The organism is Mesorhizobium sp. B2-4-2 (assembly GCF_006442845.1).
GTDB lineage: Bacteria > Pseudomonadota > Alphaproteobacteria > Rhizobiales > Rhizobiaceae > Mesorhizobium.
The window spans coordinates 230083-287753 of sequence record NZ_VFVM01000003.1; the positions used below are offsets into that span (position 1 = coordinate 230083).

50 protein-coding genes and 1 pseudogene (2 of these 51 only partly in view) are annotated in these 57671 nt (G+C 62.5%); 32 read left to right on the forward strand and 19 right to left on the reverse strand.

Annotated features, from left to right (window positions below; all coding sequences use genetic code 11):
- The 4 genes from FJ942_RS08090 to FJ942_RS08105 all read right to left on the reverse strand — a co-directional run.
- Positions 1 to 1196, reverse strand: the 5' portion of a protein-coding gene (locus tag FJ942_RS08090) for a GspE/PulE family protein (RefSeq protein WP_140500966.1). 544 nt of this gene lie to the left of the window's left edge; only the first 1196 of its 1740 coding nucleotides appear in the window; its start codon is at positions 1194 to 1196; its stop codon lies off the left edge, out of view.
- 395 nt (positions 1197 to 1591) lie between these two features.
- Positions 1592 to 2992 (reverse strand): NAD(P)(+) transhydrogenase (Re/Si-specific) subunit beta, encoded by a 1401-nt coding sequence (locus tag FJ942_RS08095; protein WP_140512860.1) that lies wholly within the window; start codon positions 2990 to 2992, stop codon positions 1592 to 1594.
- Between the two features lies 1 nt (position 2993).
- Positions 2994 to 3419: an NAD(P) transhydrogenase subunit alpha gene (locus FJ942_RS08100; protein ID WP_140512858.1), complete on the reverse strand. Its 426-nt coding sequence runs from the start codon at positions 3417 to 3419 to the stop codon at positions 2994 to 2996.
- Positions 3419 to 4747 carry a Re/Si-specific NAD(P)(+) transhydrogenase subunit alpha gene (locus FJ942_RS08105; protein ID WP_140897462.1) on the reverse strand — a complete coding sequence of 443 codons (1329 nt, stop codon included), beginning with the start codon at positions 4745 to 4747 and terminating at the stop codon, positions 3419 to 3421. The genes FJ942_RS08100 and FJ942_RS08105 overlap by 1 nt, the downstream gene beginning before the upstream one ends.
- A gap of 168 nt (positions 4748 to 4915) precedes the next feature.
- On the opposite strand from FJ942_RS08105, the gene FJ942_RS08110 reads away from it, so the two are divergent.
- From FJ942_RS08110 to FJ942_RS08150, 9 genes are all read left to right on the forward strand, one after another.
- Positions 4916 to 6718 carry an IlvD/Edd family dehydratase gene (locus tag FJ942_RS08110; protein ID WP_140496487.1) on the forward strand — a complete coding sequence of 601 codons (1803 nt, stop codon included), beginning with the start codon at positions 4916 to 4918 and terminating at the stop codon, positions 6716 to 6718.
- 192 nt (positions 6719 to 6910) lie between these two features.
- Positions 6911 to 7945 (forward strand): PilN domain-containing protein, encoded by a 1035-nt coding sequence (locus FJ942_RS08115; protein WP_140670962.1) that lies wholly within the window; start codon positions 6911 to 6913, stop codon positions 7943 to 7945.
- Positions 7942 to 8550: a GspMb/PilO family protein gene (locus FJ942_RS08120; protein WP_140496491.1), complete on the forward strand. Its 609-nt coding sequence runs from the start codon at positions 7942 to 7944 to the stop codon at positions 8548 to 8550. Before FJ942_RS08115 ends, FJ942_RS08120 begins: the two co-directional genes overlap by 4 nt.
- Complete coding sequence (locus FJ942_RS08125) at positions 8547 to 9038, forward strand: hypothetical protein (protein ID WP_140496494.1); 492 nt, start codon at positions 8547 to 8549, stop codon at positions 9036 to 9038. Before FJ942_RS08120 ends, FJ942_RS08125 begins: the two co-directional genes overlap by 4 nt.
- Positions 9039 to 9048: 10 nt before the next feature.
- Positions 9049 to 10368, forward strand: a complete 1320-nt coding sequence (locus tag FJ942_RS08130; protein WP_181169861.1) for a type II secretion system F family protein — start codon at positions 9049 to 9051, stop codon at positions 10366 to 10368.
- A gap of 12 nt (positions 10369 to 10380) precedes the next feature.
- Positions 10381 to 10821: a type II secretion system major pseudopilin GspG gene (gspG, locus tag FJ942_RS08135; protein ID WP_140496499.1), complete on the forward strand. Its 441-nt coding sequence runs from the start codon at positions 10381 to 10383 to the stop codon at positions 10819 to 10821.
- A 37-nt stretch (positions 10822 to 10858) separates the two neighbouring features.
- Positions 10859 to 11278 carry a hypothetical protein gene (locus FJ942_RS08140; protein WP_140557696.1) on the forward strand — a complete coding sequence of 140 codons (420 nt, stop codon included), beginning with the start codon at positions 10859 to 10861 and terminating at the stop codon, positions 11276 to 11278.
- Positions 11275 to 11643 (forward strand): prepilin-type N-terminal cleavage/methylation domain-containing protein, encoded by a 369-nt coding sequence (locus FJ942_RS08145; RefSeq protein WP_140524045.1) that lies wholly within the window; start codon positions 11275 to 11277, stop codon positions 11641 to 11643. The genes FJ942_RS08140 and FJ942_RS08145 overlap by 4 nt, the downstream gene beginning before the upstream one ends.
- Positions 11640 to 12290 (forward strand): prepilin-type N-terminal cleavage/methylation domain-containing protein, encoded by a 651-nt coding sequence (locus FJ942_RS08150; RefSeq protein WP_140496507.1) that lies wholly within the window; start codon positions 11640 to 11642, stop codon positions 12288 to 12290. The genes FJ942_RS08145 and FJ942_RS08150 overlap by 4 nt, the downstream gene beginning before the upstream one ends.
- 138 nt (positions 12291 to 12428) lie before the next feature.
- Here the strand turns inward: FJ942_RS08150 and FJ942_RS28830 are convergent.
- Positions 12429 to 12763: pseudogene (locus FJ942_RS28830) on the reverse strand (DDE-type integrase/transposase/recombinase); the annotation flags it as partial.
- 368 nt (positions 12764 to 13131) lie between these two features.
- Here FJ942_RS28830 and FJ942_RS08160 point away from each other — a divergent pair.
- Positions 13132 to 14871, forward strand: a complete 1740-nt coding sequence (locus FJ942_RS08160) for an FAD-dependent oxidoreductase (RefSeq protein ID WP_140557692.1) — start codon at positions 13132 to 13134, stop codon at positions 14869 to 14871.
- Positions 14872 to 15126: 255 nt separating this feature from the next.
- Here the strand turns inward: FJ942_RS08160 and FJ942_RS08165 are convergent, their stop codons facing one another.
- Both FJ942_RS08165 and FJ942_RS08170 read right to left on the reverse strand, forming a co-directional pair.
- A complete protein-coding gene (locus tag FJ942_RS08165; RefSeq protein WP_140897464.1) occupies positions 15127 to 16053 on the reverse strand; it encodes a LysR family transcriptional regulator in 927 nt (308 codons plus the stop codon).
- Positions 16054 to 16474: 421 nt separating this feature from the next.
- Entirely contained in the window at positions 16475 to 16876 is a 402-nt protein-coding gene (locus FJ942_RS08170; protein WP_140496513.1) for a hypothetical protein, read from the reverse strand.
- A gap of 323 nt (positions 16877 to 17199) precedes the next feature.
- Between FJ942_RS08170 and FJ942_RS08175 the strand changes: the two genes are divergently transcribed.
- From FJ942_RS08175 to FJ942_RS08205, 7 genes are all read left to right on the forward strand, one after another.
- Positions 17200 to 18144: a DeoR/GlpR family DNA-binding transcription regulator gene (locus FJ942_RS08175; RefSeq protein WP_348642133.1), complete on the forward strand. Its 945-nt coding sequence runs from the start codon at positions 17200 to 17202 to the stop codon at positions 18142 to 18144.
- Complete coding sequence (locus tag FJ942_RS08180) at positions 18131 to 19231, forward strand: four-carbon acid sugar kinase family protein (protein WP_140564755.1); 1101 nt, start codon at positions 18131 to 18133, stop codon at positions 19229 to 19231. The genes FJ942_RS08175 and FJ942_RS08180 overlap by 14 nt, the downstream gene beginning before the upstream one ends.
- A gap of 223 nt (positions 19232 to 19454) precedes the next feature.
- Complete coding sequence (gene pdxA / locus FJ942_RS08185) at positions 19455 to 20486, forward strand: 4-hydroxythreonine-4-phosphate dehydrogenase PdxA (RefSeq protein WP_210243343.1); 1032 nt, start codon at positions 19455 to 19457, stop codon at positions 20484 to 20486.
- A gap of 41 nt (positions 20487 to 20527) precedes the next feature.
- Positions 20528 to 22012 carry an aldehyde dehydrogenase gene (aldA, locus tag FJ942_RS08190; protein ID WP_140897466.1) on the forward strand — a complete coding sequence of 495 codons (1485 nt, stop codon included), beginning with the start codon at positions 20528 to 20530 and terminating at the stop codon, positions 22010 to 22012.
- Positions 22013 to 22088: 76 nt separating this feature from the next.
- Entirely contained in the window at positions 22089 to 23231 is a 1143-nt protein-coding gene (locus FJ942_RS08195; RefSeq protein ID WP_140729596.1) for a substrate-binding domain-containing protein, read from the forward strand.
- A gap of 165 nt (positions 23232 to 23396) precedes the next feature.
- Positions 23397 to 24980 (forward strand): sugar ABC transporter ATP-binding protein, encoded by a 1584-nt coding sequence (locus tag FJ942_RS08200; protein WP_140624780.1) that lies wholly within the window; start codon positions 23397 to 23399, stop codon positions 24978 to 24980.
- The gene (locus FJ942_RS08205; protein ID WP_181168517.1) at positions 24977 to 25924 is read left to right on the forward strand and encodes an ABC transporter permease; all 948 of its coding nucleotides are present in this window, start codon (positions 24977 to 24979) and stop codon (positions 25922 to 25924) included. The genes FJ942_RS08200 and FJ942_RS08205 overlap by 4 nt, the downstream gene beginning before the upstream one ends.
- Positions 25925 to 26045: 121 nt before the next feature.
- Here the strand turns inward: FJ942_RS08205 and FJ942_RS08210 are convergent, their stop codons facing one another.
- From FJ942_RS08210 to FJ942_RS08235, 6 genes are all read right to left on the reverse strand, one after another.
- Positions 26046 to 27263 carry a DUF2235 domain-containing protein gene (locus FJ942_RS08210; protein ID WP_140496527.1) on the reverse strand — a complete coding sequence of 406 codons (1218 nt, stop codon included), beginning with the start codon at positions 27261 to 27263 and terminating at the stop codon, positions 26046 to 26048.
- A gap of 141 nt (positions 27264 to 27404) precedes the next feature.
- Positions 27405 to 28604, reverse strand: a complete 1200-nt coding sequence (locus tag FJ942_RS08215; protein WP_140496529.1) for a mandelate racemase/muconate lactonizing enzyme family protein — start codon at positions 28602 to 28604, stop codon at positions 27405 to 27407.
- A gap of 9 nt (positions 28605 to 28613) precedes the next feature.
- Entirely contained in the window at positions 28614 to 28940 is a 327-nt protein-coding gene (locus tag FJ942_RS08220; RefSeq protein ID WP_140496531.1) for an NIPSNAP family protein, read from the reverse strand.
- Positions 28941 to 29042: 102 nt separating this feature from the next.
- On the reverse strand, positions 29043 to 30404 hold the full coding sequence (locus tag FJ942_RS08225; protein ID WP_140560844.1) for a mandelate racemase/muconate lactonizing enzyme family protein: 1362 nt from the start codon (positions 30402 to 30404) through the stop codon (positions 29043 to 29045).
- Positions 30405 to 30471: 67 nt separating this feature from the next.
- Positions 30472 to 31638 (reverse strand): mandelate racemase/muconate lactonizing enzyme family protein, encoded by a 1167-nt coding sequence (locus FJ942_RS08230; protein WP_140897468.1) that lies wholly within the window; start codon positions 31636 to 31638, stop codon positions 30472 to 30474.
- Between the two features lie 52 nt (positions 31639 to 31690).
- Positions 31691 to 32401 (reverse strand): GntR family transcriptional regulator, encoded by a 711-nt coding sequence (locus FJ942_RS08235; RefSeq protein WP_140496537.1) that lies wholly within the window; start codon positions 32399 to 32401, stop codon positions 31691 to 31693.
- Positions 32402 to 32615: 214 nt separating this feature from the next.
- On the opposite strand from FJ942_RS08235, the gene FJ942_RS08240 reads away from it, so the two are divergent.
- From FJ942_RS08240 to FJ942_RS08270, 7 genes are all read left to right on the forward strand, one after another.
- Positions 32616 to 34094, forward strand: a complete 1479-nt coding sequence (locus FJ942_RS08240) for a sugar ABC transporter substrate-binding protein (RefSeq protein WP_140524025.1) — start codon at positions 32616 to 32618, stop codon at positions 34092 to 34094.
- A gap of 78 nt (positions 34095 to 34172) precedes the next feature.
- Positions 34173 to 35132: a sugar ABC transporter permease gene (locus tag FJ942_RS08245; protein ID WP_140685004.1), complete on the forward strand. Its 960-nt coding sequence runs from the start codon at positions 34173 to 34175 to the stop codon at positions 35130 to 35132.
- A complete protein-coding gene (locus FJ942_RS08250; protein WP_140496543.1) occupies positions 35129 to 36019 on the forward strand; it encodes a carbohydrate ABC transporter permease in 891 nt (296 codons plus the stop codon). The genes FJ942_RS08245 and FJ942_RS08250 overlap by 4 nt, the downstream gene beginning before the upstream one ends.
- Positions 36020 to 36029: 10 nt before the next feature.
- Positions 36030 to 37127, forward strand: a complete 1098-nt coding sequence (locus tag FJ942_RS08255; protein WP_140496545.1) for an ABC transporter ATP-binding protein — start codon at positions 36030 to 36032, stop codon at positions 37125 to 37127.
- A gap of 31 nt (positions 37128 to 37158) precedes the next feature.
- Positions 37159 to 38322, forward strand: coding sequence for a mandelate racemase/muconate lactonizing enzyme family protein (locus FJ942_RS08260; RefSeq protein ID WP_140496547.1), 1164 nt, complete (start codon positions 37159 to 37161; stop codon positions 38320 to 38322).
- 24 nt (positions 38323 to 38346) lie between these two features.
- A complete protein-coding gene (locus FJ942_RS08265) occupies positions 38347 to 39087 on the forward strand; it encodes a ribonuclease activity regulator RraA (protein WP_140897469.1) in 741 nt (246 codons plus the stop codon).
- A gap of 1149 nt (positions 39088 to 40236) precedes the next feature.
- Complete coding sequence (locus FJ942_RS08270; protein ID WP_140496551.1) at positions 40237 to 40581, forward strand: hypothetical protein; 345 nt, start codon at positions 40237 to 40239, stop codon at positions 40579 to 40581.
- 115 nt (positions 40582 to 40696) lie between these two features.
- On the opposite strand, the gene ggt is transcribed toward FJ942_RS08270, so the two are convergent.
- The 3 genes from ggt to FJ942_RS08285 form a co-directional block, all read right to left on the reverse strand.
- Complete coding sequence (ggt, locus tag FJ942_RS08275; protein ID WP_140897470.1) at positions 40697 to 42436, reverse strand: gamma-glutamyltransferase; 1740 nt, start codon at positions 42434 to 42436, stop codon at positions 40697 to 40699.
- A gap of 214 nt (positions 42437 to 42650) precedes the next feature.
- Positions 42651 to 43943, reverse strand: coding sequence for an L-rhamnose catabolism isomerase (rhaI, locus tag FJ942_RS08280; RefSeq protein ID WP_140560849.1), 1293 nt, complete (start codon positions 43941 to 43943; stop codon positions 42651 to 42653).
- A gap of 87 nt (positions 43944 to 44030) precedes the next feature.
- Positions 44031 to 46133 (reverse strand): bifunctional rhamnulose-1-phosphate aldolase/short-chain dehydrogenase, encoded by a 2103-nt coding sequence (locus FJ942_RS08285; RefSeq protein WP_140897471.1) that lies wholly within the window; start codon positions 46131 to 46133, stop codon positions 44031 to 44033.
- Between the two features lie 187 nt (positions 46134 to 46320).
- On the opposite strand from FJ942_RS08285, the gene FJ942_RS08290 reads away from it, so the two are divergent.
- The 7 genes from FJ942_RS08290 to FJ942_RS08320 all read left to right on the forward strand — a co-directional run bounded on the left by FJ942_RS08290 (position 46321) and on the right by FJ942_RS08320 (position 53457).
- A complete protein-coding gene (locus FJ942_RS08290) occupies positions 46321 to 47124 on the forward strand; it encodes a DeoR/GlpR family DNA-binding transcription regulator (RefSeq protein ID WP_140580371.1) in 804 nt (267 codons plus the stop codon).
- 58 nt (positions 47125 to 47182) lie between these two features.
- The gene (gene rhaS, locus FJ942_RS08295; protein WP_140496561.1) at positions 47183 to 48178 is read left to right on the forward strand and encodes a rhamnose ABC transporter substrate-binding protein; all 996 of its coding nucleotides are present in this window, start codon (positions 47183 to 47185) and stop codon (positions 48176 to 48178) included.
- Positions 48179 to 48259: 81 nt separating this feature from the next.
- Positions 48260 to 49801 (forward strand): sugar ABC transporter ATP-binding protein, encoded by a 1542-nt coding sequence (locus FJ942_RS08300; protein WP_140897472.1) that lies wholly within the window; start codon positions 48260 to 48262, stop codon positions 49799 to 49801.
- Positions 49798 to 50775: an ABC transporter permease gene (locus FJ942_RS08305; RefSeq protein WP_140564780.1), complete on the forward strand. Its 978-nt coding sequence runs from the start codon at positions 49798 to 49800 to the stop codon at positions 50773 to 50775. Before FJ942_RS08300 ends, FJ942_RS08305 begins: the two co-directional genes overlap by 4 nt.
- Positions 50772 to 51767, forward strand: coding sequence for an ABC transporter permease (locus FJ942_RS08310; protein WP_140513291.1), 996 nt, complete (start codon positions 50772 to 50774; stop codon positions 51765 to 51767). Before FJ942_RS08305 ends, FJ942_RS08310 begins: the two co-directional genes overlap by 4 nt.
- Positions 51767 to 52084 carry an L-rhamnose mutarotase gene (rhaM, locus tag FJ942_RS08315; RefSeq protein ID WP_140496569.1) on the forward strand — a complete coding sequence of 106 codons (318 nt, stop codon included), beginning with the start codon at positions 51767 to 51769 and terminating at the stop codon, positions 52082 to 52084. Before FJ942_RS08310 ends, rhaM begins: the two co-directional genes overlap by 1 nt.
- The gene (locus FJ942_RS08320; protein WP_140897473.1) at positions 52081 to 53457 is read left to right on the forward strand and encodes an FGGY-family carbohydrate kinase; all 1377 of its coding nucleotides are present in this window, start codon (positions 52081 to 52083) and stop codon (positions 53455 to 53457) included. The genes rhaM and FJ942_RS08320 overlap by 4 nt, the downstream gene beginning before the upstream one ends.
- 16 nt (positions 53458 to 53473) lie before the next feature.
- Here FJ942_RS08320 and FJ942_RS08325 read toward each other — a convergent pair whose 3' ends face one another.
- A complete protein-coding gene (locus FJ942_RS08325) occupies positions 53474 to 54724 on the reverse strand; it encodes a D-amino acid dehydrogenase (RefSeq protein WP_140764074.1) in 1251 nt (416 codons plus the stop codon).
- A gap of 107 nt (positions 54725 to 54831) precedes the next feature.
- The gene (gene galE, locus FJ942_RS08330; RefSeq protein WP_140666500.1) at positions 54832 to 55827 is read right to left on the reverse strand and encodes a UDP-glucose 4-epimerase GalE; all 996 of its coding nucleotides are present in this window, start codon (positions 55825 to 55827) and stop codon (positions 54832 to 54834) included.
- Between the two features lie 277 nt (positions 55828 to 56104).
- On the opposite strand from galE, the gene hemA reads away from it, so the two are divergent.
- The gene (gene hemA, locus FJ942_RS08335; protein WP_140523996.1) at positions 56105 to 57382 is read left to right on the forward strand and encodes a 5-aminolevulinate synthase; all 1278 of its coding nucleotides are present in this window, start codon (positions 56105 to 56107) and stop codon (positions 57380 to 57382) included.
- Between the two features lie 74 nt (positions 57383 to 57456).
- Here the strand turns inward: hemA and FJ942_RS08340 are convergent, their stop codons facing one another.
- On the reverse strand, positions 57457 to 57671 hold the final stretch of the coding sequence (locus FJ942_RS08340) for a pyridoxal phosphate-dependent aminotransferase (protein WP_140897474.1). It continues 952 nt past the right edge of the window; only the last 215 of its 1167 coding nucleotides appear in the window; its start codon lies beyond the right edge, outside the window; the stop codon is at positions 57457 to 57459.

The window sequence follows — 57671 nt, forward strand, 5'->3', positions numbered from 1 at the left end:
TCGGGGTCCTGTCGCACGAACGTCCGGATCGCGGATGAGAAGGTGATGCCGATCGCCGAGTTGATCTGCGACTGCACGATGCCGGGGATCTGGTACTCGACGGGATCCTCGATGGTCACGATCTTGCGGCCCGGATCGTTTAGCTTCGAGAGCGCGGCGGCGAGCGTCGTCGTCTTGCCGCTGCCGGTCGGGCCGGCGACGGCGATCATTCCGTGGGTGTGCTCAAGGAGCCGGTTCAGCGTCTGCCGTTCCTGGTCATCCAGGCCCACGCCCGCGAAATCGAGCAGGACGCTGTCGCGGTGCAGGATGCGCATGACGACGGTCTCGCCATGGATGGAGGAGAGGGTGGCAACGCGCAGTTCGACTTCGCGGTCGCCGATGGGAAGGCGCATCGCACCATCCTGAGGCTTGCGGCGCTCGGTGATGTCGAGGCCGGCGAGAACCTTGATTCGCGACACGATCGCATCGCCCATTTCGTGCGGCGGCGGAGGCATGATCCGCAAGACGCCGTCGATACGGAAACGCATCACGAGCCGTCCGCGCATCGGTTCGAGGTGGATGTCGGTTGCCCTCAGGTCGAGCGCGCGCCGGAAGATGTCGTCGACGACAACCACAACCGGCGCGCCGCTCGCGAGATCCCGCAGGCTTGCGATAGCCGCTTCGGAGGTTGCTCCTTCGCCGGTGGCCTGGGCAACGTCCTGGGTGCCGGAAAGACGTTCCAAGCAGGATTCCAGGTCGGGTGCGGGAACCACGCAGACCTCGACGTCACCGTCGAGAACGGATCGCAGCGCCTCTATCGGGTCTGCGTCTCCAGGGTGGAGAACCCCTATGACGGCGCTCCCGTCAGGCGCCGTGAGCGGCGCGATCCAGTTCTCCACAAGAAATCGGTTTGAGAGATTCTGCGCGACGGGCCTGTAGTCGGCGAGTTGGTGCCGGTCGAGAAGCCGCACGCCATAATAGGACGACAGGAAGCCTGCGAGGGCATCGGCGTCGACGATCTGCGCTTCGATCAGGCGGTGCAGGTCGGAGGCTCGCGAGGCCGTGCTCTCACCGAAAAGGCCCCGCGTAGCCTCGCGGCTCGCCAGTCCGGCACCGGCCATGGACGACAAGAGCGAGTGTAAGTCTGTAAGCTGTGGGTTCATTGAACGTACCTGTCGCACTTGACCCTTGAGCACGATGGACGCCGGCTTGCGCATGCCGAATCCGTCTGTCGGTTTAGTCCGCAGAGCGGTCTGCCTGACGTACGATTCCGGACCCGGCGGTTCCCCGGAAAGCTGCGCCAGACCAGAAGGCTGTGCGGTATGGGTGTCAAGAGCCCGTGCCCCTTCTACTCCCACCAGACGGTGAACCGGGTGCCACACGAGGTAGCGATTGAGAATCTTTCGCTACACCCACATATCGCCGCCAATATTGCGGAACCCCACTCGACCAAGGCAAGCGTCACGCCCGCCAGCAGCTGGTGGGAAATCGTCATGACCCATGCGACCGTGACGATCGTAGCCGAGGGCCGCAGACTGCGCCGCGTTGGAATGAGCAGGCTTGGAGTGGCTGGAGCCCTTCCCGCTTCATCGCCTTGCCGGGCGTATCAATCTCAGTGATCCATGGCCTTGACGATTTCCTCGGTCATCTTCTTGGCGTCGCCGAGCAGCATCATGGTGCCGTCCTTGTAGAACAGCGTGTTGTCGATGCCGGCATAGCCGGAGCCGAGCGAGCGCTTGACGAACAGGCAGGTGCGCGCCTTGTCGACGTCGAGGATCGGCATACCGTAAATAGGTGAGCTCTTGTCATCCCGCGCGGACGGGTTGGTGACGTCGTTGGCGCCGATGACATAGGCGACGTCGGCCTGCGCGAATTCGGAATTGATGTCCTCGAGCTCGAACACTTCGTCGTAAGGCACGTTGGCTTCGGCCAAGAGCACGTTCATGTGGCCCGGCATGCGGCCGGCCACGGGGTGGATGGCGTATTTGACGTCGACGCCATTGGCCTTGAGCTTGTCGGCCATCTCGCGCAGTGCGTGCTGGGCCTGGGCGACGGCCATGCCGTAGCCAGGCACGATGATGACCTTCTGCGCGTTCATCATCAGATAGGCCGCATCGTCGGCCGAGCCCTGCTTGACCGTGCGCTCGATCCCATCATCAGCGCCCGCGGCTGCGGTCTCACCACCGAAGCCGCCGAGGATGACGGAGATGAAGGAGCGGTTCATGCCCTTGCACATGATGTAGGACAGGATGGCGCCCGACGAGCCGACCAGGGCGCCGGTGATGATCAGCGCCAGATTGCCGAGCGTGAAGCCCAGAGCCGCGGCCGCCCAACCCGAATAGGAGTTGAGCATCGACACCACCACCGGCATGTCGGCGCCGCCGATGGGGATGATGAGCAGCACGCCCAGCACCAGCGATGCGGCAACGATGAGCCAGAAGACGAGCTTCGATTCGGTGGTGACCAAAAGCACGATCAGCACGACCAAGGCGATGCCAAGCGCGATGTTGATGAAATGGCGGCCGCCGATCATGATCGGCTTGCCGGACATGCGCCCGTCAAGCTTGAGGAAGGCGATGACCGAGCCGGTGAAGGTGATGGCGCCGATGGCCACACCCAGGCTCATTTCGACCAGCGCCTGTGCGTGGATGTCGCCCGCCGTGCCGATGCCGAAGCTTTCCGGCGCATAGATGGCGGCCGCCGCCACCATCACGGCGGCAAGGCCGACGAGCGAGTGGAAGGCGGCGACCAGTTGCGGCATCGAGGTCATGGCGATGCGCCTGGCCGTGACGGCGCCGACGCCGCCGCCAATGGCAAGGCCGAGCACGATCAGGCCGAAGCGTCCGGCCGATGGCGTGGCCAGCGCCAGCGTGGTGGCGATGGCGATGCCCATGCCGATCATGCCGTAGAGATTGCCCTGCCGGCTGGTGGTCGGGTGCGACAGGCCGCGCAACGCCAGGATGAAGAGAATGCCGGAGACCAGATAGAGGAAGGAGGCGAGATTGACGGTCACGTCACTTGTCCTTCTTCTTGTACATTGCCAGCATGCGCTGGGTGACGAGGAAGCCGCCGAAGATGTTGACCGACACCAGCATCAGCGCGACGAAGCCGAAGCCCGCGGCGACGCCGGAGGCGGCGATGCCGACGGCAAGCAGCGCGCCGACGACGATGACCGAGGAGATGGCGTTGGTGACGGCCATCAGCGGCGTGTGCAGCGCAGGCGTCACCGACCAGACGACGTAATAGCCGACGAAGATCGCCAGCACGAAGATGGCCAGGCGGAAGACGAAGGGATCGATGGCGCCGCCCGACAGCGCGTGCGCGGCGTCACCGGCCGCCTCGGCGCCGCCGGGAGCATTTGCCAGGTTCTGCACCGCCAGCCGGACGGCGGCACTTGCCTGGTCGAGCTGGTCGAGGGCTTTCTGCAAGGTCTGATCCATCACGCGGTCCCTTTCGGCTTGGGCGAGGGCGACTTTGGCGAGGGCGACTTGGGCGGCGGGGGCTTGGATGCGGCGGCTTGCTTGGACGCGGCTTTCCTAGGCGCGGCTTGCTTGGGCGCCGAAGCATCGGCGACCATTGTGCTGGCCGGGATCGCCGGCGGTTCGATATATTGGCCCTTTGGCGGCTGCTGGTCGGCCTTGGCGAAGGCCGGATGGACGATCTTGCCACCGTCGGTCAGCATGGTCGCCTTGACCAGGTCGTCATCGCGATTGATGGCAAGCGTCTTCGTCGCCTTGTCGACCAGGGTCTCGAGGAAAGCAAAAAGGTTCCTGGCGTAGAGCAGCGAGGCGGAGGCCGCGACGCGGCCCGGCACGTTGAGGTAGCCGACGATCTTGACGCCGTTGGCCGTCGTCACGACCTTGCCAGGCACAGCGCCCTCGACATTGCCGCCGCGCTCCACCGCAAGATCGACGATCACCGAACCGGGCTTCATCGAGGCGACCATGTCAGCCGACACCAGCCTCGGCGCCGGGCGGCCGGGGATCAGCGCCGTGGTGATGACGATGTCCTGCTTGGCGATGTGCTCGGCGGTCAGCGCCGCCTGCTTGGCCTGGTAATCCTTGGACATCTCCTTGGCGTAGCCGCCGGCGGTCTCGGCCGCCTTGAACTCTTCGTCCTCGACGGCGAGGAACTTTGCGCCAAGCGAGGCGACCTGTTCCTTGGCGGCGGGGCGCACATCGGTCGCGGTGACGACCGCGCCGAGCCGGCGCGCTGTGGCGATCGCCTGCAGGCCGGCAACGCCGACGCCCATGATGAACACCTTGGCGGCAGGAACAGTGCCGGCCGCCGTCATCATCATCGGCAGCGCCCGGTCATATTCGGCAGCGCCGTCGATCACCGCCTGGTAGCCGGCAAGGTTAGCCTGCGAGGACAAGACGTCCATCGACTGGGCGCGCGTGATGCGCGGCATGAATTCCATCGCAAAGGCCGTCACCCCGGCCTTGGCCAGTGCCGCGACGGCGGCGTCATTGCCATACGGATCCATGATGGCGATGACCGCAGCGCCTGACTTGTAGCTTTTCAGCTCCGCATCGGTCGGCCGGCGCACCTTCAGAATCACATCCGCACGGGCCGCATCGGATGCGGAACCAATGGTGGCACCGGCCTTCGCGTAGTCTTCGTCGGCGATGCGGGACAGTGTGCCCGCTCCGCTCTCAACCACCACGTCGAAGCCAAGGGCGGCTATGCGCTTCACCGTATCGGGCGACGCCGCGACACGGGGTTCGCCCGAGCCGCCCTCGGCGGGAATGAAGATGATCTGGCTCACGCTTGGCTACCCCTCCCCGGCACGCGGCGCATCTGCGCGCCTGCCGTATCGTTCACATCTTACTACAATCCACAAAATGGGCAATTTGTCCACATATCTGATTGAGGGTACTTGTCCGCCAGTTGCCGATGCCATATCGATGGCCAAACGGCGGTTCTGGAGGTGTAAATGTCCAAGATCAATGGTGCGAAGCGGCTACGCTCGCGCGAGTGGTTCGACAATCCGGACAATCCCGGCATGACGGCGCTCTACCTCGAACGCTATCTGAACTATGGGCTGACCCGCGAAGAACTGCAGTCCGGAAAGCCGCTTATCGGCATCGCCCAGACGGGCTCGGACCTGTCACCTTGCAACCGGCATCATATCGAGCTCGCCAAGCGCGTGCGCGACGGCATTGTGGCCGCCGGCGGGGTGCCGTTGGAATTCCCGGTCCACCCGATCCAGGAGACAGGCAAGCGGCCCACCGCCGCGCTCGACCGCAACCTCGCCTATCTCGCTCTCGTCGAGTTGCTTTATGGCTATCCGCTGGATGGCGTCGTGCTGACCATCGGCTGCGACAAGACCACCCCGGCGCTGCTGATGGCCGCGGCCACCGTCAACATTCCAGCCATAGCGCTGTCCGTCGGCCCGATGCTGAACGGCTGGCACAAGGGCGAACGCACCGGCTCCGGCACGGTCGTGTGGAAGTCACGCGAAAGGCTGGCGGCAGGAGAGATCGACTACGACCAGTTCATGGACATCGTCGCTTCATCGGCGCCGTCCGTCGGCTACTGCAACACGATGGGCACGGCGACGACGATGAACTCGCTGGCCGAGGCGCTCGGCATGCAGTTGCCGGGCTCCGCCGCCATTCCAGCACCCTATCGCGAGCGCGGCCAGATCGCCTACCAAACCGGCAAGCGCATCGTCGACATGGTGCGCGAGGACTTGAAACCCTCCGACATCATGACGCGGCAAGCCTTCGAGAACGCCATCGTCGTCAATTCTGCCATCGGCGGCTCGACCAATGCGCCGATCCACCTCAACGCCATCGCGCGGCATCTCGGCGTGTCGCTGACCGTCGATGACTGGCAGAAGGTCGGTCACCACGTTCCGCTAATCGTAAATCTCCAGCCGGCCGGTGAATATCTCGGCGAGGACTATCATCATGCGGGCGGTGTGCCGGTCGTGGTGGCAGAGCTGATGAAGGCCGGCTTGCTGCCGCATCCTGGAGCCATGACCGTCAACGGCCGCACGATCGGCGACAATTGCGCCGCGGCAGAGAATCTCGACGGCAAGGTCATCCGTACCGTGGCCAATCCGCTCAGGAAGGATGCCGGCTTCATCAACCTGAAAGGCAATCTGTTCGATTCCGCAATCATGAAGACGTCGGTCATCTCGCCGGAGTTTCGCGACCGCTATCTGTCAAATCCGCGAGACCCCGATGCCTTCGAGGGCGTCGCCGTCGTCTTCGACGGTCCGGAAGACTACCACCGTCGCATTGAGGATCCGTCACTCGGCCTGAACGAGAATACCATCCTGTTCATGCGCGGAGCCGGCCCAGTCGGTTATCCGGGCGGCGCCGAAGTCGTGAACATGCAGCCGCCAGCCTACCTGCTGAAGGCGGGCATCCACTCGCTTCCCTGCATCGGCGATGGCCGTCAGTCCGGCACTTCCGGCTCTCCATCGATCCTCAACGCCTCGCCCGAGGCGGCCGTCGGTGGTGGCCTTGCGCTGCTGCGTACGGGTGACCGGGTACGCATCGACCTGCGCAAGGGGACCGCCGACATCCTCGTGTCGGACGACGAGATTAAGCGCCGTCGCGTCGACCTGCAAAACGAGGGCGGCTATGCATATCCGAAGCATCAGACACCCTGGCAGGAGATCCAGCGGTCAATGGTTGACCAGTTGTCCGAGGGAATGGTTCTGAAGCCGGCGGTGAAGTACCAGAACATCGCCGTCACCAGCGGCCTGCCGCGCGACAATCATTAGGACAGTTCCTACTTGGGCCTGCGTTCAAGATCGGTGCTCGATTGGCGAAGAACTGTGACTGATCTGGAATTAGGGCCTGAAGATGCGCTATGATTTGTATTCACGCGGGCGACGGAACTCCGGATCCGGTGCCGGCTTCTGCTCTGGGGTTTGACCGGAATGGCTTATCCTTTCACCGCGGCGATCCGCGGCTTGGATGACTGGATCGCGGGACCGGCCTCCCTGCTGGATGAACTTGCGCGCGTCAAATCCAGCAGCCGCGTGGTCGCGCGGGTCGCGGACGATGGGAGCGCGTTTGAAATCGAGCCGGCGACCAGCCGAAAGCCGTCAGCACCCCTGTTGATACTGATTTCTCCAGACACGCAGGCGCCGGCCGCATTGCGCGCCGCGGTGAATGGAAAGGCGGTCCATCTCGGCATCCCGGCGAGCTGGGTGATCGCGCGCCGGATCGAACTGCCGATGGAGGCTGCCAGCCACGTCGAAGGCATCGTTACGTCGCGGATGGGCGCGCTTTCGCCATTGCCTGCTTCCGATATCTATTTCGGCCACAGGGTCCTCGGGATCAGCCGTGAGGCGCGGCAGATCACCGTCGCCGTCGCAATCGTTCCGAGGTCGCGTGTCGCTGCTGCCTTGGCCTGCCTGAATGTGGCCGAGGCCCGCCAGGTCGTGATCTCGGCGCCGTTTCCGGAAGGCGATGCCGTGGAAGTATTGACACAGCGGCAACGGGTCACCGGCACGCGTGGCCGGATAAAGTTTGTCCTTGCCGGAGTTCTGGGCGTAAGCCTAGTCGCTGCAGTCACGGCTCCGGCGGTGCGGCCGATGATCCAGAACAACTATGCCGAGCGCCGCGCCGCCGTCGAGATCCGGGCCGAGAAGGCGCGCCAGGCAATCGCGCTGGCGGCGACTCCGGACAAGGCTGAAACAGCGCCTGAGCAGGAGGCGCGGAATATCAAGGACGACGCGATAAGCGCGCTGGGAGCATTGGACGACCTGGCTCAGGTTTTGCCGACGCATTCCTATGCCATTGAGGTGTCCTTCGCCAATGGCCGCATGCGTCTCTCGGGCCGGACCAAGGACCTACCCGAAGTACTGACCGCGCTGGAATCATCGGGTCGCTTCGAAGACAGCAAGCTGGTCGGATCGGCCCTGCGCGGCGAGGATGGCGTTACCTCGGAGTTCGAGGTCGATACCCGCCCGCTCATCCGCACGGGAGGTTCGCTGCGATGAGGACGACACCCCTGTGGCGCGACACGCGGCTTCAATCCCTGGTCGTCATGGCCCTGCTGGTCGTCGGAGCTCTTGTACTCGTCGCCGATACGCTGCTGTCCTGGCGCGCGGAGGCGGGCGCGCTGGCGCTCTATGAGGAACGTACCGCCTTGCTCGAAAGCAAGGCGTCCACTTCCCCGGTTCCCCAAGGCGCGAACCAGGCTCTGGATCCCGGCGAGGGCAAGATTCTTCTCGATGCGCAAACCAGTGGGCTCGTCTCGGCCGAATTCCAGAGTCTGCTCTCCAACCGCGTTGAACGCGTGGGTGCCGTTATCCGGCGCGTCGATGTTCCCACAGACGGTCAGGTCGCCGATATAGGCGATCCTCAGTTGGAGTCTTTGGAACGCATTCGTTTAACTGCCGATATCGAGGTTATGGAGCAATCGCTGCCCGATCTCATGTATGCCATCGAGGCAAGCTCGCCCGTCATGGTCGTTGATAGCTTCAGGCTTCGGTTGAACCGAAACGTCGATCTGGGGGGAAATCAGACCTCGGGTTCCATGGATCGGCCGCTGTCGCTGAACGTCATGCTGTCGGCCTTCCGGGAGAAGGGACCCCAGTCATGATGACCATGCTGGGCGCGACAATGATGCTCGCCGCCATCGCGGCCTCTTCGAGCCTGTCCTTCGGCGCAGAAAAGCTATCGGTCAGGGAACGCCAGGTGAGCGACTATGCGGCGCTTCGGGATCGGCCCCTGTTCTCGCCGGACCGGACTGCCCCGATCGCGTTCGGTGCCCCCGAGCCGGAACCTATTGTCGTGCAGCCCGAGCCGGAACCCGAGCCCCCGCCTGCCGCGGCGCCCGAGTGGCAATTGGTTGGCATCGTGCGGTCGGAAAGGCTCAACAGCGCGACCTTCACCACCCCGGCCGAAATGGCGGCCTTCACGCTGCGCACGGGGGAAAGCCGGGAAGGTTGGACCCTGAAGGAAGTCGGCCAGTTCGAAGTCAAGCTCGATGGAGCGGGAGGACGCGCCTCGCTGCGGTTTTCGGATGAGGCAAGCGGTGAACAAATGTTGCCACCGGAGGAGCCGGTGCCCACGCCTTCAGGGGGTTGATCCAAATGGAGTGGTTGCACATTCCGAGCCTCCGGCAGGGATTAATGGAGCGAGTTTCTTTCACAGACAGCAATCAGGAACGAACGTCTCCAGTAGAGGCGTACAGTTAGGAAATTTGGCCTCCATGGTCTCCACGGCATTCGCATACAAGGCTTTGAATGGCGAGGGTCGTCTCGAACTCGGGCGGATCGATGCGTCCGATTCCGACGATGCCGTCCAGAAGCTCGGGGCGCGCGGGCTGATCCCGGTAAGTGTCGAACCGAGGCAGTCTGCATCGCGCGCACCGCTGTTTTCGACCCGGATACCGGCGTCGCAGGTCACGCGGCTGCTCTCCGACCTGTCGATCATGCTGAATGCGGGGATCCGGATCGACGAAGCGCTGGCGATCATGGAAAAGGAATTCGACAGCGGCAGGCTTCAGCCCGTGGTTGCCGGCATTCGCACCGACCTGGCGTCGGGCAACTCGTTCTCCAGAGCGCTGGAAGCCTGGCCCGCTCTGTTCCCGGCGTTCCAGGTCGCCATGGTTCGTGTCGCGGAGACCTCCGGCAAGTTACCCACCCTCCTGTCGCGCATCGTGCAGGAGCGCCAGCATTTCGAGGCATTGCGGGCCAAAGTCAGCGAGGCGCTGCGGTATCCGGCAGTCCTGTTTGCCGGCACGATCTGCGTACTGGTCTTCTTCCTGGTGGGGGTCGTTCCTCAGTTCGAACCGATGCTCATGCAGAGCGGCAAGAAGGACACGCTGATGGTGGTGATGTTCGCGGTCTCGAATTTCCTGCGCGCTTATGGGCTGGTCCTTTTGCTTGCGGCTTCGATACTCGTATTGCTGGGGTTCGTGGCGGCGCGGCGGGGCCTTCTCTGGGCATGGCTTTGGGGTTTCGCCAAGAAACTTCCGCTTTTGTCGGAGATACCGGGGAGCTATCGGACGGGGCGCTTCGCCCGTCTCCTGGGCATCATGGTCGAGACCGGCGTGGCGGTTCCTGTGGCTTTCAAGCTCATCAGCGATACCGTCGACCACGGCGAGGCCGCGCGGGCACGCGCGCAGCAGGCGTCCGACGCGCTGAGGCAGGGGAATAGGCTTGGCCATGCGCTTGAGATTCTTCAGCTTCCCCCGCTGGCGGTGCGCATGTTGAGGCTCGGCGAGCAAAGTGGCGAACTCGCAGGGCTGGCCTATCGTGTCGCCGACTTCTATGAAGTGCGGCTGGAGCGTTCGCTGTCCCGTATCGTCGGGCTTGTCGGCCCTGCGGCAGTGGCAACCATCAGTATCTTGATCGGTGGTATGATCGTGTCGATCATGTCCACCCTCATGTCATTCAACGACATGGTCCGCTAGGAGGCTGTTTGCATGAGCGTTCATTTCGCAGTTGGTCCCAATCTCATGCAGCGCAAGCGTGCCCGGCGCCGCGAGGCAGGCTTTACGCTGATCGAGATGCTGGTCGTGCTGGCCATCATCGGCCTGATCTCGGCGCTCGTCGGTCCTCGTGTTCTCGCGCAGTTGTCCGACTCGCGCGTGCGTGCGGCGAAGCTTCAGATCGAGGCGTTTTCCAGCGCGCTCGACATCTTCTACATCGATGTCGGCCGTTATCCGGTGCAGGCCGAGGGGCTGGGAGCGCTGGTGCGCAAGCCCTCGACCATCCAGGTCTGGAACGGGCCATACGTTCGCGGCGAGACCGTTCCGCTCGATCCGTGGGGCCATGAATACAGATACGCAAGCGACGGAAAGACGTTCAACATCACCACCGACGGGCCCGGTGGGCGCGGCTCCAATGTGTCCGCCCAGCCCTAAGGGCAACAGCAACCGCAAAAGGACGCAACGCGGTGTCGTGCTGCTCGACGTGGTCGCGGCGCTTGCGATCGTCGCTCTCGCGGCCTTCGTGCTGATGCCGCGCCCGCGTTCCAGCATCGGGGCTGCCGAGCTTTCTGGCGAGGCGGTTCGTGTCAGCGGGGAGTTCCGCAAGGGCAGAGCGAAGGCGCTGACCACGGGCAGCGTCGCCGACGTGAGGGTCGATCCGGGAAACAAACGCATCCAGGTGGATGGCGCCAATCCGATCTCGATCAGGGATGGGGTGGCCATGAACTGGGTCACGTCGGACCGGTGTCCCATACGAGGCGGAACCAGAGCCTTGCGCTTCCTTGCCGACGGACGGTCGTGTGGGGGCGTCATGACACTGTCCGCCAGCGGCCGGGAGATCGAACTGCGCGTCGACTGGTTGACCGGCCGCGTGGAAATGAGCCCGAAATGACAGGACGGCGCAGACGCGGCTTCACGCTGATCGAGGTTCTGGCCTCGCTTGCCGTCGCCGTGCTGCTGATCGTTCCGATCGCGCGCATGATCACGGGCACCGCAGGTGCGTTCGCGGGTCTGGAACGATCGACCGAACGCCGTGTCGGCATGCAGGCTGCCATGGCGGCGGCGATGACCCTTAACCCGTTGCGAACGGGCCGGCGCGTGATCGGAGGCTTCACGGTCATCGTGGAACCGTACCGCTTCGAACGCGGCACTGCCCTGGCTCGCGCCGGATGGCAGCTTTACTCCGTCACCGTTCGCAGCACCGACGGATCGGATGACGACGCGATGCAGACCGTGCGCCTCGGCAAGCGGCAATGACAAGGAAACGCAGCGCTCGGGCCGGCTTCACGCTGATCGAGGCATTGGCTTCGCTGGTGCTTGCGACGATGTTGTTTGGCGGGCTGGCACTCTACACCGGAACCTGGCTGCGCCAATGGCAGGGGATAATCGCCAGAGGCGGGCAGGAGGACACGGTGGCGGTGATTCTCGACCGGATGGTCGAGGATCTGGAGGCGGCGCAGCCCGGCTATTCCAACCCGGAGGGAGCCGCTGCGATCCGCTTCACCGGCCATGCCGACGAGGTCACCTTCGAGCGCCCAGCGCTCGGCTACGAGCCGCGTGCGGGACTTGATGACATCACCTATTCGATGGGTCGGGCCGGAGCCGACGAGGCCCTCATTCGTGCCCGCCGCGATCACAGGATGGGCGAGGGCGGGGAGGATCTTCCGCTGGTGCGAGGCGATCTGAAGCTTTCGTTCAGCTATGCCGGGCCGGACGGCGCGCTCAGCCCCGAATGGACAAGCACCAACCGCATGCCGTCACTCGTCCGTATCGAGATATCCGGCAGTTCTCCGCGTCCCTGGCGGCAATGGGCCTATGCGCGGTTACGCGTCGAGCTGCCCGCGCGTTGCGGCGCGGCCGAAGCGCTCGCGCCGTGTCTGCAGCGCTACGGCATCGGCTTCTGAACTCCGCAGGGCTGTACGATTGGCGCCGATAACAGGCTTGCAAAACAGCGTGGCATGCAGACGGCGCAAGGCTGCCGCTGGCTATCGACATTCGCGCGGGCTCTGTCGCAAATCGTTCTTTTGTTTTCGCGTCGCTGATCAGGCTGCCAGGATCTCGAACTGCTCGGCGATCGAGGGAGATGGATTGTAGGCAAACCTCGCCTGCTGTCTGCGCATCATGTGAACCATCTCCATGCCAGTGAGAATAACCTCGGCGGTCGCATTCACTTGAAGCCGAACATGGAGTGGATGCGGCGCTTGACGCGTCGATGGTTCTGTTCGATCCAATTATTGAGGTACTTGCTGTTGCGGATGTGAATCGGCTTCGGTGAACGTCGCGGGCGGTCCCGCAGACGGCTTTCAGCATCGCAGGAAATGACCGCCTCGCGGTTGGTTTGGCTGCCGTCGATGACAATGCGTTCCGGCCTGCCGTAACCCAGCGGCGACCGAAGGTCGTCTCGATTTCCTGCAATGCCTTGCTCGCCCGGTTGCGTCAACGCGACCTGCTGCGAGGCTTTGAGGAGCGAGCCATGCTCGCCCAGCGCGACCAGGAGCCGCAACTGTTTCAGGTGGATCCTGGAAACGATCGAGTGGAGCGGTGGGGCCATGCCTGGGTTGAGTAAACGTTATACCGAGATCACATCTTCTCAGTTGTGGCGCGAGCGAATGCTGCAATACTCCGGCCGGCCAAGTCTCTGCGGCGATCACGATTAATGAGTTTCGCTGTTCAGGCCCAGATCCAAACAATCCCGAATGCGCTGGCCCGAATGCGCTGGTCTAAAAATATCAGGAGGAGAACGTAATGACAGTCAGCCGACGCTCATTGTTGAAGGCCGGCGCCGGAATCGCCGCCGCAGGGGTGGCCAGCAGCATATTGCAGCCGAGCATTGCCAATGCCGCGGACCCGCGCGTAGCCGATATCGTCGTTGTGGGTTGCGGCTCGGCGGGCCTCGGGGCCGCAGTCGCCGCCGCAGAGGCGGGCGCGTCGGTTATTGTCCTCGAGGCGCAACCGCACATCGGGGGACGTGGCATCGTCAGCTCAGGCAACATTCCCCTGGGAGGCGGAACCCCTGCCCAGATGGCGGCCGGCATCGCGGACTCGCCAGACCTCCTGTATCGCGACCTTACCGACTGGTCCATCGTCCAGGCGAACGGCTTTCCGAGCTACCGCTATAACGATCGCGAGCTGATCCGGGCATTTGCCGACGTCAACGTCGACCTTTACAACTTTCTGGTCCGCCATGGCGTCGTGTGGACGACATCCAGGCCCGACAATGTCGGCGGCAATGAGGTCGGCAACTCGGTGAACCGTATGATGCATACGGCGATCATGAACTACGTCTCGGTCCGGACCGGCTTGCCGGTAGCCGCGAGCCAACAGCGGACGACGTCTCAAGGGCCCGGCTTCATATATCCGCTGGAGGCCGCGGCAAAGGCGCGTGGCGTGAAGATCCTGCTGAATTACCGTTTGGAGTCACTGCTGCGGACGAAAGCGGGCGTGGTCGGGGTCGTAGCCTCCAATCAGGGCCGCCTTGTTAACATTCAGGCACGCAAGGGCGTAGTGATTGCGAGTGGCGGCGGAAACGGCAATGTGGAATACCGCCGACAGTTCGACCCACGGCTCACCGCGGAGTACTGCGGCGTCGCTGGCGAGCCCTATTCCTTCCAGGACGCCAGCGGCATACTCGCAGGGCTGAATGTCGGCGCGTCGCTCGCGGGCACGTACAACCAGACTGGAGAGTTCGGCACTAACATCACCAAGCCAACCGCCATCGGAACGCGGTACAACTACTCGTTCCTGCAGTGGGGCCCCAATAGCCCTGTCTTCCACCTTGCGAAAGCTTCGGGACTAGCCAACGTCAACAACCAGAACGTTATCCATGTAAACATGATCGGGAGGCGGTTCTACGACGAAACGGGAGGTCAATTCGGGACGAACAGCGCTGGCTCGGTCAACCCGTACACTCAGGGCAGCTACCTGAACGCCAAGAACATCACATACAACCCGCAAAACTGGATCAACGCCGCTCTGGCTGGAATCGGCGACGGCCACAACGGCGGTGGCCCGATCTGGGCCATCTTCGATGCAGATGCCGTGGCCCGCCAGAGATGGAATGTGGCGCCGCCCTTCGTCGATCCCGATGGATTCTTCTTCCAGGCAAACACGCTGGAGGAACTCGCACAGAAGATCGTCATGCCGCATCAGCGGGTTCCGATGCCGGCAAGCAACCTGGTCGAAACGGTGACGCGGTACAACAGCTTTGTTGACGCGGGTGCCGACGCCGACTTCGGCAAACCGACACCCCAATACAAGATCCAACGGGGCCCCTTCTATGCCGCCTGGTCGACGCCGGTGATCCACGACGCCCGGTCCGGCCTGCGCATCAACGGCTCAAGCCAGGTCCTCGACTATGCCTCTCAGGTGATTCCCGGCCTCTACGCCGCCGGCGAAGCTGCTGGCGGATTCAGTCAGCACGGGAACGGTCGAGCTCTCTCTCAGGGCATCATCGCAGGAAGGCACGCAGCCTCCAGTTCGTATTAGCAGGACTACAGCTCTCAACAATAGTCCCGCCAGAGTCCCGCCAGGCCTCTCGGTCCGGCGGGACTACCTGTTCCTCGGACCCGAGGCCAGTGATTCCAGCACCGGCGGCATGAAGAACTTGGCCATGCCGGCCGCCTTCGTGCCCCGGTCCGTCGAGATCACCGCCACAGGGCCGCTTCCGATGCTTTTTTTCAGGGCGACGGCGGCACCCTGGCGGATACAGCGCTGACCGGCGCGGTCGCGCCGACCTGATGCTCAGGACTGGCGATGGACCAATTCGTCGATCAGCAGTTTGGCGGCGGGCGGAACCCACGCCCCCTTGCGGGTGACGAGCTCATAGGCCTCGCTTCGCGACGCCAGGGCCAGCGGCAGGATGCGCGTCATCTGCCGGTGCGCGAAGAACTGCGCGACTTCGATCGACACCAGGGCCACGAAGGACGGGTTGGCCTGCAGCAGCGCCAGCGTCGCAAAAGCGGAGGTCGTCTCGAGCAGGTGCTGCGGGAACCGGATCCCGCAATCGCGGTATTCGCGTTCGAGCAAGAGCCGCATCGGCATGTTCGCGCGGTATACCACCCATCGGTATGGCGCCAGCTCCTGCAGGGTAAGCTTCTTCGCGTGCCGCAGCGGATGGCCGACGTTCGCGATCACCGCGAGCGTTTCATCCTGGAGCTTCACGCTGTGGTAGACCTGCGGCGCCTGGCTGATGGTCGTGCGGCAGATCGCCAGGTCGAGCCGGCCGGCGTCGAGCTGGGCCAGCAGGGCGGCGCTGGTGTCCTCGACGATCTCGACGGACAAGTCGGCCTGCCGCGCAACGAGCGCGGAGATGGCATCGGTGAGCAGCGGCACCGCGCCCATGATGACGCCGGCCGCCACCCGCCCGCCCTGGCCACGCATGATTCCGACGATCTCGTCGCGCAGGTGCGCGAGATCCGTCTGGATCAGGCGCGCATAGCGGATCACGCAATGGCCGACGGCATTGGGCTCCAGGCCCCGGTTGGTGCGAACGAACAGCGGCGTGCCGAAGGTCGTCTCGATTTCCTGCAATGCCTTGCTCGCGCCCGGTTGCGTCAACGCGACCTGCTGCGATGCCTTCAAAAGCGAGCCGTGCTCGCCCAGCGCGACTAGGAGCCGCAGCTGTTTCAGGTGGAGCCTGGAAATGATCGAGTGGAGCGGTGGGGTCATGCCTGGATTGCGTAAATGTTATATCGAGATCACATCGACCGCAAGGATTTCAAATGAAGATCATTGGCGGTCCTCCGCCAGATTGGGTCCCATCTTCCGCCAAGTCGCCAAACGGAAACTTGGCCAAGTCTATCATCGGGTCGATCTTGCTATACCTGCAAACGACATTTGAATAGCGGCTTCGATCCTGCCAACCCTGGCAAACGGCAATGCCCTTGACGCGAACGATCGCCCAGTTTTCCGACAAGTTCGTCGCGGGCTAGATCGCCGATTCCGGGCTGTCGAGCCAAGGGGCAAGGTCGTGTATGTCATAGCGCAGCTCGGGCAGGGGTGCCGGATCCACAAATTTGCGGACCCCATCCTCGTGGGGAATTTCCCCAACCTGACCATTGTCAAATCGTGGCAAAATTAGCCACCGTACTCAATCGGTTACACCGCTCGTTTCTCCTGTGACGCCGCCGGCCATCGCCTTGATGTCATCGACCAGGCTTTTGAGGATTTCAATCTCGATATCCTCGGCATCGGTATAGTCGCGTTCCCGAACTCTCACTTTCGCGGCTAGGCCTTCAATGGTTTTCGCCCTGGTCTTCATGACCTTATCGAGCGCACGGCCGAAGGCCACTGCCCTTTTCTCCTCCTTCTTTTCCGCCTTTGCGATGCGCGACATGAGACGCGATTTGAGGCGGTCAATCGCCTTTTCGAATTTCTCCTCAACTGCCGCCGTCCGGTCCGTCGCCTTGTTCCATCGATCGCTCGCGGCGTTGAATTTGGCTTCGAGCCGGAGGAGCTTGGCGTCGGGATTCCTCGCCTTGGCGCCCATCATCTCGCCTTCCCTGCGGGTCGCTTGCTATCCGAGGCCGCGGCAGCGACGACGGCCGATTTCAGGCTCGACAAGAAAGACATGGTTCCTCCAATCCGGTTCGCAACGGAAGCCCACAGGGACCGGCATTGCTGTTTAATGTTTGACGAAAACTGCTCGTTTTTCAATTTCTCCTGACCAAGGATGACCACATTTGATTAGCATATGCGGTCAAAATCAGTCAAAATAATTCCAATGGAGCCAAACAATGGGAAATCGCCCACCAAAAATGACAAACGATTGGGCTTGCTGGATGGATTCATGATATTTGCGGCAGATCGCTCGCCGTGATTCAGGCGAGCGCGTTTGCGACGCCGTGCGGAGATACAAACGTGGCTAGGAATGTCCGAAAATCAGCGGTGGAGGACATGGCGCCCTCGGCGTCCGCCGGGTCACGGGAAGACGATGGCGGGCGCGGACGGGTCGATTTGATTCCAGCCAAGCGTCATGCCTTCATTCTCGAATGCCTCAAACGGCAAGGAGCTGTAGGCGTTCAGGAACTCATCGATCTCATCGGCGCATCGCCTTCGACCATCCGGCGCGATCTCGAGATGCTTGAACGGCAGGGAGCACTGGAGCGAACGCATGGCGGGGCGATGCTTCAGCGCACGGAACTCGCCACCTTCGAGCCGGATCTCGCCACCGCGGCGCATTTCGCCAGGGCAGAGAAAGAGGCCATCGGTGCCGCCATGATGTCGGAACTCCGCGCCGGCCAAAGCGTCATTTTCGACGCAAGCACGACCGTGCTGGAAGTCGCCCGCGCCATCGCCGCGGCGCCTATTCCGCTTACCGCCGTTACCAACAGCCTCGCGATCGCGCAGATACTTGCAACCGTGCCGGAAGTACGCCTCGTCATGCTTGGAGGCACCTGCAAGCCAGGCTCACTGACCCTGGTCGGCCAGCCCGGCGAGAATTTCCTGCGAACCATCCACGCCGATGTGGCCATTCTTGGGACCCATGCCATCACCGGAGACATGCTCACGGAGACCTCGCTAGAGGTTGCGGCGATGAAGCAGGCGATGATCGCGGCGGCGCGCCGTGTCGTCGTGCTTGCGGACAATTCGAAGTTCACTGCCCCCAATTTCTGCACCATCTGCCGTCTGGCCGATATCCACCAGATCATTACCGACGAGGGCATCAATCAAGCTCACCTCACCAATCTTCGGACGCTCGATGTGAACGTCCGCGTCGTGCGCGTCAGCCGTCCAGGTTCTTCAGTTGAGCGCTCTTGAGGGCGTGGATATCCGGGTCGTAGCCGATGACCTGACCGGCGCCCTGGACAGCGCGGTTTCCTTCGCATCGCCCGGCCACGGCATTGGGGTGAGCTGGCGACTGGACGGTCCGTTTTCGGAGCGCATGGCTGTCGATGTCGCCACACGAGAGGGCGCCGAGGCGACGGCCGTCGCCAGGCACCGGGCGCTCGCGCCATGGCTCGCCGCCGGACAGCTGAGTTTCAAGAAGATCGACAGCCTTTTGCGCGGTCACGTCATCGCCGAAATAGAAGCCTGCATCGTCGAGGGGACGTACCAGCGCGTCGTGCTGGCGCCTGCTTTCCCGTTTCAGGGGCGCGTTACGCGCGTCGGACGCCAATGGCGGCTCGATCGCCCCGAAATGGTAGGTCCCGACCTCCTCGCCGACCTCGGCCAGCGCTTTTCGGTCGGGCGTTCAACACCGGGGGCACGGTCGGCTCATTTCATCACCCTCTACGACGCCGAAACGGACACGGACCTGGACAAGATCGTCGCAACGGCCGGAATGCCGGAGGCACGGATCTTGTGGGTCGGTACAGGCGGCTTGGCGGCGGCACTCGCCCGGCACATGAAAGCACCGCAGAAGCCTGCTCTTGCGTTATCCGGGCCGTTCCTTGGCCTTGTCGGCACAAATCACGAGATCACGGCGGGACAGGTGGCCGTCTTTGCCGCCGGGCATGCGGATGCGCATATCGTCGTCGAACGCGACATCGACAAAGCGAAAAAGCGCTTGGCGGAGCGTATGATGCAAGGCGCGCCTTCGATCGTCAGCGTCGCTGCATCGGGTGATCGCCACGCGGTGGCGGATCATATCGGCAAGGTGTTTGCCTCGCTTCTCGAAGGTTTGCCAAGGCCCGGCACGTTGCTCGTCACTGGCGGCGAAACATTGCGGTCGGTGTGCGACAGCCTAGGCGCCGTCGAACTCACGGTCGAAAGCGAGATCGAGCCGGGGCTGCCGGTTTCCGTCATCAAAGGCGGCGTTTTCGAGGGGCTGGCCACGATTTCGAAATCGGGCGCGTTCGGCGACAGCGCCCTGCTCTGCAGGCTTGCCGCTCTCGCGCGTTCCTGATCAGGACGATCGCCGGCGAAGACGCGGCACATCCGCCTTGCCGGTCAAATAGCGTCAAAAAACACTGCGAAGCCGAGCGCGGTCGAGATTTCAGCCCGCAGAGGGAGAGGCGCAGTCCGATCAGCCGTGAAATTTGATTGCGAATGATCGCGAAAGAAAACTATTGCGCATATCTGGCCAGAAGGATTAGAAGATGATCACAATTGACCGATATGGGGTGTTTATGTCTGGTCCAAGGCTCGGCATCACAATGGGTGATCCCGCGGGCATCGGCCCCGAGATCATCGCGAAGGCATGCGCACGGCTGAAACCGCGCCTTGCCGAGGGGTCACTGTCGCTTCTCATCATCGGCAGCGTCACCGCGATGCGCGCGATGGAGTCCATTTCAGGACGTATCGAGCGGGAAGAACCGTCGGCTTCGCCCAACGGACATTTTCCGCCCGTGGCCATTCTTGAGGCCGGACCAGAGCGGATACCCATAGAGACAGGCGTCATGTCGGCCGAAGGCGGGCGCCTTGCCTACCTGGCCATCGAAAAGGCTGTTCGCCTGGCTCAGGCCGGCTCGATTGCAGGCATCGTTACGGCTCCTCTCAACAAGGAAGCGCTCAACCTGGCCGGCTATCACTATGCCGGCCATACCGACATGCTGGCGGAGCTGACAGGCGCACGCGATTCCGTGATGATGCTTGCCCATGGCGATTTTCGCGTCAGCCATGTCTCGACCCATGTGGCGCTGGCTCAAGTTCCCTCGAAACTGACCGGACCTCGTTTGCGCCGGGTTATCAAGTTGACTGTCGAGGCATTGCAGGGCCTCGGCATTGCGCATCCGCGCATTGCGATTGCCGCGCTCAACCCGCACGCTGGCGAAGGCGGCATTTTCGGTCGTGAGGATATCGACATCACGACCCCGGTCGTCGCCTCTTACACATCGCCCGATTTCACCGTGGTTGGACCTGTTCCGGGCGACACGGTCTTCGTCAAGCTACGTGCCCGTCAGTATGATGCGGTGGTCGCGATGTATCACGATCAGGGCCATGTTCCGGTGAAGCTGCTCGGCTTCAATGTCGATCCCGCGACCGGTGAATGGAAAGCGCTCTCCGGTGTCAATGTGACGCTCGGCCTTCCGATCGTTCGTACCTCCGTCGACCACGGCACGGCCTTCGACATCGCCGGCAAGGGCATCGCCAACGAGGACAGCCTGGTCGAGGCGATCGAGTTCGCCGTCCAGATGGCCGCGGCAAAATCCAAACCTTAGGCGCCGGCACGCCTGCAACGCACGAAGAAGCGGATCGAACCATGGCTGTAGAGACGTCCCATCTCATGCTGATCGACGGCAGATTTGTCACCGGCGAAGCCGGCACGCGCCCGGTGATCAACCCGGCCAACGGCAAGGCTTTTGTCGACGTGCCCGAGGCAAGTCCGGATCAGGCTCGCCAGGCGATAGAGGCAGCCCGTAAGGCGCAGAAAGCCTGGGGGCTCAAATCACCCCTCGCCCGTGCGGCGCTCATGAAGCGGATCGCGGTCTTGATCCGGCAGAACGCCCGACATCTGGCCGAGGTGGTCGTCAGGGAACAAGGCAAGCCGATCAATGAGGCCATGGGTGAAGTCGGCGGTGCGGCCGAGTTCTTCGACTACTACGCCGAGTTTGCCCGCCGCATTCAAGGTGAGATCCTGCCATCCGACTATGCGGGAGAGCAGGTCTGGATCCAGCGCGTACCCGTAGGCGTCGTCGCCGCCATCATTCCCTGGAATTATCCGAGCGCCCTGGTCAGCCGAAAGGTGGCGCCCGCCATGATCGCCGGCGACACCATCGTCCTCAAACCGCATGAAGACACGCCGCTTTCGGCGCTCGAAATGGCTCGCATCTTTGTGGAAGCGGGCGTGCCGGACGGCGTGGTCAACATCATAACAGGACGAGGCGAAACCATAGGCGAGGTGCTTTGCACGGAACCCGGCGTCGACCTCATCACCATGACCGGAAGCGTGCCGACCGGCAAGCGCATCATGGCGAATGCCTCGCGCAACCTGACGCCCGTTTCGCTGGAGCTTGGCGGCAAGGCGCCCTTCATCGTCCTGGCCGATGCCGATCTCGAGCTGGCGGTGCGGTCGGCGGCCACTTCGCGCTACATGAATTGCGGGCAGGTCTGCATATGCAACGAACGCACGCTCGTTCACCGTTCGATTTACGATCAGTTCGTCACGCGCTTCGTGGAGTTCTCGAAGTCGCTGGTCGTCGGTGACCCGATGCAGGCGAATACCGATATCGGTCCCAAAGTCAGCCGTGAGGAATTGGAAAAGGTCGAGGTGGTCCTGGCGGAAGCCGTCGCGGGCGGCGCGAAGCTGGCTCTGGCCGGCGGACGCCCGGCCAAGGCGCCGATCGACGGTGGCTACTGGCTCAATCCGACCGTATTGACCGACGTGACGCCCGACATGCCGATCATGACGCGGGAAATCTTCGGCCCGGTCGTGCCGATCATGCCCTTCGACACCTTCGAGGAGGCAGTCAGCATCACCAATGCCAGTCGCTATGGCCTGTCGGCCTATCTTTTCACCAACGATCTGGGTCGCGTCATGAACGCCGTCAACGAGGTCTCGTTTGGCGAAATCTATGTGAACCGGATCGGGCCAGAAATGCTGCAGGGCTTCCATGTCGGCTTCCGCGAGAGCGGATTGGGCGGTGACGACGGCGTACACGGGCTCGAGAGCTACATGCGCAAGAAGACGGTCTACGTGAATTACTCGGGTGCCGCCACGGCGGCATTGATGCCTTACGGGCGCTGAACAGCGCCCAGCCAGTACGACCAGCCAGGTCGCTACCCGGCCAAAATGGCCGTTTCATCTCATCGGGAGGAATAAAATGCACTATCGTGGATTCATGGCGGCGGCTTTGGCCGTGGCATTGTCGGGGTTGGCCGCATCTTCGGCGATCGCCGACGACACCATTCCACCGGAAGCAAAGGCGTTGCTTGAGCCGTTGCCTCTATCGCCGAGAGGCCAACCCGTTCCGGGCTTCCCGGACGGTCCACCGGCGGTGTCGCCAGACGTGCTGAAATTCTCCGATGCCGACCTTGCAAAGCTGAAGACCGGAAAGTTCACCGCCGGGCTGGTGATGCACACCATGGATGCCGGCTGGCCTCAATTGCAGGTGGCCGGGATCTCGAACACGCTCAAGGATTTTGGCATCGAGGTTGTCGGAACCACCGACGCCAAGTTCCAGCCCGGCCAGCAGATCAGCGATCTCGAGCAGATGATCGCACGCAAGCCGGATGTGATCTTCTCGATCCCGATCGATCCGAAGTCCGAATCCGAAGCCTACAAGAAGGCGGCGGCAGCCGGCATCAAGCTGGTTTTCATGGACAACGTTCCGGTCGATATGGCGCCGGGCAAGGATTATGTGTCCGTTGTCGCTTCCGACAATGAGAAGAACGCCTATTTCGCCGCGCAGGAACTTGTCGGGGCCATTGGCGGCAAGGGCGAGGTCGGCATCATCACGCTGGTCTATGACTACTACTACTCTGTCGCGGCCCGCAAGGTCGGCGCACTCAAGGCATTCGGCGAACACCCCGACATCAAGGTCGCGGACGTCGGTACCTTCACCGCGCCTGAGAAGGCCTACGAGGTCGCCACCGCCATGTTGACGGCGCATCCCGACATGAAGGGCATCTTCGTTGCCTGGGACACGCCCGCGCAGCAGGTCGTGGCCGCGGCCAAGACACTCGGCCGCGACATCGTCATCACCACGAATGACATTGCCGCAGACAGCGCGCTGAACGTTGCACGTGGCGAGTTTCTGGCCGTGGGTGCGCAACGCCCCTATGACCAGGGTGTCGCGGAGGCCAAGGCGGCCGCGCTTGCTCTGCTTGGACATGACGTCCCGCCGTACATTTCGGTACCGACGTTGCGCGTCAAGAAGCTCGACCTTCTCAGTGCCCTTAAGCAGGTCACCAAGGAAGATGCGCCGGCTTCGGTGGTGAAAATCTGCAACGGCGAGTGCTTCTAGAGCAGTTCACCGTTTCACGGAAACGGCGAACCGCTCTATCTCTTTGTTTTTGCGCAATTCCAGACGGAAAACCGTACACACTTTTCCTGGAATTGCTCTGGCTCCTTCTTTCGCCGGCGGGCCGCAGCAGTCCGCCGGCGCTCCCCGAGCGATCGAGAAATCGTCATGGCCGAAGCGAAAACTTCAACGTCCCAGCGCCCTATCGTAACGATGCAACGCATCGGCAAGTCGTTTGGCGCGAACCGCGTGCTGTCGGACATTTCGTTCGAGGTCAAGGCCGGCGAAACGCATGCACTGCTCGGCGAAAACGGTGCGGGCAAGTCGACGCTCATGAAGATCCTCATGGGCGCGTATCGGACGGACGAAGGCCGGATTCTGTTCGACGGCGAGGACGTCACCGCCCTGTCGCTTCGAGAGAGGATCGATCGCGGAATCGCAATGATCTTCCAGGAGCTGAGCGTCTTGCCGAACCGTTCGGTTGCCGAAAACCTGTTTATCCTTCGCGAGCCGCTCGCCTTCGGCCGACGTGTCGATGCCAGAAAAATGCTGCGCGAGGCCCGGGCTCTGATCGAGCGATTTGCCTTCTCGCTCGATGCTTCGGCACGTGTGGGCGACCTGGCGTTCGCTCAGCGCCAGATGGTCGAGATTCTCAAAGCGATCTCGCGGGGCGCCAAGCTGCTCGTAATGGACGAGCCGACTTCGTCCCTGACCATCCATGAGGAGGAAACGCTTTTTCGGACAATCGGTCAGCTCAAGCAGAACGGAATCGGTATCGTCTACATCAGCCATCGCATGGCCGATGTGCTGCAGCTTTCGGATCGCATCTCGATCATCAAGGATGGGCGACTGGTCGGCCCGCTCGATCCGGAGAAGACGTCCATCGAGGATATCGCGTCGTTGATGTCCCGGCCCAAGGTCGAAACAGCTTCCCCAGCCGCAGCCGCGCCAGCAAATCGTCAACCGGCGACGCCCGCCGGGATGCCGGCTCTTGAGGTCCGTGACCTTGCCACCTCGCGCAAACTGTCCGGCGTGTCGTTCTCGATCGACCCGGGCGAGATCGTCGGCCTTGCCGGGCTTGTCGGCAGTGGCCGCTCGACCCTGGGCAAGGCTTTGTTCGGCATCCTTCCGGATGTAACCGGCCACATCGCCGTCGGGAGCGACCCCGTCCAGCCGGGCAGTGTGAGCAGGGCCATCGCTGCCGGTATCGCGCTTGTTCCCGAAGACCGTCGGCTCGAAGGTCTTGTGGGTGGGCGCTCGATCGAGGAGAACCTCGCGCTCCCCCGCCTTTCCGAGTTCTCGCTGGCGGGTCCGTTCGGGCCGATGGCGAAGGCCCGGATAACGGCTCTGTTCAGACAATACCGGGACGATCTCAGTATCCTGTGCCGCGGTCCCTTACAGAAAGCCCAGGAGCTTTCGGGCGGCAATCAGCAGAAGATCGTCTTCGCCAAATGGCTGGCCATGAAGCCGAAGCTGTTGATCCTCGACGAACCAACCTCCGGCGTCGACATCAATGCCAAGCGCGATATGCGCGACCTTGTGCGCCGCACGGCCGGCGAAGGCGTCGCCGTGCTGCTTATTTCTTCGGAACTCGAAGAACTTCTGGATTTGTCCGATCGCATTCTGGTCATGGCGCAAGGGCGGATTACGCGCAGCATCGATCGCGCGGACGACGAGACAAAACTTCGCGCGTTGCTGCAGGCCGAGGCGGCCAGACAAGCCAGTGCGCGCGCCCAGGGAGTTGCAGCATGAAACCGTCCCCTATGCCCTCGCACGCAAATGCGATAAATTTTTTCCGCGATCACATCACCTATGTGATCTTCCTGGCGATAACCCTCTACTTCGTCCTGTTTGCTCCACACTTCGCGTCTGTCTCGACCGCAAGCGCGGTTCTGCGAATCACAGCCATCGTTTCGGCAATGGCGATCGGCATGACATTCGTCATCATCTGCGGCGAAATCGACCTGTCGGTAGGATCGGTTGCGAGTTTTTCAGGGATGATCGGAGCGCTGCTGCTCGGCCAGGATGTTCCCACCTATGTGGCAGCTCTTCTGGTGCTGGCCGCCGGCGCAGCGATCGGGGCCACCTCGGGCATCCTTGTTACGAAAATACGCATTCCATCGTTTCTTGTGACCCTTGGCATGCTGTCGATCTTTTCCGGACTGGCGCTGACGATCACCGGCACCCGGCCGGTGTCGATCGTCGACGATGATTTCTCGAACCTGTTCTGGAACGGCAGTTTTCTGGGCGTGCAGGCGCCAATCTGGTGGACGATCGTCCTAACTGCCGTCGGCTATTATCTTCTGCACCAGATGCCCTTCGGCAGGCGTGTTTATGCGACTGGTGGAAACCCTGTAGCCGCCCGCTTTTCCGGGGTGCGGACGGACAGCGTCAAGATTTTCGCCTTTGTGCTGTCCGGCATGATGGCATCCCTTGCAGGCATGATGCTCGCGGCCCGCTCCACCGCCGGCAATCCCAGCCTGGGGGCGGGTCTCGAACTCGACGTCATCGCGGCCGTGATCATAGGCGGGACAAGTCTCTTCGGCGGCTATGGATCGATCGTCGGTTCTGTCGTCGGAGCAATCTTCATAGGAATTCTCGGATTCGGTCTTCTCGTGCTCGGTCTTTCGACCAGCATCCAGGAGGTGATCAAGGGCGCTATCATCATCATTGCCGTCTCGTTGAACCGGCGTTGAAAGCAGCAGAGTTCCATGACCCGACGAAACGCGCGCGTTCCACGCGTTGACTGCCGAAGTAGGACCGACCCACCCGAAATTCTCTGCCGTCACAGACCTGCTGGCCCGCTCGGTGTCCGCGCTAGGTAGCGGCTTCGTTGGCCAGGTGGTCCTGCATGAGGTCACCATAAGGTTCAACATCGAATGCGGTTGGAAAATTCTCGGGCTTATAGGCCGGGATCGCCGCCTTCCGATCCAGAACCGACTGATGGACCAGCGGCCGCCGTTCCTGTCGCTCGATCGTGCGCGGCTCGGCTTGCGGTAGGTAGAAGCCGAGGACCGATTTTCGCTTCCATTCACGCCATTTGACGGACTTTGGGATCCACTCGAGCGGCTTCCAGCCCACCGTCATTGAATCATGCACGATCCCCAACGGATCGGGGCTGACGAACGTCATCGTCCCCTCGCCCTTCCCTTCCCCGAAGACAAGCCGCTCCAGCATGCGGGAATTGGTCTGCAATCCAAATGCTTTGGCCTGATCAACCATCCAGTCGAGCGGAAATTTGGATATGGCGCTTTCCTCTTCAGGATAGCCACCGCCGACATCGGAATGAGATCCGGCGAACCAGACTTGTTTGATATCCTGCTCTTTTGCCGGCGAAATCTTGTCGAAAGGATTTTCGACGAATGGCTGCGGCTCGACCCACCGGTTCAGCCGGAACATGCGACGATGCTCATCGATCGCAATTGCATGTCGAAAGACTTCGACGCTCGGGTTGGTCCTCGTATGCGGCAGTGTGAGGAGCTGTGGCAGAAGCCGGTCGCCTCGCGGCACGATGATCGACGCTACGGTGTCCCAGACACCAAGAAACTTGATGCGCGCGTCCCGGGCTCCTGAAACCTTGGAAAAGTGCCAGGCAACGTTAAGGTCGTGCTCGTCGCTGGCTTGCTTGTAAGAGCTTACGGCATACTCGACGATGTTGAGTTGGTCCGGATGCAGCAGGCCGATCATGTGGATCAAGCCCGCAACGGCGCGGGCTGTATAGGCTCCCCGGCTGAAGCCAAAGAGGAAGATTGCGTCCCCTTCGACGTAGTGCCTGCAGATGAAGGCGTAGGCGCCGGCGATTTCGGCGTCGAGACCATATCCAGTTGCGAGCTCGAACACGGATTTCGCGTTCTGGCGCCATCGCGTCCAGGCATCGCTGGCACCGATGGTTCCTATGCCGGCGTCGTAATAGACGCGCTGCTCCTCATTCTTCTTCAGGATGCGGAACAACTTCAAGACGTTCGAGAGATTGCGCTCGATCTGGTTTCCCGTTCCATCGCAGCAGACAACGATGTTTTTGCCAGTCCGCTTCAACACCACCGCCTTTGAAGGTCCAGTTCAGACCAACCGACTTTGACCCAAGCTGTGGATCACATCAACAGGCGTCTGACGATGGGTACCGATGAGAATGTAGCGGCGCGGTCGGCGTGGTTCCGGTGGCGAAAGAAGAGGGGCTCAATCAAAGAAGCCCGTATCCTCTTCCCTGAGATACTTCCTGGCTGCTTCGGCGTCGATATCGAGGCCCAGGCCCGGCGCTTCCAGCAGGTCCACCATGCTGTCCTTCACGATCTGCGACGGCAGGCCGATCACGAGATCCTCCCACCAGGGGTCAGAGGCGCTCGGATATTCGAAGGCAATGTAGTTGGCGGGCAAGGTGGCGCAAACGTTGATCAGGGCGCCGAGGCCCAGCAGGCCGTTGGCGGTGCCGTGCGGCGCCATCAGGATGGAGTGCATATAGGCATGCTCGGCGACCCATTTGAGCTCGGCAATGCCGCCGATATCGGCAGGATCTGGGCCGATGACGCGCACCGCCTGCGTCTCGATCAGCTCCTTGAAATTGTGCCGCAAGTAGATCTGCTCGCCGGTATGGATCGGCGTCGAGGTGGAGGTGGTCAGCTCCCGATAGGCCTGCGGATTGACCCACGGCACATAGTCGCCGGTCAGCATGTCCTCGAGCCACATCAAATTGTACTTCTCCACCGCGCGAGCGAACTTGATCGCATCGGGCAGCATCCAGCCCGGGCCGCAGTCGAGCGCCAGGCTGACCTTGTCGCCCAGCACTTCCTTCATGGCGATCACGCAGTCGAGCATGTGGTTGAAACCGCGCTCGCTGATCACGCCCTGATCCATGGCACCGTGATAGCCGGCCTTCTTCTGCGTCACGCCATAATGGAAGTCCTCGATGCTGTCCTTCATGTTCGAGTGGAACGAGATTCCTTGCTTGACCATGAAGAAGTTCTGCGGCTGCTCCATCATCCATTTGACGTCGGCCGCATAATCCTCCGGCCGGTCGCCCGCGCGTTTCCGGCGGATCGAGCCGTTATAGACGCGCACCTTGTCGCGCACCTTGCCGCCGAGCAGTTTGTAGGCCGGCACGCCAGCGGCCTTGCCGGCAATGTCCCACAGCGCATGCTCGATCGCGGAGACGGCGGCGCCATAGGGCTTGAACGAACCTCGCTGGCGGATCTTCAGCATCACCCGCTCGACGTCGGTCGGATCCTCGCCGATCAGCGCCTCGCGGAAATGCAGCACAAAGGGCTTGAGATAGGTCTTTGTGAACTCGACCTCGCCAAGGCCATGGAGGCCCTCGTCAGTGACGACGCGAACGATGGGATGCCGCCCGATGACGGCGCAGCGCAGGTCGGTGATCTTCATGGCACAGTCCTATTTCACAGACGAGAAAGCTGTCGGTGTGAGCAGCTGGCTGGCGATATTGGCAACGATCTGCCCGTCACGCTCAGACTCGTCCCGGGCCCTGTGCCATGCCGGATCGGTGACGAAAGCCGCCCATTTCGCCTCACGCTCGGCCAGCGATTCCCAGGCGAGGAAATAGGTAAGGCGATTGCTGTTTTCGCCGATCGCCGTGGTGAAAAACCCGGCTTGGCGGATGCCATGCCTCTCCCAGATGGCCAGCGTCTGGTCGGAAAAGCGCTTGAGCAAGGCCGGCAGCCTGCCCGGCAGGCAGTCATAGATACGCAGTTCGTAGATCATGGTTTCGTCCGTTTCTTTCTTCGCCTCTCCCCTCGGAGAGGTCGACACGAATGGTCGGTCGTTGGCCCTGTGAGCTTGAGGAATGAGGGCTGGGCGTCTGGGCTAACTCCAGGTCCGGTCCCAGCTATATTCATTGTCCCAATGCTCGGTGGATTGCCAGATGCCGGTGACACCCGGCTGCAGATGCTGCGAGATCACCTCGTCTACGACGTCGTCGATCCCCAGACCCGGCTTGTCCGGAACAGTGATGAACCCGTCCTGCACGAGCGGCTTGGGAAGGCCGGTGACGATATCGTCCCACCAGTCGACATCGGCGGAGTGATATTCGAGCGCCATGAAGTTCTCGGTCGCGGTGGCGACATGGGCCGCGGCCATCGCGGCGATTGGACTTTCGGCCATGTGGATGGCCATGGCGACGCCGTGATCCTGCGCCATGTCGCCGATCTTCTTGGTCTCCAGGATGCCCCCGCTGGTGAGCAGGTCCGGGTGGACAATGGAGAGGCCACCGCTCTTGAGCAGAGGCTCGAACCCCTCCTTGAGGTAGATGTCCTCGCCGGTGCAGATGGGCACCGTGGTGGCGTCCTGCAACTGCCGGTACTGCTCGGTGTACTGCCAGGGGATCACGTCCTCGAGCCAGGCCGGCACGTATTTTTCAATTCGCCTGGCGAGCCGAATGCCGTTCTGCAACGAGATGTGGCCGACGTGGTCGATAGCGAGCGGGATCTCCATGCCGATGACCTCGCGAACCTCGGCAATGTACTGCTCGAGCAGGTCGAGGCCCTTGTCGGAAAAATGGAGGCCGGTAAACGGGTGGGCGACATTATGCAGGTCGTAGGCCGCGTTGCGGGCGCGCCGCTCATCAACGGTCTTGAGTGGGCCGCGGGCAGGATGAACGCGATAGCCTTCCAGTGAGCCGGCAGGAGACACGACCGCGCCGGGCACATCCGCGATCTGCATCAGCCCCAGATCCATCTTGAGGAAGGTGAAGCCGAGTTCCATGCGCTGCTTGAGGCGCTTGCCGGTCTCTGTGCCGCTCGGCACGGTTGCATCGGTATCGCAATAGAGGCGCACCTTCTCCCGAAACCGGCCGCCGAGCATCTGGTAGATCGGAACGCCATAGGCCTTGCCGGCGAGATCCCACAGCGCGATTTCGACCGCCGAGACGCCGCCGCCTTGCCGGCCGTGCCCGCCGAACTGCTTGATCCGGCGAAACAGGCGATCGATGTTGCAGGGATTCTCGCCAAGCAACCGGCTCTTCAGCATCAGCGCGTAGGTGGCGCTGGCCCCGTCGCGCACCTCGCCAAGTCCGACGATGCCCTGGTTGGTGTAGATCTTGAGCAGCGCCGTCGTGAACGGTGCGCCGACGATTTCGGCCACCCGCATGTCGGTGATGCGAAGATCGGACGGCTTGGAGTTCATGTTCACCCGATCAAGGGCTTCGTCGGCTCCACCGGTCTTGGGCATCACTTATCCTCGTTTTTGGTAGGCGGGCTTTTCGGCGGCATGCAGCCCCGACATGAGGCGACATGCGTCAGCCCAGCTCAATCTCGTGGGCTTGCAGGTACTCGCGGTCCATCTCGATGCCGAGACCGGGCTTCGACGTCAGTTTCAGGCTGCCGTTCGAAACGTCGAGCGGTGTGTCGATGAGATGATCGTATTTACCCAGGTTCCATTCCGACGTCTCGAGCTTGTAGAAGTTAGGAACGGTCATCATCACCTGCGCGCCCGCCACCACGTTGATCGGCCCCGCGGCGTCATGCGGCGAGACCGGGACGTAGTAGGCTTCGCACAGGGCAGAGATCTTCTTGAGTTCGGTAATGCCGCCGGTCCAGGTGACGTCAGGCATGATGTAGTCAGCGAGCTTGTTTTCGAGCACCGGCACGAAGTCCCACTTGGTGTGGCCGCGTTCGCCCCACGAGATGGCGGCGCTGACCTTCTCACGCACCTGCTTGAGGGCATTGAGGCTCTCGGGCGGGCAAGGCTCCTCGAACCAGTCGATCTGGCCGGCTTCCTCGAGGCTTCGGCAGAGGCGAATGGCGGTCGGAACGTCGAAACGGCCGTGCGCATCGATGAGGATATCGACATCAGGGCCCGCCGTTTCGCGGATCAGAGCCGTGAGTTCGGCCGCTTCGCGCTCGTCCTTGCGAGTCATGCTGCCATCGAGGTAGCCGTCCCGCTGTTCGCGCGACACGCCATCGGCGCCACGTCCCTGATGCGGGAAAGGATCAAACTTGAGCGCGGTGTGTCCGGACTCGACGATGTCCCGAATTTCGCGGACCACCGCCTCCTTGCTGGTAAATTTGGACTGGTTGGGATGGGTGTAGAGCGCGATTTCATCGCGCACCGGCCCGCCCAGCAGCTCGTAGATGGGCTTGCCCAAAACTTTGCCCCGGATGTCCCAGAGAGCTATGTCGATGGCGCTCACGCATTCGACCGCGGCGCCGCGGCTGCCCATATAGGTGAAGCTGCGGAAAATCTTGTGCCAGAGATGCTCGATCCGGGCCGGGTCCTCGCCGGTCACGGCGGCGCCGATCTGCCGTAGGATCGTGCAGAGCGCGCGGTTGGCGAGCCTGGTGGTGGTCGTGATCTCTCCCCAGCCGCTCACCCCCTCGTCGGTCGTCACTTCGACGAACAGGTACTCTCCCCAATAGGACGCATCGGACTTGATCAGCCACGGCCGAATGCTCGTAATTTTCATGTCAGCTACCTCTGTCTGATCGTCGGGCTAGCGATGTTCTGGAACGGGCATTCTATCCGGCCCGAGCGGCGTTGCGCGCACGCATATGTTCGAGGATGTGCCGGCCGGAGCCCTCGACATGGCGAGCAACGAGTTCGGCCGCCTTGTCGGCGTCTCCGGCTTTTACGAACGCGATGAGCTCGCGGTGCTCGCGAATGATCGCGGCACGCCGGGCAAGCGTGAAATTGAAACGCCGGCTCACGGCTCGCAGCACTTCACGATGCTTCCACCAAAGCTCGGCGGCATGGCGGTTGTAATGCCGCTGGTACATCACGGTGTGGAAGGCGGTATCCAGCTCGCTGTGCCTGAACGTATCGGCGAAGTTGTTCTCTTCAATCAGGTCCTGGAGACGTTGGAGTTCGGCGATGTCCTCGCCGGTGGCCATATTCACAAACCATCGCGTCAGGGCCGGCTCGATCAGAACGCCGATCTCATAAATGTCGCGGACAAACTCCTGATCGATAGGCCGGACGCGCGCCCCGCGGTTGGGGAGAAAGGTGACAAAGCCTTCGCCGCGCAAGAGCTGCAAGGCTTCGCGCACGGGGTTGGTCGAGGTGCCGTGGCGCCGGGCGAGATCAGTGACCACGAGCCGTTCGTTGGCGGCAAGCCGTCCCTCGATGATGTCTTCCCTGATCAGCTCATAAAGCGAGGCGCCCTCGCTGGACGCCCCTATGGGGTCAATCCCCACCGGTGGCTTGGCTTTGAAATCGTTTGGTTCGGCCAAGGCCGGCTCCCCTGGATTAATACACACCCTTTCCGATTAACACGCAAAGTTTCGATAAACAATGTACGATCTAACGCGTTGACAGGCAATTCATGATCTGAAAACGTACAAGGCTCCCGAACGGGTACACAGATACAAAGACGTCCTGCGATCAAACGAGCAAGACCGCTTTGCCTCGCCGCAAAGCGGCATGGGAGAACCAGGGAGGATACCTATGACGAGGATTATACTCGGCAGTGCGGTCCTGCGCGGCACTGTCGTCAGCGTTTTGGCGGCATCACTGATGTCCACATCGGCGCTGGGCGCACCGCCGGTCGACCTCAGCAAGTGGTCGCCGGAATATGTTCGCGCCATTGCGGGCACACAGGATTTCGACACGGCGGCCGATTGTGCCAAGGTCACCCCGCTGGACTACAAGGGGCGACTGACCTTCTGGTATCAGGGCGTGTTCGAGGGCGACCCCGACCTCCTGCGCCAATACTACAAGGAATTCTTCGAAACCTTCCGCAAGACCTATCCAAACATCCAGCTCGAGGAACAAGCCCTCACCTATAACGATCTTCTCGACAAGTTCCGCACCGCGCTCCTCGGCAATGCCGCGCCGATGGCGGTCCGCTTGCAAATCCTGGGTGGTACCGAATTCGCTTCAAAAGGCTATCTGCAGCCGCTGAAGCCCGAGGACGTGGGCTATTCGACCGAGGACTTCTGGCCCGGCGCCATGAAGGCCGTGACCTGGGACGGGGTGACCTACGGCATTCCAACCAACAACGAAACGATGGCGTTCATCTGGAACGCCGACATCTTCAAACGCGCCGGCCTCGATCCGGACAAGCCACCGGCAACCTGGGACGACGTCATCAAGTATTCCAAGCAGATCCACGACAAGCTCGGCATTGCCGGGTATGGCCTCGTGGCTCGCAAGAATGCCGGCAATACGCCGTATCGCTTCATGCCGCAGCTATGGGCCTATGGTGGCGGCGTCTTCGACGAAGCGGCGGCAAACCCGACCTATGAGCAGGTCGAGCTGGACAGCCCGCAGAGCAAGGCGGCGCTGCAGGCTTCCTACGACATGTATGTTCGCGACAAGTCGGTTCCGGTTTCGGCACTCACCAACCAGCAGGCCGATAACCAGCCCCTGTTCGTCGCCGGCCAACTCGGCATGATGATCTCGCACCCCTCCGACTACAATGTCATGCTCGACCTGCAGAAGAAGGCGACGGGCACCGACAAGGACAAGGCGCAGACCGTCATAGACAACATGCGCTACGGCCTGATCCCGGCCGGGCCCGACGGCAAGCGCGCCGTCGTGTTCGGCGGCTCGAACATCCACATCCTGAAGCCCGAATATGTCGAAGGCGGCAAGGTAGACGAGCCGGCGGCGAAGGCTATCATCTGCATGTGGACGAGCCCTGAATGGTCGCTGAAGATGGCCTATGCCGGATCGAATCCCGGCAACCTGAACGGCTTCAAGACCAAATGGATGAAGGAACGTCTGGACAACATCAAATTCCTCGATGTCACGACCTCGATGCTGCCATACGGCATCCCGTTCCCGGCGCTGCCGCAGGCCCCGGAGATCATGAACATCATCGTCCCGGACATGCTGCAGAATGCCCTGACCGGAGCGATGACCGTCGACCAGGCGGCGGACGACGCGGCCCAGAAGGTGAAAGACCTGATGGGCGGGCTCTAGCCTGCGCCTGACCCACGACCTGACCGGCTGCGCTGACAGCGCAGCCGGTTCGTTCCGAAGAAACAAGGGCATACCATCGTGACGATCGTGACCGGCAAGGCCGAGGCGCGCCGAAAATTGCAACCCGGCAGGTCCGGTGCGCTGCGGGATATCTGGGAGCATCGCGCCGACTACGCGTACGTGCTGCCCGCGATCGCCGTGATGCTCATCGTCATCGCCTATCCGATCTACTACACGATCGAGCTGTCGTTCTATAAGACGCCACCCGGCTTGCAGCTCCGTGACAAGACCTTCATCGGCTTCGACAACTACACGGCCATCCTCACCAGCGAGGTGTTCTGGAAAGTCACCTGGAACACGCTGATCTGGACATTCGGGTCCACCTTCATCTCCTTTGTCCTGGGGTTTGCCACTGCGCTGGCGCTCCACCGCGACTTTATCGGCCGCGGTGTGCTGCGCGCTATCCTGATCATTCCCTGGGTCATCAGCGCGGTCGCCGCCTCCTATATCTGGAAGTGGATCTACCATTCGGATTTCGGCATCATCGGCGCAGTGCTGGTCGGCCTCGGATTGGCCGACCGACCGCCGAATTTCATCGACAATGTCAGCACGGTTCTCCCCTCGCTGATCGTCGTCAATATCTGGCGCGAGTTTCCGTTCGCCATGATCATGATGATGGCGGGCCTGCAGACAGTCCCCGAGCAGTTGCTGCTCGCCGCGAAAGTTGACGGAGCCAATGCCTGGCAGCGCTTCTGGCACGTCACCTTCCCGCATCTGCGCAACGTCTCGGTGGTGACGATCCTGCTGCTGGCAGTGGCCAACTTCAATTCCTTCATTATCCCCTGGATCATGACCGGCGGCGGGCCGTCGAACGCATCGCATATCTGGATCACCCATATTTACGAACTCGCCTTCGGCCGGCAGCGCTGGGGCGTGGCATCGGCCTATTCGGTGCTCCTGTTCATCATCCTGATGACGCTGGGCTATTTCTACGTCCGTGCGCTGAGCGGCAACGAGCGGAAGGAGGGCGGCGTATGAGCGCGATTGCCGAGACGGTCTCCCGAGGCCAGACCCGTCGCCGTATGCGCGTCGACGGATGGCGGTGGGCCGGGCGCATCTTCCTCGTTTTCATGCTGCTTTATACGGCGTTGCCGATGATCTGGATGCTGATCACCTCGATCAAATCGGGGTTCGCGGCGACGCAATTCCCGCCGCAATGGTGGCCGGACGAGCCGACCCTCGCCAGCTATCAGAAATTGCTCGATCCGCAGAACAGCGTCGGCCAGGACTTCCTCCGCTTCTTCTGGAACAGCCTGTTCGTGTCGACCGTCACGACAATCCTTTCCGTAATCGTGGCTGTCCCCGCGGCCTACGCTTTTTCGCGCTTCAGTTTCCCCGGACGGAACTTCCTGTTCTTCGCCGTTTTGCTGCGCAACATGTTCCCGGCAGTGATCTTTCTCGTGCCGCTCTTCATCCTGATGCGCGCGATCGGCCTGGTGAACACGCACGGCTCGCTCATTCTCACCTATCTGACCTTCGGGCTGCCGCTGGCGATCTGGCTGCTCAAGGGCTTCTACGACAACATCCCGGTGCAACTCGAGCAGGCGGCGCGCATCGACGGCGCAACGCGGTTCCAGGCCTTCATCCTGATCGTGATGCCGCTCTCGACGCCTGGGATCATCGCCACCGCGATCTATTCCTTCATCGGCGCCTGGAACGAATACATCTACGCCTACACCTTCCTTTCCAAGAACGAGCAATTGACCCTGCCGGTCGGCATCCAGCGCTTCTTCTCGGAAAACACGACGGACTTTCCGGGCCTGATGGCGGCCAGCTTCATGATGAGCGTGCCCGTCGTGGTGCTGTTCCTCGTCCTGCAACGATACTTCGTACGCGCCCTTACAGAAGGCGCGGTCAAGCATTAGGGAGTTGCCGATGGCCCACGTGGTCCTCAAAGATCTCGTCAAGACCTATGGCGGCTTCAAAGCTGTCAACGATGTTTCGCTGACGGTCAATGACGGCGAGTTCGTTGCGCTGGTCGGCCCTTCAGGCTGCGGCAAGACAACCACGCTCAATCTCGTCGCGGGGCTGACCTCGATCACATCGGGCGACATCGTCATCGGAGACCGGGTGGTCAATGATCTCGACCCCAAGGACCGGGACATCGCAATGGTGTTCCAGAACTACGCGCTGTACCCGCAGAAATCGGTCTACAAGAACCTGGCGTTCCCGCTGCAGATGCGGAAACTCTCCAGGGACGAGATCGACAAGAAGGTCAGGGAAGCGGCGCGCGTTCTCGACATGACGCACCTGCTCGAGCGCAAACCGCGGGAACTTTCGGGCGGGCAGCAGCAGCGCGTCGCCCTTGGCCGTGCCCTCGTCCGCGACCCCGCTGTGTTCCTCATGGACGAGCCGCTCTCCAACCTCGACGCCAAACTGCGCGTGCAGATGCGATCCGAGATCAAGCGCTTCCACCAGGACCTCAAGGCAACGATCATCTACGTGACGCACGACCAGCTCGAAGCCGTGACCATGGCCGACAAGATGGCGGTGATGAATGGCGGCTATCTGCAGCAATACGATTCACCGGCGCAGGTCTTTGCCCATCCGGTCAACATGTTCGTCGCCAGCTTTATCGGCAGCCCGGCGATGAGTCTCATTCCGCTGGAGGCTTCGACGGCAAACGGCAGCACCGCGCTGACCAGCGCGGAAGGCTGGACGCTTGAGCTGTCGCAACTCAACGCGCGCAAGGTCCAGGGAGCGACCACCAAGAAGGTCGTGCTCGGCGCGCGGCACTCGACGATCAAGCTGCACAAAAGCGCGGTCCCGGGCGCCATTCCGGCCAAGGCCTATACGGTGGAGCCGACCGGAGACGTCACCTTCGTGCAAGCATTCCTGTCGGGCGCCATCGTCAACATCAGCGTGTCGCCCAACGTCGCCGTCAAACCTGATGAGCGGATCTGGCTCGAGTTCGACCAGGAGCGGATGCATCTGTTCGACGGCGAAACTGAAATGGCCCTCAAGGCCGATTGAGACAGGGGATGCGCGTGGAACGCGGGCGTGTATGACCAAGAACCTGAAGATCACCGCGATCAAGCCCTACCCGGTATGGGTGGGAACGCGCAACCAGATGCTCGTCAAGGTCGAGACCGACCAGGGTATCTTCGGCTGGGGCGAGAGCGGCTTGAGCGGTCGCGAGAAAGCCGTGGCGGGCGCGGTCGAGCACTATCGCGAGTTTCTCATCGGCCGCGACCCGATGCAGATCGGCCTGATCTGGCAGGAGGTTTACCGCAGTCAGTACTTCGAAGGAGGCCGGGTCCTGCAGGCGGCGATTTCCGCCATCGACATCGCCCTTCATGACATCAAAGGCAAGGCGCTGGGGGTGCCCGTCTACGAGCTGCTTGGCGGCAAGCAGCGCGACCGCGTGCCCACCTTCGCCTCGACCGGAGACGAGGCCGAGGGCGATGTTGCGATCGAACGCGCCCGCGAACTGCGCGCGCAGGGCTGGCAGGCAATCCGCTTCTTCCCCATCGGACAAAGCAGCAAGGACGTCTTCGAGCCGCGTGAATCGATCGGCCCTACGGCGAGCATGCTGAACAAAGCGCGCGAGGCGCTGGGCGATGAGGTGGTGCTCGGCGTCGATTATCATCACCGGCTGTCGGTGGCCGAGGCGGCGAGCTTCTGCAGCAAGCTCGGCCGCGGCGTGCTTGATTTCCTCGAGGAGCCGATACGGGCCGAGACACCAGAGGCGTACGAGTCCCTTCGTACGATGACCGACATCCCCTTTGCCATCGGCGAGGAATTTGCCAGCAAGTGGCAGTTCCTGCCTTACATCGAGCGCGGCATCCACCAGTTCAACCGGCTCGATGTCTGCAATGTCGGCGGGCTCACCGAGGCGATGAAAGTCGCTGGCTGGAGCGAGGCGCACTATGTGGACCTGATGCCACACAATCCCCTTGGCCCGGTGTGCACGGCCGCAACCGTGCATCTCGCCGCCGCGGTGCCCAACTTTGCGTGGCTAGAAACCAGGATCCCCGAAAGGAAGCTGGGTTTCGACAATTCCGACTTTTTCCCCGTACAGCCAAGGCTCGACGGGCCCGATTATCCGGTCAGCGACCTGCCGGGGCTCGGCGTCGAGGTCAATGAAGCGGCGGTCCAGGCGCAGAGTTTCCGTTTCTGGGAAGCGCCACATCTCAAGCGCCGCGACGGCTCTGTCACCAACTGGTAATTCAATTTCAACCGGAGTCCGAAAATGACGCATACTCCCGATATCACGCGGCCGCCCAAGGACCTGATCGACGCGCTAAGGGAGATCGGCGCCGCCACGGTCGCGGGCACACTTGGCCATATGGGCTTTCGCAATCCGCACATGGTCGGCCCGGTGCCGCAGAACCATGGGAGGTCGATCGTCGGGCCGGCACTGACATTGCAGTTCATGCCGCAGAGACCGGACCTCTTCACCGAGGGAGAATATGCCGATCCGGAGACGCAACTTCACAGACATGTGCTCTACCATGCGCAGGAGGGCGACGTGGTCGTCGTCGACGCGCGCGGCGACATGAGCTCCGGTGTCTTCGGCGATATGATGTCGACCTATTTCAAGGGCAGAGGCGGTGCGGGCATTGTCATCGATGGGTGCATGCGCGACCGGCCCAATGTCGAAAAGCTCGACCTGCCTCTTTGGCTGCGCGGCTGGACGCCAAATTATCATGTGCAGACCAGCATCTATCCCAATGCGGTCAACGTTCCGATTGCCTGCGGCGGTGTCACGGTGATCCCCGGCGACATCATCGTCGCCGATGACGACGGGGTGGTGGTGCTTCCCGTCGCAATGGCCCCGAAGGTCATCGAAGAATCCCAGAAGCATCACGATTGGGAGGAATTCTCACGAATGAAACTCATGGGGGGCGCGCCGTTGCAACGCTACTATCCACTGCACCCAAGCGCGAACGACGAGTACGAGGCTTGGCGGAAAGCCAACGCCAAACCTTGATAGACAGGATGAACTGACAGTCGCCAGCGCGCGTCAGCCATTCCCCCTAATTTATCCTGGCGCCGCGCTGTGCGTCGAACAGGTGCGCCTTGCGCACCATCGTCTCCAGCCCGATCTCCTGATCAGGTTTGAATGGCGGCCGATCCCGGCTCTCCGCCCGCTCGTTGACCTAAGCTGGGTTTAATCCCTGGCCACTCCAGACCTGTCCCTGCCGAAAGCTGGCGGCTTTTGCATCGGGAGATACCTGACCGCGCTGGTGGCGACACATTACCGTAACGGAAGCGGTCCTATCATTCATTCGGTGATTTTGGGCGGGGGCCGGGATCGTCGGCCGGGACCGTCAAGATTAGGGGACCTGATATGGCCACGCAGCTTTGTCACATAGAGACAGCATTCTCGGGAGCGGGCTCGGCAATGGCTCCAAAGTTCGCGGAATCATGCGCTTGGGCGAATGCACGAGGCGTAACAATCTATCAGCGTTCAAAAACGGTATGGATCGCGGCCGGCGGCTATCGAGGCCGCGATTTGAAAGTAAAGGGACGGTCGCCTGCCACCGCGCTCGCACTATGGATTGAGGCTGTCCAGTACAGAGGTTCTACATGAGGCTGACCAACGAGGCGTCCAAGGCACGCAAGGAGATCAGCATCCATCGTATCGCCGCCCTGATACCAGCTTAGGATATCGCAGGCCGTCGCCGAAAATCGATCCCCGGCCGAGCTTTGTCCATGCGATCAGCCCGGCCGCTTTGGTCGAGCTGGTTCATCATGAGCCCGCGAGCGCCAGCATGACGCTCGCCCCAAGTGCGGAACGCACCTGGCTCAACATCAAGCGGACGCCCGGAGCTGAAAATTTTACGCGGCCGCGCCTGGCGCCGCGGCTCCGGTCGCGTAAAAATGCTTCTGTCGAAGCTCGAATCAACTCCGCCATCATGTTTTCTCCAGAAGAAACGCCCATATAAAAGCAGGTTGGCGGGCCGTTGCCATTCGGGCAGACACCGCTAGCGTTGCGGCGGTGATCCGAACCCGCCAAAACGGATGGCGCGCCCTGCCGGACGGTTTGATATCGCGGTCAACACGTAGGGAGAAACACGCGATCGGGTTGCGCTCGGCATGTGTTGATGGTTTGTTGCCGGTCAGCGGAGAACGAGTGATGCGAGAATCCATCGGTCAAGACGAATACGGGTCGACCAGCCCCTTCGATCCGGATGACCTGCCGAATTTGAATGCGATCGGTCCGGCGATGGGCAGCGGCAATGACTTCGAGAGATACGCGGTCGCCGTCATAATCGTGTTCGGCGCCCTGATCATAGGCGGGCTGATGGCCGCGTCGATGACCTTCGGCCACCGCAACGGTTTCCTGTTCGCGCTCGGCGGCGCCACATCGGCCTGGATATCGGGAAACGCGCTTCTGCTCGACCGGCCGCGCATCTACGCACTGTTCGTCGGCATCGCGGCCCTGATGCTGATCGCATCCACCGTCACGCTGATTTCGTGACGGCTTGATCGTCAATTAAAGCGGTCGTTTCACGGAAACCCAGACCGCCCTGTCTTTTCGTTTTCGATGCGATTGCGGACGCGGGTTCACGCGCTTGCGGAGTGCGCCAGTCCCATCAATAGCCGAGCGCCTCGCCGGAAGCGGCGCGGCTGTCGATGGCGCCATTGTAGCGGGCGCCGCCACCCTTCCCAATTTCCGCCAGGCTCTTGCCGCCGACCAGTATGCCCGCTGCCTGACCCCAGGTCTTGTCGCTGAGATCGAGATGATAACCCATGCCGGCCAGCAACCTTTCGGTGTCCGGCGACAGTCCGAACGGCTCGATATAGACCGTGTCGGGCAGCCATTGATGATGGATGCGCGGCGCGTCGATCGCCTCCTGGATGTTCATGCCGTGGTCGATGACGTTGACGATGGCTTCCAGCGTAATGGTGATGATGCGCGAACCGCCGGGGCTGCCGATGACCATGAACGGCTTGCCGTCCTTGGCCACCACGGTCGGGCTCATCGACGACAGCGGCGTCTTCTTCGGCTGGATGGCGTTGGCCTCGCCCTGGACCAGGCCGTAGAGGTTGGGCACGCCGGGCTTCTGGGTGAAATCGTCCATCTCGTTGTTGAGCAGGATACCGGTTCCGTCGGCGACGACGCCGGCGCCAAACGAGCCGTTGAGCGTGTAGGTGACCGCGACCGCGTTGCCGTCCTTGTCGATGATCGAATAATGCGTCGTCTCCTTGCTCTCGCCGAACCCCTTCGGCATCAGGTCCTGAGACACGCCGGCCCGGAACGGATCGATCTTGTCGCGGATGTCCTTGGCGTAGGCCTTGTCCAGCAGTTTCGAGACCGGATTGTCGACGAAATCGGGATCTCCGAGCGCCGAATTGCGGTCGACATAGGCGTGGCGGATGGCTTCGATCATGACATGCACGGTCTCGGCCGAACCGGCGCCAAGATAGGACAGCGGATAGCCTTCCAGCACGTTGAGGATTTCACAGATGATGACGCCGCCGGAGCTGGGCGGCGGCGAGGAAATGATCTCGTAGCCGCGATAGGAACAGGTCACCGGCTTGAGCTCGCGCACCGCATATTGTTCGAAATCGCCCTTGGCCAGGATACCGCCCTTGGCGCCGCTTGCCTTGACGATGGCATCGGCGATGGCGCCCTTGTAGAAGGCGTCGGGGCCTTTTTCGGAAATCGCCGAGAGCGACGCGGCTAGGTCGGGCTGGACCAGCCGCTCGCCGATGCCATAGGGCTTGCCATCCGGCTTCAGGAATATGGCCGCCGCGGCGGGATCCTTCGCCAGCCTGTCGGCACCTCCGGCAAACGAGGCGGCGTCACCCTGATTGAGGATGAACCCGTCCTTGGCATAGCGAATGGCCGGCGCCATGAGGTCCTGCCGGGACAAGGTGCCGTATTTTTCGCGCGCCATCTCGAAACCGGCGACGGAGCCCGGCACGCCGACGGCGAGGTAGCCGTCGAGGCTGGCGCCTTTCACCGGTTTGCCGTCCTTGTCGAGATACATGGTCTTGGTCGCGGCCAGCGGCGCACGTTCGCGGAAATCGAGGAAGGTCGACTTGCCGTCCTTGAAGCGGACAGTCATGAAGCCGCCGCCGCCGATATTGCCGGCATTGGGATAGACGACGGCGAGCGCATAACCAACGGCGACCGCCGCATCGACGGCGTTGCCGCCCTTCTTCAGGACTTCGACGCCCACCTCCGACGCCAGATGCTGCGCGGTGACAACCATGCCGTTCTCGCCTTTGGCAGGCGCTGGCGAGGCGGCGAAGGCGGCCGCCCATGGCGCGAAAGCGATTGTGAAGGAGAGGCTGACGGCGATCAGCGTGCGGCGAGTGATATGCATGGCGAGGCTCCTGGCGGGGGACGCCTAGGAAACCGTGTTGGGGTGATCGAGTCCACTAACAATTGAGGGAGCACGAGAAAGAGCCCCACCCGGATTGCCATCCGACCTCTTCCCTAGTCTAGTGGAGAGGAGGCTGTCAGCGCTCGCGCCAGTCTCTTTTCCCCAGCGGGGAGAAGGTGGCCGCGAAGCGACCGGATGAGGGGCGGGCTCGGCCTCAGACAATGCCACCGCTGCCGCCGGCAACGGCCGGGCGTTCCGCCGCGACCTTGGCGCGGTAGCCTGCCGCCCGGTAAGCGGCGACCGGATCGATGGCGCCGCCGGTGTTCAGCCGCGCCATGGCCAAGATCGGCTCGACATCGGTGCGGTAGGCTGATTTTAGCGTCTGCGTTGCCATCAGCGCGTCATTGCCGTCCTGAAAACCTTCAAGCGCCTTGCGGTCGACCAGCAGCGCCTGCGCGTAGGCGCGCTGCACCTCGACCGCGGACAGCATCAGGCTCTCGATCGGATCGGTGACGTTGTGGCTCTGGTCGAGCATATGGGCCGGATCGAAGCCGTCGGCGCCGGACAGTTCGGCGTCGACCAGTTCGTTGAAGACCAGGAACAGCCGGTAGGGGTCGATCGAACCGGCATCGAGGTCGTCGTCGCCATATTTCGAATCGTTGAAGTGGAAGCCGCCGAGTTTCCTGAACTGGATCAGCCGCGACACGATCATCTCGATGTTGACGTTGGGCGCGTGGTGGCCGAGATCGACCAGGCAGAAGGCCTTGTCGCCGAGTTCCTTGGCAATAATGCAATTGGTGCCCCAATCCTGCACGACGGTGGAATAGAAGGCAGGCTCGTATATCTTGTGTTCGGTGAACAGCTTCCAGTCAGCGGGCAGCCCGACATAGACCTCTTTCATGGCATCGAGATAGCGCTCGAACGCCTTGGCGAAGTTGACCTGGCCGGGGAAGTTCGAGCCGTCGCCGATCCACACCGTCAGCGCCTTGGACCCAAGCGTCTTGCCGATCTCGATGCATTCAAGATTGTGCTCGACCGCTTGCCGGCGCGTTCCGGCATCGGCATGCGAGAGCGAGCCGAATTTGTAGGACAGCTTTTGGTCCCTGGCGTCGGAGAACGTATTGGAGTTCATGGCGTCGAAGCCGAGGCCGAAACGCGAGGCCGCCTGCTTCAGCCGGTTCGGGTCGGCCTTGTCCCAGGGAATGTGCAGCGACACCGTCGGTGTCGCCTGCGTCAATTGCTTGATGACGGCGCAATCCTCGATCTTGTCGAAGATGTCGCGCGGTTCGCCGGCGCCGGGGAAACGGGCAAAGCGCGTGCCGCCGGTACCGACACCCCAGGAGGGGATCGCCACCGCGAATTTCTCGACCTTGTCTCGGATCGCGTCGATGGCGATGCCGCGACGGTCGAGCCGTTCGCCGAGCGAGGCGTAGTCACGCTCGAGGTCGGCCTTGCGCGCGGCGTTGTTTTTTTCGACGACGTCGGCCGAGATGATGGTTTCGGACACTGCTGTTCCTCCCAGATTTCGTTCGGCTGGCGCTGCCCCTCATCCGCCTGCCGGCACCTTCTCCCCGTGAACGGGGAGAAGGAAGGCCTAGCGCGTAAAGCTTTGCGCGTTACCGGCGTCGACATTGACGATGTTGCCGGTCGACTTGGCCGACATGTCGGAGGCGAAGAAATAGATCGCTTCGGCGATGTCCTCGGGAAACACCGAGCGCTTCAGCATCGAGCGCGAGCGGTAATGTTCCTCAAGGTCGTCGGTCGACATCTTGTAGGCGGCGGCGCGCTGTTCCTTCCACTCGCCGGACCAGATCTTGGAGCCGCGCAGTACGGCGTCCGGATTGACGACGTTGACCCTGATCTGCGCCTCCGCGCCCTCCAGCGCCAGGCAGCGGGCGAGATGGATCTCGGCGGCCTTGGCGGTGCAATAGGCGGCGGCGTTCGGCGAGGCGGCAAGGCCGTTCTTGGAAGCGACGAAAACGACGTTGCCGCCGATCTTCTGCACCCTGAACAGCCGGAACGCTTCCCGCGAGACCAGGAAATATCCCGTCGACAGGATGTCCATGTTCTTGTTCCACAGCGCCAGCGTCGTGTCCTCGATCGGCGCCGAGGAGGCGAGGCCGGCGTTGGAGACCAGAATATCGATGCCGCCGAACTCGACCGCCGTTTCGGCAAAGCCGGCGACGACCTGATCCTCCGACGTGACGTTGATGACCACGGGGCGGACAAAATCCTTGCCATAGGCCTTGGCCAGTTCGTCGTTGGCGCTGGCAAGTGCTGTCTCGTCGATGTCGGCGAGCACCACGCAGGCGCCTTCGCGCAGCAGCCGGCTCGCCGTCGCGCGGCCGATGCCGCCCGCGCCGCCAGTGACGAGCGCGATCTTGCCGGCAAGAGCCTTGGGCTTCGGCATGCGCTGCAGCTTCAGATCCTCGAGCAGCCAGTATTCGATGTCGAAGGCTTCCTGCGCAGGCAGGCCGACATAGGAGGAGACGGTCGAGGCGCCGCGCATGACGTTGATGGCGTTGACGTAGAACTCCCCCGAAATGCGCGCCGTGGCCTTGTCGCCGGCGAAGGTGAACATGCCGACGCCGGGCATCAGATAGACGACGGCGTTGGGATCGCGGATGGCGGGCGAGTCCGCATGCTTGCAGCTGTCATAATAGGCCTGGTAGCCGACGCGGTATTCGGCAATGTCGTCGGCCAGCCGCGCGATGACGGCATCGACATCGGGCTTGGCCGGATCGAACTCGATGACCAGCGGCCGGATCTTGGTGCGCAGGAAATGGTCCGGGCATGAGGTGCCGAGTGCCGCCAGCGGGCGCAGATCCCTGGAATTGACGAATTCGAGCACGGCGGCGGAATCGTCGAAATGGCCGAGCTTATGGCTCTTTTCCGAGATGAGGCCGCGGATCCTCGGCATCAGCTTCGCGGCGATGGCGCGGCGTTCGGCGGCGTCGAGCGACTTGACCGCTTCGCCACCGAAAATGGCGACGCCCTCGGAACGCCGCTCGAACCACTCGATCGCCTGGTTGATCACCGAGATCGTCGTTTCGTAGCATTCCTTCGGGCTGTCGCCCCAGGTGAACAGGCCGTGGCTTTCCAGGATCACGCCCTTGGCGGCTGGATGGTCGAGGCAGAATTTCTCCAGCCACAGGCCAAGTTCGAAGCCCGGCCGCTTCCACGGCAGCCAGCCTATGGCGTCGCCGAAGATTTCCTTCGTCAGGGCCTTGGAATCTTTGGCGGCAGCGATGGCGATGATGGCGTCGGGATGCATGTGATCGACACAGGGCTTCGGCACGTAGGCATGCAGCGGCGTGTCGATCGAGGCCGCGCGCGGATTGAGATTGAAGGTGCAGTGGGGCAGATAACCCACCATCTCGTCTTCATGCTCGACGCCGCGATAAAGGCCTTTGAGGGCTCGCAATTTGTCCATGTAGAGCGTGGCAAAACCATCAAGCTTGATCGAAGCGCTGTCGCCGCCGGAGCCCTTCACCCACAGCACTTCCACGTCCTGTCCGGTGAGCGGATCCTGTTGCCGGATTTTCGACGATGTGTTGCCGCCGCCGTAATTGGTGACACGCTTGTCGGAGCCGAGCGTGTTCGAACGATAGACCAGAAGCTCGGGATCGCTCATCCCCCTTGCCTTCGCATCATCCCAAAGATTGGCGAGGCGCGAGCCGGAGCGCTTGTCGAGCATGGGTAATCCTCCCTTGAAGCGCGGACGGTGCGCTCCTCTTTTCGTCGGGAATGTCTACGCAAGGCGGGGCTTTGTCAATCACAAACGATCAACATCAATCATATTGCACTGCACAATGAAATTATATGATCGGAAATGATTGACACTGCGCGATTTCTAATGCCAGATGGCCATGCAGGGAGGAACCATGCACGAAAAAGAGCGCCACAGGATCATTCTGTCCGCCGTCCAGGAAAAGCCTGTGGTGACGGTGCAGGAAATGGTCGACCTGACGGAGTCTTCCGAGGCGACGATCCGGCGCGATATCGCGGCCCTGCACGTGCAAAAGCGACTGCGCCGGGTGCGCGGCGGCGCCGAGGCGATCACGCCGCCACAGTTCATCGGCCTTGCCGGCAGGCCTTTTTCCGTCAACGAGACGCTCAATGCCGCGCAGAAGCGGGCGATAGCGCGGGAAGCGGTGGAACTCTGCAAGGACGGCGAGCCGATCATCATCAACGGCGGCACCACCACCTTCCAGATGGTGCATTTCCTGACCGGCCGCCGCATGCCGATCTTCACCAATTCCTTCCCGATCGCCGAAAGCCTGCTCAAGCACTCCAAGAACACGGTGATGCTGTCCGGCGGCACCATCTACCGCGAGCAGAACATCATCCTGTCGCCCTTCGACAATGACGTGACGCGCAATTTCTACGCGCGCCGCATGTTCATGGGCGCCCAGGGGCTCGGGCCGCTCGGCCTGATGGAAGGCGATCCGCTCTTGATCCAGGCGGAACAGAAGCTGATCGATCAGGCCGACGAGTTGGTGGTGCTGGTCGATTCTTCGAAATTCCGCAAACGCTCCAGCCTGATCCTGTGCGGCCTGTCGCGCATCACCACCGTCATCACCGACGACGGCATCGAGGACCGCGAGGCAAAGATGCTCGAAACAGCGGGGGTAACGCTGATCGTCGCCCGCAAGTCGGCAAAGGAAGAATCTTCGCTGCAAGCCTGAGAGACACCCTCACGCCCGCAGCGGCGATGGAATGCAACGCTCAAGGGAGGAATATTCGATGAGCTTTCTGAAGAAACTGATGGTTACGGCGGCCTTTTCCGCCGCCATGGTCGTGAATGCCGCCTATGCCGAGAACGTCAAGATCGCGCTGGTGGTGAAGTCGCTCGGCAACGGCTTCTTCGACGCCGCCAACAAGGGCGCCGAAGAGGCGGCCAAGGAACTGGGCGATGTCGACATCATCTACACCGGCCCGACCAAGGCGACCGCCGAAGCGCAAATCGAGGTGGTCAATTCACTGATCGCGCAAAAGGTCAACGCCATCGCCATCTCGGCCAATGACGCCGACGCGCTGGTGCCGGTGCTGAAGAAGGCCATGGAGCGCGGCATCACCGTCATCTCCTGGGATTCGGGCGTCGCCAAGGAAGGCCGCCAGCTTCACCTCAACCCGTCCGATACCGGCCTGATCGGCGAGACCATCATCAAGCTCGCCGCCGACTATTTGCCGGAGGGCGGCGACGTCGCCATCCTGTCGGCCTCCTCGACCGCGACCAACCAGAACGCCTGGATCGACGCGGCCAAGAAGGTGCTGCCGGAGAAATTTCCGAAGATCAAGCTCGTCGCTACCGTCTATGGCGATGACGACTCGGCCAAGAGCACCGACGAAGCCAAGGGCCTCTTGAAGTCCTATCCGAACCTGAAGGCGATCATCGCGCCGACCACCGTCGGCGTCGTCGCCGCTGCCCAGGTCGTCACCGATGAGAAGCTGATCGGCAAGGTCAACGTCACCGGCCTCGCGCTGCCGTCGGAGTTCAAGAAGTTCATCGACAACGGCGCTTCACAGGCCGTGGCTCTTTGGAACCCGATCGACCTCGGTTACTCCGCCGTCTACCTCGCCCACGATCTGGCGGTGAAGAAGGAAGAGGCCAAGCCCGGCGCGACGCTGTCGATCGGCCGCGTCGGCAAGGTGACGCTCGACGACACCAATTCGGCTGCGATGGCTCCGCCCTTCCAGTTCGACAAGACCAACATCGAGAAGTTCTCCAAGATCTACTGATCCGGAGCTTCAAGCTGACGCGGCGGGGTTCACGCCCCGCCGCAACTTCAAACGCACCTTGTTTCAGGGCTTGATACGACCATGGACACGACAGCCCAACACGGCACGGTGAAGGACGGGCCCCTGGCCTCCACGCCGCGCCTGACGCTGTCCGGCATCTCGAAGAGCTTTCCCGGCGTGCGCGCGCTGCACAATGTCAGCCTCTCGCTCTATCCGGGCCAGGTGACGGCGCTGATCGGCGAGAACGGCGCCGGCAAGTCGACGCTGGTCAAGATCATGACCGGCATCTACCAGCCCGATGCGGGCACGATCAGCATAGACGGGCAGGACGTCACCCTGCCCAGCGCGCACGCCGCCTTCGGCCATGGCGTTACCGCCATCCATCAGGAAACCGTGCTGTTCGACGATCTGACGGTCGCCGAAAACATCTTTCTCGGCCATGCGCCGCGCACCCGCTTTGGCACCATCGACTGGCGCACCATGCGCAGAAATGCGCGCGAAGTGCTCGACACCATGCATGCCGGCCATATCGACGCCGATGCAAGGCTGAAGGACCTCGGCATCGCCAACAAGCATCTCGTTGCCGTGGCGCGGGCCATGTCGATCGACGCGCAGATCGTCATCATGGACGAACCGACGGCCGCCCTTTCGATGAAGGAGATCGAAGAGCTCTTTTTGCTGATCGAGTTCCTCAAGAGCGAAGGCAAGGCGATCCTGTTCATCAGCCACAAGTTCGACGAGATCTACCGCATCGCCGACCGCTACACCGTGTTCCGCGACGGCGAGATGGTCGGCGAAGGGCTGATCAAGGATGCCGCCCAGAGCCAGATCGTGCGCATGATGGTGGGCCGTGCGGTCGATCACATCTTTCCACAGCGCAAGGCCGAGATCGGCGCGCAGGTGCTGTCGGTCTCCGGCCTGTCGCACCCCACCGAATTCAACGACATCGGTTTCGAGCTGCACAAGGGCGAGATTCTCGGCTTCTACGGCCTTGTCGGCGCCGGCCGCAGCGAGGTGATGCAGGCGATTTCAGGGATCACTCGCACCTCCGGCGGCACGATCACGCTGGACGGCAAGACGATCGCGCCGAAATCGGCGGCGGATTCGATCGAGGCCGGCATCGTCTACGTGCCGGAGGAGCGCGGCAAGCAGGGCGTGGTGATCGGCCTGCCCATCTTCCAGAATGTTTCTCTCCCGTCGCTGGCACGCACCTCCAAATCCGGCGTGCTGCGGCTGGCGGAGGAGTTTTCGCTCGCCCGCTCCTACACCGAGCGGCTCGACCTCAGGGCCTCCTCGCTCAGCCAGGATGTCGGCACGCTGTCGGGCGGCAACCAGCAGAAGATCGTCATTGCCAAATGGCTGGCGACCACGCCCAAGGTCATCATCCTGGACGAGCCGACCAAGGGCATCGACATCGGCTCCAAGGCCGCCGTGCACGGCTTCATGGCCGAGCTGGTGGCGCAAGGCCTGTCGGTTATCATGGTGTCGTCGGAGCTGCCCGAAATCCTCGGCATGTCCGACCGCGTCGTCGTCATGCGCGAGGGCCTTGTCGCGGCCGTCTACGACAACAACGGACTGGACGCCGAGACGCTGGTCCGGACGGCGGCGGGGATCGCGGCATGAAAACTTTGCTGAAATATCGCGAAATCTGGTTGCTGGCGGCCATCGTCGTGCTGATCGGGCTGATCTCGACGCGTTTTCCCGCCTTCGCCGACCCCGGCAATTTGCGCCAGGTGTTCAACGACACCTCGATCCTGATGATCCTGGCGCTCGGGCAGATGGTGGTCATCCTGACCCGTTCGATCGACCTGTCGATGGCATCGAACCTCTGCTTCACCGGCATGGTGGTGGCGATGCTGAACGCCGCTCACCCGGCGATCCCGATCCCGCTGCTGATCGTCATTGCCCTGGTCGTCGGCCTGGTGCTCGGCGCCATCAACGGCCTTCTGGTGTGGCGGCTGAACATCCCCTCGATCGTGGTGACATTGGGCACGCTGACCATCTATCGCGGCGCCACCTTCGTCATCTCCGGCGGCGCCTGGGTCAATGCCGACAAGATGAGCCCCGAGTTCATCGGCTTCCAACGCGCGGCCTTACTCGGCATTCCGGTGCTGTCCTGGATCGCCATTCTGGTCATCGCGCTGTTCTTCATCCTGATGACGCGCACCGCGCTCGGCCGCTCGATCTATGCCATCGGCGTCAATCCGACGGCGTCGGTCTATGCCGGCATCGATGTCGGGCGGACGAAATTCATCGTCTTCTGCATCTCCGGCATGATCGGCGGGCTCGCCGGCTATCTCTGGATCTCACGCTACGTGATCGCCTCGGTCGAGGTCGCCAATGGCTACGAGCTCAACATCATCGCCGCTTGCGTCATCGGCGGCATCTCGATTGCCGGCGGCATCGGTTCGGTCGGGGGCGCGGTGTTGGGGGCGCTGTTCCTGGGCATCATCTCCAACGCGCTGCCGGTCATCAACATCTCGCCCTTCTGGCAGATGGCGATTTCGGGCAGCGCCATCATCCTCGCCGTCGTGCTCAACGCGCGCGGCGAACGCCAGCAGGGCCGCATCATCCTGAGAAAAATGGAGGCGGCATGAGCGACGTCCCTGCCCCGCGCCACATTCCGGACCGGCTCGACAAGCCGTTTCGTTCGGCGATCTTTTCCTGGGAAGCGCTGCTGGTCGTGGTGGCCCTCGCCATCTTCGCCATCAACAGCTTCGCCTCGCCCTATTTCCTCGACCCCTATTCGCTGTCGGACCTGACCTTCAACTTCACCGAGAAGGGCCTGATCGCCTTCGCCATGGCGCTGCTGATCATTTCGGGCGAGATCGACCTGTCGGTCGCCGCCATCATCGCGCTGGCCTCGACCATGATGGGCATGGCGGTGCAGGCCGGCGCCGGAACGCCGGTGCTGGTGGCGATCGGCATCGTCGTCGGGCTCGGCTGCGGCGCCTTCAACGGCCTGCTGGTCACGAGGCTTGGCCTGCCCTCGATCGTCGTCACCATCGGCACGATGAGCCTGTTTCGAGGCATCGCCTTCATCATCCTCGGCGACCAGGCCTACAAGGGTTATCCCGAGAGCTTCGCCTTCTTCGGCCAGGGTTACGTCCGGTGGGTGGTGTCGTTCGAATTGGTGCTCTTTCTCATCGCCGCCGTCGTCTACTGGTTCGTGCTGCACCGCACGAGTTTCGGCCGCCGCGTCTTCGCCATCGGCAACAATCCGGTCGCGGCACAGTTTTCCGGCGTGCGTGTCGGCCGCATCAAGTTCATCCTGTTCTGCCTGACCGGGCTGATGTCCGGCATCGCCTCTGTGCTGATCACCTCCCGGCTCGGTTCGACCCGTCCCTCGATCGCGCAGGGCTATGAGCTGGAAGTCATCACCATGGTGGTGCTTGGCGGCGTCAGCATCCTTGGCGGCGCAGGCAGCATTGTCGGCGTCGTGCTCGCCGCCTTCATCATGGGGCTGGTGACCTTCGGGCTCGGCCTGCTCAACGTGCCCGGCATCGTCATGTCGATCTTCATCGGCCTGCTCCTGATCATCGTCATCGCGCTGCCGATCGTCTGGCGGCGGCTGCGCGGGGGACGCTGATGGCCGAAAAATACGCGTTCAAGATGATGCTCAAGCCCGGCATGAAGGCGGAATACAAGAAGCGTCACGACGAGATATGGCCATCGCTGGTCGCGCTGTTGAAGCAGGCCGGGGTTTCCGACTATTCCATCCATCTCGACGAGGAGACCAACATCCTGTTCGGCGTGCTGTGGCGGCGGGACGACCATGGCATGGCCGACCTGCCGAAGCATCCGGTGATGCAGCGCTGGTGGGCAGACATGGCCGACCTCATGGAGACCAGGCCTGACAATGAGCCGGTGGCCGTGCCCCTGGAAACCATGTTCCACATGGCATGAGTGCCCCGCGCCACATCGCCGTCATCGACATCGGCAAGACCAACGCCAAGGTGGCGCTGGTCGACCTCGCCACTCTGAGTGAGGTCGCGCTGCGCCGAATGGCGAACGCGCCGGTGCGGCAAGCTCCCTACCCGCATCACGATGTCGAGGCGCTGTGGGCCTTCATCCTCGACAGTCTTGCCGATCTCAACCGCGAACAGACCATCGACGCCGTTTCGATCACCACCCATGGCGCGACGGGCGCTCTGGTGGAGGCCTCCGGCGAGCTGGTGTTGCCCGTGCTCGACTACGAATTCGACGGCCCCGAGGAACTCGCGGCCGAGTATGACCCGATCCGTCCGCCCTTCGCTGAAACCGGCACGCCGCGGCTGCCGCTCGGCCTCAATCTCGGCGCGCAATTCTTCTGGCAGCAGAAGCGCTTTCCGGCGGAATTCGCCAGGACAACGGCGATGTTGATGTATCCGCAATATTGGGCGCTGCGGCTGACCGGCATCGCCGCCAACGAGGTGACCTCGCTCGGCTGCCACACCGATCTGTGGAACCCGTGGAAAGCGGATTTCTCGGCGATGATCGACCGCCTCGGTTGGCGCGCGTTGATGGCGCCGGTGCGGCCGGCAAGGGACCGGCTCGGCCCGCTCCTGCCGGCGCTTGCCGCGCGAATCGGGCTCGATCCGCAGACGCCCGTGTTCTGCGGCCTGCACGATTCCAACGCCTCGCTGCTGCCGCATCTTCTCGCCGACGCGCCGCCTTTCAGCGTCGTCTCGACCGGCACCTGGGTGGTGTCGATGTCGGTCAGCGGCAGATCGGTGGCGCTCGACCCGGCGCGTGATACGCTGGTCAACGTCAACGCGCTGGGCGATCCCGTGCCATCGGCGCGCTTCATGGGCGGCCGCGAATTTTCCGTGCTGACGGATGATCAGCCGGAGAACTGGACCGAAGACGACGTCGGGGCCGTGCTGGCAAAAAGGACGCTGCTGCTGCCATCGACACAACAGGGGTCGGGACCGTTCCCGCATCGTGCGGCGGCGTGGCTCAACGCTGACGGCATGAACAGCGGCCAGCGCTTTGCCGCCATCTCTTTCTATCTGGCGCTGATGACGGCGACCTGCCTCGATCTGATCGGCGCCGACGGCCCGACCATTGTCGAAGGCCCTTTCGCCCGCAACCGGCTCTTTGTCGGCATGCTGGCGGCGGCGACCGCCAGAAGCGTCGTCGCCTCCGAAGCCGCGACCGGCACCAGCATCGGCGCCGCGTTGCTGGCATCGGACAAGGCTGAGGCGCATGGCAAGGGCTTGAGACAAGAACCGCCGGTCGACCCCGCCTTGACGGATTATGCAAGCACCTGGCGTGCGGCGGTCGAAGGGCGGGGCTGACTGCGGATCCGCTTGCCTAATCTTCATAGACCAGCCCCTGTGGATCGATCTCGGGCTTTCGGCCGGCGACGAGGTCGGCGAGGAATTTGCCCGAGCCGCAGGCCATGGTCCATCCGACATGGCCGTGGCCGGTGTCGAGATAGAGATTTTTGTAGCGGGCCCGGCCGATGACCGGCACGGAATTGGGCATCATCGGCCGCAGGCCCGCCCAGAACATGGCCTTCTCCTCGTCGAAGGCGCCAGGGAAAAGATCCTTGCCGGTGCTGATGATGGTGTTGAAGTCAGCGGGCTTGAAGCTTCGGTCAAAGCCGGTGAACTCGGCCGTCGAGGACATCCGCAAGCGGTTGCCCAGCCTGGAATAGCCGATCAGCCGGTCCTCGTCGGCGCCGCCCATGGTCGGCCCCTTGCTTTCGTCCTCCAGGGGGATCGTCGCGGTATAGCCTTTCACCGGATAAACCGGCAGGTCGATGCCGTAGCGGCGGCCGAGTAGGCCGCTTTCCGGGCCCATTGCGATGACAACCGCATCGCCGGCCACCGGGCCTGACGAGGTGATGACGGCCCGCACCCTGTCGCCTTCGATATCGAAACCTTCGACCGTGGTGCCGAACCGGAACTCGGCGCCAAGCCTCTCGGTCGCATAGGCGGCGAGCCTGTCGACAAACAGTTTGGAATCGCCAGTCTGGTCAGTGGGCGAATAAACCCCGCCGGCTATCTTGTCCTTCACCCCGGCAAGCCCCGGCTCCAGTTCGACCAGCCGGTCGCGCCCGACGATCTCGATCGGCAAGCCATGCTCGGCAAGATAGCGATAATTGTCGGTCCCGGTGTCGAGACTCTTCTGCGAGCGGAAGAAGTAGAGGATGCCCTTCTTGCGCTCGTCATAGTGGATGCCGGTCGCCTCCGACAGCGCATTGATGCAGTCGCGCGAATAGAGCGCGAGCCGCAGCTTGATGTCGGTGTTGGCGCGCAGGCGCGCCACCGTGCACTGGCGCAGGAAGCGCAGACTCCAGGCGAGAAAATAGGGATCGAAGCGCAGTCGCACCTTGATGCCGAGATCGTGGTTGTAGAGCCCGCGCAGGAAGGTCTTCAGCGCCGCCGGGGAAGCCCAGGCGGTGGCATCGCCCGGCGACACCAGCCCGGCATTCGACTGGCTGGTGCCCCGCGCCGGCGCCGGATGACGCTCGATGACGGTGACCTCATGGCCGTCGCTCGCCAGATAGTAGGCGGCCGCCGTGCCGACGACGCCGGCCCCGAGCACCGTTATCTTCATGTCGTCCCCCCAAAAAAGGTCGAACCGGGCAGCGCGCTTCCGCACCCTCCGCGAACGCCTTCCATAACGCTTCCCGGAGCGGCTTGCGAGCCCTTGGGAAAACCCGCTCAACCGCGTGCGGAATTCTTCCCCGTCAGGATACGCTCCCAGGCGAGCGCGTCGGCGACGATCTGGTCGAGATCGTCGCGTTGCGGCGTCCAGCCGAGTTCCGTCCGGGCGAGATCGGAATTGGCAACCACCGCGGCGGCGTCACCGGGGCGGCGCTCGCCCGTCCTGACCTCGAAATCATGGCCGAAGGCGCGGCGCACGCTCTCGATCACCTCCAGCACCGAGTAGCCGTGGCTGTAGCCGCAATTGGCGACGAGGCTCGCGCCCCCGGCGCGCAGCCGCTCAAGGGCCAGGCGATGCGCCGCGGCCAGGTCGCTGACATGGATATAATCGCGCATGCAGGTGCCGTCGGGCGTCGGATAATCGGTGCCGTACACCTGCATGAACGGCCGCTTGCCGAGCGCCGTCTCGCAAGCGACCTTGATCAGATGCGTGGCGCCCGGCGTCGACTGGCCGGTGCGCCCCCTGGGATCGGCGCCCGCGACGTTGAAATAGCGCAGCGCCGTGTAGCGCAGGCCATGCGCGATCGCCGCATCGCGCAGCATCCATTCGCTCATCAGCTTGGAGAGGCCGTAGGGCGATTCCGGCGTCAGGCTGGCATCCTCGCGCACCGGTTCCAGCCCAGCGCCGCCATAGACGGCGGCGGTCGAGGAGAAGATGAAGTTCGGTACGCCCTCGCGCACCGCCGTTTCGATCAGCGTGCGCGTCTTGCAGGTGTTGTTCTCGTAGTAGCCGAGCGGATCGGCGACGGATTCGGGAACGACGATCGAGCCCGCGAAATGGATGATCGCGTCGACATTGTTGTCGCGGATGATGGAGCCGACCAATTCCTTGTCGGCGACGTCGCCGACGACCAGCTTTGCCTCCGGTGCCACCGCCCATTCGAAACCGGTCGAAAGCCGGTCGAGAACGACCACGCTTTCGCCCGCATCCAGCAATTCCCAGACCATATGGCTGCCGATATAGCCGGCGCCGCCTGTCACCAAAACCGTCATTCCGCGTCCTCGCATTCAAGATCTATCGGAAACTGTCTCAACACCCGCTCTACTGGAAAGCCCGCCCTATGACCAATAAAACCCTGCGTAACCGACTTGGCCGGCATATGGCATCATGTCGAAACAAAAGCGCCCTACAGGCCGTTATCGCCAGGAAATAGGCCATGATCCGCCCCTCGTTAGGAACAGGTGCGGGGCGTGGCATTTTGACCAAAACGGGCCGGTGGACGGCCAATCGGGCAATGATTATGATCCAGCGCAAAACTGGGAAGCCGACATGAATTATCAGCGGTTCTTCGAGGACGCGATCGACCAGCTCCATGCGGAACGACGCTACCGCGTCTTTGCCGACCTCGAGCGCATAGCGGGCAAATTTCCGCGTGCCATCTGGCGCGCCAACGGCCGCGCAGAGGAAATCACCGTCTGGTGCTCCAACGACTATCTCGGCATGGGCCAGCACCCGGATGTCATCGCAGCGTTTCAGAACGCGGCGGGCCGGATGGGTTCGGGCGCCGGCGGCACCCGCAACATCTCCGGCACCAGCAATCCGCTGGTCGAACTCGAGCATGAGCTCGCCGACCTGCACGACAAGGAAGCCGCGCTGGTCTTCACCTCCGGTTTTGTCTCCAACGAGGCCTCGATCTCGACCATCGCGCGGCTTTTGCCCAACTGCCTGATCATCTCGGACGAGTTGAACCATGCCTCGATGATCGAAGGCGTGCGGCGCTCGGGCGCGGAAAAGAAGATTTTTCGCCACAACGATGTCGCGCACCTGGAAAGCCTGCTGCAGGCGGCGGGCCGCGAACGCGCCAAGCTGATCGTGTTCGAGAGCGTCTATTCGATGGATGGCGATATCGCGCCGATCAGAGAGATCGTCGACCTCGCCGAGCGCTATAACGCCATGACCTATATCGACGAGGTCCACGCCGTGGGCATGTATGGTCCGCGCGGCGGCGGCATCACCGAGCGGGAAGGCCTCGCCGACCGCATCGACATCATCGAGGGCACGCTCGCCAAGGCTTTCGGCACGCTGGGCGGCTACATCACCGGCACGAGCGCTGTCATCGACGCCGTGCGCTCCTATGCGCCGGGCTTCATCTTCACCACCGCGCTGCCGCCGGCCATCGCCGCCGCTGCCACTACCTCGATCCGTCATCTCAAGCGCTCGCAGGCCGAGCGTGACGCCCAGCAGCAGCAGGCGACGCGGACCAAGCAGATCCTCTCCGCCGCCGGCCTCCCGGTGATGGACTCGGCGACCCACATCGTGCCAGTGCTGGTTGGCGACCCCGAGCTTTGCAAGATGGCAAGCGACCGGCTGCTCGGCGTGCACGGCATCTACATCCAGCCGATCAACTATCCGACCGTGCCGCGCGGCACGGAGCGGCTGCGCATCACGCCGACGCCGTTCCATTCGGATGCGCTGATCGCCGAGCTGCAGGACGCCCTGGTCGAGACCTGGGACGCGCTCGGCATTTCCTATGGTTCAGCAGGACGACCTTCCGTGGCCAAGACCGACCGGATCATTCCCCTGCTGGTGCCCAAGTCAGGCGGCTGAAACCCGTTTGAAACTCCACTCCGGCGGCCGTCTGGGGCGCCGGAGCGACTTTCAATTCGGGCGTCATCAACCTCTCAAACAGTCGTCATCCACTTCGCCAGCCTGTGCGCCGCCTCCTCGAGCTGGTCGAGGCGGCGGTGGAAGCACAGCCTGAGGAAGGCTTCGCCGCCTGGGCCAAAGGCCGTGCCCGGCGCCAGGCCGACATTGGCCTTGTCGACGATCTCGAAGGCGGCGCTGCGCGAATCGGTGATGCCGTCCACCCTGAAGAACAGGTAGAAAGCACCTTGCG

Coding starts and splice junctions, on each gene's coding strand:
- FJ942_RS08310 (WP_140513291.1), top strand. CDS start 50,772: ATGAGCGACGTCCCTGCCCCGCGCCACATTCCGGACCGGCTCGACAAG.
- FJ942_RS08170 (WP_140496513.1), bottom strand. CDS start 16,876: ATGATGGGCGCCAAGGCGAGGAATCCCGACGCCAAGCTCCTCCGGCTC.
- galE (WP_140666500.1), bottom strand. CDS start 55,827: ATGACGGTTTTGGTGACAGGCGGCGCCGGCTATATCGGCAGCCATATG.
- FJ942_RS08265 (WP_140897469.1), top strand. CDS start 38,347: ATGACGCATACTCCCGATATCACGCGGCCGCCCAAGGACCTGATCGAC.
- FJ942_RS08260 (WP_140496547.1), top strand. CDS start 37,159: ATGACCAAGAACCTGAAGATCACCGCGATCAAGCCCTACCCGGTATGG.
- pdxA (WP_210243343.1), top strand. CDS start 19,455: ATGTCTGGTCCAAGGCTCGGCATCACAATGGGTGATCCCGCGGGCATC.
- FJ942_RS08250 (WP_140496543.1), top strand. CDS start 35,129: ATGAGCGCGATTGCCGAGACGGTCTCCCGAGGCCAGACCCGTCGCCGT.
- FJ942_RS08110 (WP_140496487.1), top strand. CDS start 4,916: ATGTCCAAGATCAATGGTGCGAAGCGGCTACGCTCGCGCGAGTGGTTC.
- FJ942_RS08325 (WP_140764074.1), bottom strand. CDS start 54,724: ATGAAGATAACGGTGCTCGGGGCCGGCGTCGTCGGCACGGCGGCCGCC.
- FJ942_RS08285 (WP_140897471.1), bottom strand. CDS start 46,133: ATGCTCGACAAGCGCTCCGGCTCGCGCCTCGCCAATCTTTGGGATGAT.
- FJ942_RS08270 (WP_140496551.1), top strand. CDS start 40,237: ATGCGAGAATCCATCGGTCAAGACGAATACGGGTCGACCAGCCCCTTC.
- FJ942_RS08165 (WP_140897464.1), bottom strand. CDS start 16,053: ATGACCCCACCGCTCCACTCGATCATTTCCAGGCTCCACCTGAAACAG.
- FJ942_RS08230 (WP_140897468.1), bottom strand. CDS start 31,638: ATGAAAATTACGAGCATTCGGCCGTGGCTGATCAAGTCCGATGCGTCC.
- FJ942_RS08205 (WP_181168517.1), top strand. CDS start 24,977: ATGAAACCGTCCCCTATGCCCTCGCACGCAAATGCGATAAATTTTTTC.
- FJ942_RS08160 (WP_140557692.1), top strand. CDS start 13,132: ATGACAGTCAGCCGACGCTCATTGTTGAAGGCCGGCGCCGGAATCGCC.
- FJ942_RS08200 (WP_140624780.1), top strand. CDS start 23,397: ATGGCCGAAGCGAAAACTTCAACGTCCCAGCGCCCTATCGTAACGATG.
- FJ942_RS08305 (WP_140564780.1), top strand. CDS start 49,798: ATGAAAACTTTGCTGAAATATCGCGAAATCTGGTTGCTGGCGGCCATC.
- FJ942_RS08225 (WP_140560844.1), bottom strand. CDS start 30,404: ATGCCCAAGACCGGTGGAGCCGACGAAGCCCTTGATCGGGTGAACATG.
- FJ942_RS08125 (WP_140496494.1), top strand. CDS start 8,547: ATGATGACCATGCTGGGCGCGACAATGATGCTCGCCGCCATCGCGGCC.
- FJ942_RS08255 (WP_140496545.1), top strand. CDS start 36,030: ATGGCCCACGTGGTCCTCAAAGATCTCGTCAAGACCTATGGCGGCTTC.
- FJ942_RS08300 (WP_140897472.1), top strand. CDS start 48,260: ATGGACACGACAGCCCAACACGGCACGGTGAAGGACGGGCCCCTGGCC.
- FJ942_RS08145 (WP_140524045.1), top strand. CDS start 11,275: ATGACAGGACGGCGCAGACGCGGCTTCACGCTGATCGAGGTTCTGGCC.
- FJ942_RS08240 (WP_140524025.1), top strand. CDS start 32,616: ATGACGAGGATTATACTCGGCAGTGCGGTCCTGCGCGGCACTGTCGTC.
- gspG (WP_140496499.1), top strand. CDS start 10,381: ATGAGCGTTCATTTCGCAGTTGGTCCCAATCTCATGCAGCGCAAGCGT.
- rhaM (WP_140496569.1), top strand. CDS start 51,767: ATGGCCGAAAAATACGCGTTCAAGATGATGCTCAAGCCCGGCATGAAG.
- FJ942_RS08120 (WP_140496491.1), top strand. CDS start 7,942: ATGAGGACGACACCCCTGTGGCGCGACACGCGGCTTCAATCCCTGGTC.
- FJ942_RS08150 (WP_140496507.1), top strand. CDS start 11,640: ATGACAAGGAAACGCAGCGCTCGGGCCGGCTTCACGCTGATCGAGGCA.
- FJ942_RS08220 (WP_140496531.1), bottom strand. CDS start 28,940: ATGATCTACGAACTGCGTATCTATGACTGCCTGCCGGGCAGGCTGCCG.
- FJ942_RS08100 (WP_140512858.1), bottom strand. CDS start 3,419: ATGGATCAGACCTTGCAGAAAGCCCTCGACCAGCTCGACCAGGCAAGT.
- rhaS (WP_140496561.1), top strand. CDS start 47,183: ATGAGCTTTCTGAAGAAACTGATGGTTACGGCGGCCTTTTCCGCCGCC.
- ggt (WP_140897470.1), bottom strand. CDS start 42,436: ATGCATATCACTCGCCGCACGCTGATCGCCGTCAGCCTCTCCTTCACA.
- aldA (WP_140897466.1), top strand. CDS start 20,528: ATGGCTGTAGAGACGTCCCATCTCATGCTGATCGACGGCAGATTTGTC.
- FJ942_RS08215 (WP_140496529.1), bottom strand. CDS start 28,604: ATGAAGATCACCGACCTGCGCTGCGCCGTCATCGGGCGGCATCCCATC.
- FJ942_RS08320 (WP_140897473.1), top strand. CDS start 52,081: ATGAGTGCCCCGCGCCACATCGCCGTCATCGACATCGGCAAGACCAAC.
- FJ942_RS08290 (WP_140580371.1), top strand. CDS start 46,321: ATGCACGAAAAAGAGCGCCACAGGATCATTCTGTCCGCCGTCCAGGAA.
- hemA (WP_140523996.1), top strand. CDS start 56,105: ATGAATTATCAGCGGTTCTTCGAGGACGCGATCGACCAGCTCCATGCG.
- FJ942_RS08195 (WP_140729596.1), top strand. CDS start 22,089: ATGCACTATCGTGGATTCATGGCGGCGGCTTTGGCCGTGGCATTGTCG.